The sequence below is a fragment of the Streptomyces sp. STR69 genome (assembly GCF_024519455.1).
Lineage (GTDB): Bacteria > Actinomycetota > Actinomycetes > Streptomycetales > Streptomycetaceae > Streptomyces.
Genome location: NZ_JALJRY010000007.1, coordinates 1 through 56,286, shown reverse-complemented (window position 1 = coordinate 56,286; position 56,286 = coordinate 1). Strand labels below are relative to the sequence as shown.

General features: G+C 71.1%; 55 protein-coding genes. 19 read left to right on the top strand and 36 right to left on the bottom strand.

The window, feature by feature from the left end; all coding sequences use genetic code 11:
* The first annotated feature begins 76 nt into the window (after positions 1–76).
* Positions 77–517 carry a cell division protein SepF gene (locus tag OC490_RS14465; RefSeq protein ID WP_019074897.1) on the top strand — a complete coding sequence of 147 codons (441 nt, stop codon included), beginning with the start codon at positions 77–79 and terminating at the stop codon, positions 515–517.
* Between the two features lie 57 nt (positions 518–574).
* Here OC490_RS14465 and OC490_RS14460 read toward each other — a convergent pair whose 3' ends face one another.
* Both OC490_RS14460 and OC490_RS14455 read right to left on the bottom strand, forming a co-directional pair.
* Complete coding sequence (locus OC490_RS14460) at positions 575–1,771, bottom strand: acyl-CoA dehydrogenase family protein (protein ID WP_262058319.1); 1,197 nt, start codon at positions 1,769–1,771, stop codon at positions 575–577.
* Positions 1,772–1,913: 142 nt separating this feature from the next.
* Positions 1,914–3,521 carry an MFS transporter gene (locus OC490_RS14455; RefSeq protein ID WP_262058318.1) on the bottom strand — a complete coding sequence of 536 codons (1,608 nt, stop codon included), beginning with the start codon at positions 3,519–3,521 and terminating at the stop codon, positions 1,914–1,916.
* Between the two features lie 259 nt (positions 3,522–3,780).
* On the opposite strand from OC490_RS14455, the gene OC490_RS14450 reads away from it, so the two are divergent.
* Together OC490_RS14450 and OC490_RS14445 are read left to right on the top strand one after the other, a co-directional pair.
* The gene (locus OC490_RS14450) at positions 3,781–4,959 is read left to right on the top strand and encodes a glycosyltransferase family 39 protein (RefSeq protein ID WP_262058317.1); all 1,179 of its coding nucleotides are present in this window, start codon (positions 3,781–3,783) and stop codon (positions 4,957–4,959) included.
* Positions 4,960–5,195: 236 nt separating this feature from the next.
* Positions 5,196–6,233, top strand: a complete 1,038-nt coding sequence (locus tag OC490_RS14445; RefSeq protein WP_262058316.1) for a phosphatase PAP2 family protein — start codon at positions 5,196–5,198, stop codon at positions 6,231–6,233.
* A gap of 95 nt (positions 6,234–6,328) precedes the next feature.
* Here OC490_RS14445 and OC490_RS14440 read toward each other — a convergent pair whose 3' ends face one another.
* The 4 genes from OC490_RS14440 to OC490_RS14425 all read right to left on the bottom strand — a co-directional run bounded on the left by OC490_RS14440 (position 6,329) and on the right by OC490_RS14425 (position 9,677).
* A complete protein-coding gene (locus tag OC490_RS14440; protein WP_262058315.1) occupies positions 6,329–6,544 on the bottom strand; it encodes an I78 family peptidase inhibitor in 216 nt (71 codons plus the stop codon).
* 262 nt (positions 6,545–6,806) lie between these two features.
* Positions 6,807–7,808 (bottom strand): helix-turn-helix transcriptional regulator, encoded by a 1,002-nt coding sequence (locus tag OC490_RS14435; protein ID WP_262058314.1) that lies wholly within the window; start codon positions 7,806–7,808, stop codon positions 6,807–6,809.
* A 35-nt stretch (positions 7,809–7,843) separates the two neighbouring features.
* On the bottom strand, positions 7,844–9,142 hold the full coding sequence (locus OC490_RS14430) for an ABC transporter substrate-binding protein (RefSeq protein WP_262058313.1): 1,299 nt from the start codon (positions 9,140–9,142) through the stop codon (positions 7,844–7,846).
* On the bottom strand, positions 9,111–9,677 hold the full coding sequence (locus OC490_RS14425) for a hypothetical protein (RefSeq protein ID WP_262058312.1): 567 nt from the start codon (positions 9,675–9,677) through the stop codon (positions 9,111–9,113). Before OC490_RS14425 ends, OC490_RS14430 begins: the two co-directional genes overlap by 32 nt.
* 122 nt (positions 9,678–9,799) lie before the next feature.
* Between OC490_RS14425 and OC490_RS14420 the strand changes: the two genes are divergently transcribed.
* Genes OC490_RS14420 through OC490_RS14410 form a run of 3 tightly spaced genes read left to right on the top strand, consistent with a single transcriptional unit; the run spans position 9,800 to position 13,727 of the window.
* A complete protein-coding gene (locus tag OC490_RS14420) occupies positions 9,800–10,276 on the top strand; it encodes a hypothetical protein (RefSeq protein WP_262058311.1) in 477 nt (158 codons plus the stop codon).
* Entirely contained in the window at positions 10,276–13,095 is a 2,820-nt protein-coding gene (locus OC490_RS14415) for an ABC transporter permease subunit (protein ID WP_262058310.1), read from the top strand. The genes OC490_RS14420 and OC490_RS14415 overlap by 1 nt, the downstream gene beginning before the upstream one ends.
* Positions 13,092–13,727 carry an ATP-binding cassette domain-containing protein gene (locus OC490_RS14410; protein ID WP_262058309.1) on the top strand — a complete coding sequence of 212 codons (636 nt, stop codon included), beginning with the start codon at positions 13,092–13,094 and terminating at the stop codon, positions 13,725–13,727. The genes OC490_RS14415 and OC490_RS14410 overlap by 4 nt, the downstream gene beginning before the upstream one ends.
* Positions 13,728–13,784: 57 nt before the next feature.
* On the opposite strand, the gene OC490_RS14405 is transcribed toward OC490_RS14410, so the two are convergent.
* On the bottom strand, positions 13,785–14,507 hold the full coding sequence (locus OC490_RS14405) for a LysM peptidoglycan-binding domain-containing protein (RefSeq protein ID WP_262058308.1): 723 nt from the start codon (positions 14,505–14,507) through the stop codon (positions 13,785–13,787).
* Positions 14,508–15,011: 504 nt separating this feature from the next.
* On the opposite strand from OC490_RS14405, the gene OC490_RS14400 reads away from it, so the two are divergent.
* Both OC490_RS14400 and OC490_RS14395 read left to right on the top strand, forming a co-directional pair.
* Entirely contained in the window at positions 15,012–15,800 is a 789-nt protein-coding gene (locus OC490_RS14400; RefSeq protein WP_262058307.1) for a hypothetical protein, read from the top strand.
* A gap of 37 nt (positions 15,801–15,837) precedes the next feature.
* Positions 15,838–16,245 (top strand): hypothetical protein, encoded by a 408-nt coding sequence (locus OC490_RS14395; RefSeq protein WP_262058306.1) that lies wholly within the window; start codon positions 15,838–15,840, stop codon positions 16,243–16,245.
* An 86-nt stretch (positions 16,246–16,331) separates the two neighbouring features.
* Here the strand turns inward: OC490_RS14395 and der are convergent, their stop codons facing one another.
* From der to aroH, 5 genes are all read right to left on the bottom strand, one after another.
* Positions 16,332–17,807: a ribosome biogenesis GTPase Der gene (gene der / locus OC490_RS14390; RefSeq protein WP_262058305.1), complete on the bottom strand. Its 1,476-nt coding sequence runs from the start codon at positions 17,805–17,807 to the stop codon at positions 16,332–16,334.
* 74 nt (positions 17,808–17,881) lie between these two features.
* Positions 17,882–18,565, bottom strand: a complete 684-nt coding sequence (locus tag OC490_RS14385) for a lysophospholipid acyltransferase family protein (protein ID WP_410098624.1) — start codon at positions 18,563–18,565, stop codon at positions 17,882–17,884.
* On the bottom strand, positions 18,523–19,218 hold the full coding sequence (gene cmk / locus OC490_RS14380) for a (d)CMP kinase (RefSeq protein ID WP_262058304.1): 696 nt from the start codon (positions 19,216–19,218) through the stop codon (positions 18,523–18,525). Before cmk ends, OC490_RS14385 begins: the two co-directional genes overlap by 43 nt.
* Before the next feature lie 112 nt (positions 19,219–19,330).
* Positions 19,331–20,416: a prephenate dehydrogenase gene (locus OC490_RS14375; protein WP_262058303.1), complete on the bottom strand. Its 1,086-nt coding sequence runs from the start codon at positions 20,414–20,416 to the stop codon at positions 19,331–19,333.
* Positions 20,413–20,781: a chorismate mutase gene (gene aroH / locus OC490_RS14370; protein ID WP_262058302.1), complete on the bottom strand. Its 369-nt coding sequence runs from the start codon at positions 20,779–20,781 to the stop codon at positions 20,413–20,415. Before aroH ends, OC490_RS14375 begins: the two co-directional genes overlap by 4 nt.
* A 253-nt stretch (positions 20,782–21,034) precedes the next feature.
* Between aroH and OC490_RS14365 the strand changes: the two genes are divergently transcribed.
* From OC490_RS14365 to OC490_RS14350, 4 genes are read left to right on the top strand one after another with little or no spacing between them, the layout of a single operon-like run.
* Positions 21,035–21,709 carry a hypothetical protein gene (locus OC490_RS14365; protein ID WP_262058301.1) on the top strand — a complete coding sequence of 225 codons (675 nt, stop codon included), beginning with the start codon at positions 21,035–21,037 and terminating at the stop codon, positions 21,707–21,709.
* 27 nt (positions 21,710–21,736) lie between these two features.
* Positions 21,737–22,315 carry a DUF6529 family protein gene (locus tag OC490_RS14360; protein ID WP_262058300.1) on the top strand — a complete coding sequence of 193 codons (579 nt, stop codon included), beginning with the start codon at positions 21,737–21,739 and terminating at the stop codon, positions 22,313–22,315.
* A complete protein-coding gene (locus OC490_RS14355; RefSeq protein ID WP_262058299.1) occupies positions 22,312–22,725 on the top strand; it encodes a Rieske (2Fe-2S) protein in 414 nt (137 codons plus the stop codon). The genes OC490_RS14360 and OC490_RS14355 overlap by 4 nt, the downstream gene beginning before the upstream one ends.
* 21 nt (positions 22,726–22,746) lie before the next feature.
* Positions 22,747–23,427, top strand: coding sequence for a nucleotidyltransferase domain-containing protein (locus OC490_RS14350; protein WP_262058298.1), 681 nt, complete (start codon positions 22,747–22,749; stop codon positions 23,425–23,427).
* Here the strand turns inward: OC490_RS14350 and OC490_RS14345 are convergent.
* From OC490_RS14345 to OC490_RS14285, 13 genes are all read right to left on the bottom strand, one after another.
* On the bottom strand, positions 23,416–23,826 hold the full coding sequence (locus OC490_RS14345) for a type II toxin-antitoxin system VapC family toxin (RefSeq protein ID WP_262058297.1): 411 nt from the start codon (positions 23,824–23,826) through the stop codon (positions 23,416–23,418). The two genes, OC490_RS14350 and OC490_RS14345, sit on opposite strands and share 12 nt — an antisense overlap.
* Positions 23,823–24,146, bottom strand: a complete 324-nt coding sequence (locus OC490_RS14340; RefSeq protein WP_262058296.1) for a type II toxin-antitoxin system Phd/YefM family antitoxin — start codon at positions 24,144–24,146, stop codon at positions 23,823–23,825. The genes OC490_RS14345 and OC490_RS14340 overlap by 4 nt, the downstream gene beginning before the upstream one ends.
* Before the next feature lie 62 nt (positions 24,147–24,208).
* Positions 24,209–25,231 carry an ADP-ribosylglycohydrolase family protein gene (locus OC490_RS14335; protein WP_262058295.1) on the bottom strand — a complete coding sequence of 341 codons (1,023 nt, stop codon included), beginning with the start codon at positions 25,229–25,231 and terminating at the stop codon, positions 24,209–24,211.
* Positions 25,228–25,956, bottom strand: a complete 729-nt coding sequence (locus OC490_RS14330; protein ID WP_262058294.1) for an NUDIX hydrolase — start codon at positions 25,954–25,956, stop codon at positions 25,228–25,230. Before OC490_RS14330 ends, OC490_RS14335 begins: the two co-directional genes overlap by 4 nt.
* A 131-nt stretch (positions 25,957–26,087) precedes the next feature.
* The gene (locus OC490_RS14325; RefSeq protein ID WP_262058293.1) at positions 26,088–27,293 is read right to left on the bottom strand and encodes a pseudouridine synthase; all 1,206 of its coding nucleotides are present in this window, start codon (positions 27,291–27,293) and stop codon (positions 26,088–26,090) included.
* Positions 27,293–27,949: an SMC-Scp complex subunit ScpB gene (scpB, locus tag OC490_RS14320; RefSeq protein ID WP_262058292.1), complete on the bottom strand. Its 657-nt coding sequence runs from the start codon at positions 27,947–27,949 to the stop codon at positions 27,293–27,295. Before scpB ends, OC490_RS14325 begins: the two co-directional genes overlap by 1 nt.
* Positions 27,946–28,917, bottom strand: coding sequence for a segregation and condensation protein A (locus OC490_RS14315; RefSeq protein ID WP_262058291.1), 972 nt, complete (start codon positions 28,915–28,917; stop codon positions 27,946–27,948). The genes scpB and OC490_RS14315 overlap by 4 nt, the downstream gene beginning before the upstream one ends.
* 18 nt (positions 28,918–28,935) lie before the next feature.
* A complete protein-coding gene (locus OC490_RS14310) occupies positions 28,936–29,490 on the bottom strand; it encodes a hypothetical protein (RefSeq protein WP_262058290.1) in 555 nt (184 codons plus the stop codon).
* The gene (locus OC490_RS14305) at positions 29,475–30,611 is read right to left on the bottom strand and encodes a ParA family protein (RefSeq protein ID WP_200712102.1); all 1,137 of its coding nucleotides are present in this window, start codon (positions 30,609–30,611) and stop codon (positions 29,475–29,477) included. The genes OC490_RS14310 and OC490_RS14305 overlap by 16 nt, the downstream gene beginning before the upstream one ends.
* A gap of 402 nt (positions 30,612–31,013) precedes the next feature.
* Positions 31,014–32,129, bottom strand: coding sequence for an alanine dehydrogenase (gene ald / locus OC490_RS14300; RefSeq protein WP_262058632.1), 1,116 nt, complete (start codon positions 32,127–32,129; stop codon positions 31,014–31,016).
* A gap of 142 nt (positions 32,130–32,271) precedes the next feature.
* Positions 32,272–34,338 carry a tetratricopeptide repeat protein gene (locus tag OC490_RS14295; RefSeq protein ID WP_262058289.1) on the bottom strand — a complete coding sequence of 689 codons (2,067 nt, stop codon included), beginning with the start codon at positions 34,336–34,338 and terminating at the stop codon, positions 32,272–32,274.
* 178 nt (positions 34,339–34,516) lie between these two features.
* On the bottom strand, positions 34,517–35,143 hold the full coding sequence (locus OC490_RS14290; protein WP_262058288.1) for an NUDIX domain-containing protein: 627 nt from the start codon (positions 35,141–35,143) through the stop codon (positions 34,517–34,519).
* A 110-nt stretch (positions 35,144–35,253) separates the two neighbouring features.
* On the bottom strand, positions 35,254–36,903 hold the full coding sequence (locus OC490_RS14285; protein ID WP_262058287.1) for a CTP synthase: 1,650 nt from the start codon (positions 36,901–36,903) through the stop codon (positions 35,254–35,256).
* A 458-nt stretch (positions 36,904–37,361) separates the two neighbouring features.
* Here OC490_RS14285 and OC490_RS14280 point away from each other — a divergent pair, with 458 nt between their 5' ends.
* From OC490_RS14280 to OC490_RS14265, 4 genes are all read left to right on the top strand, one after another.
* Positions 37,362–39,164 carry a glycoside hydrolase family 15 protein gene (locus tag OC490_RS14280; protein ID WP_262058631.1) on the top strand — a complete coding sequence of 601 codons (1,803 nt, stop codon included), beginning with the start codon at positions 37,362–37,364 and terminating at the stop codon, positions 39,162–39,164.
* A gap of 56 nt (positions 39,165–39,220) precedes the next feature.
* Positions 39,221–39,436, top strand: coding sequence for a DUF6243 family protein (locus OC490_RS14275; protein ID WP_262058286.1), 216 nt, complete (start codon positions 39,221–39,223; stop codon positions 39,434–39,436).
* Positions 39,437–39,613: 177 nt separating this feature from the next.
* Positions 39,614–40,996, top strand: a complete 1,383-nt coding sequence (locus tag OC490_RS14270) for an FAD-binding oxidoreductase (RefSeq protein ID WP_262058285.1) — start codon at positions 39,614–39,616, stop codon at positions 40,994–40,996.
* Positions 40,997–41,039: 43 nt separating this feature from the next.
* Complete coding sequence (locus tag OC490_RS14265) at positions 41,040–42,686, top strand: PucR family transcriptional regulator (RefSeq protein WP_262058284.1); 1,647 nt, start codon at positions 41,040–41,042, stop codon at positions 42,684–42,686.
* 12 nt (positions 42,687–42,698) lie between these two features.
* On the opposite strand, the gene OC490_RS14260 is transcribed toward OC490_RS14265, so the two are convergent.
* The gene (locus OC490_RS14260) at positions 42,699–43,184 is read right to left on the bottom strand and encodes a CGNR zinc finger domain-containing protein (RefSeq protein WP_262058283.1); all 486 of its coding nucleotides are present in this window, start codon (positions 43,182–43,184) and stop codon (positions 42,699–42,701) included.
* A gap of 64 nt (positions 43,185–43,248) precedes the next feature.
* On the opposite strand from OC490_RS14260, the gene OC490_RS14255 reads away from it, so the two are divergent.
* On the top strand, positions 43,249–43,929 hold the full coding sequence (locus OC490_RS14255; RefSeq protein ID WP_262058282.1) for a hypothetical protein: 681 nt from the start codon (positions 43,249–43,251) through the stop codon (positions 43,927–43,929).
* A gap of 23 nt (positions 43,930–43,952) precedes the next feature.
* On the opposite strand, the gene OC490_RS14250 is transcribed toward OC490_RS14255, so the two are convergent.
* From OC490_RS14250 to OC490_RS14230, 5 genes are all read right to left on the bottom strand, one after another.
* Positions 43,953–45,092 carry a glycosyltransferase family 4 protein gene (locus OC490_RS14250; protein WP_262058281.1) on the bottom strand — a complete coding sequence of 380 codons (1,140 nt, stop codon included), beginning with the start codon at positions 45,090–45,092 and terminating at the stop codon, positions 43,953–43,955.
* Between the two features lie 227 nt (positions 45,093–45,319).
* Entirely contained in the window at positions 45,320–47,038 is a 1,719-nt protein-coding gene (gene recN, locus OC490_RS14245) for a DNA repair protein RecN (protein WP_262058630.1), read from the bottom strand.
* 127 nt (positions 47,039–47,165) lie between these two features.
* A complete protein-coding gene (locus OC490_RS14240; RefSeq protein WP_026179466.1) occupies positions 47,166–48,071 on the bottom strand; it encodes an NAD kinase in 906 nt (301 codons plus the stop codon).
* Positions 48,068–48,883 (bottom strand): TlyA family RNA methyltransferase, encoded by an 816-nt coding sequence (locus OC490_RS14235; RefSeq protein ID WP_262058280.1) that lies wholly within the window; start codon positions 48,881–48,883, stop codon positions 48,068–48,070. Before OC490_RS14235 ends, OC490_RS14240 begins: the two co-directional genes overlap by 4 nt.
* A gap of 14 nt (positions 48,884–48,897) precedes the next feature.
* Positions 48,898–49,191, bottom strand: coding sequence for a hypothetical protein (locus OC490_RS14230; RefSeq protein WP_262058279.1), 294 nt, complete (start codon positions 49,189–49,191; stop codon positions 48,898–48,900).
* A 42-nt stretch (positions 49,192–49,233) separates the two neighbouring features.
* Here OC490_RS14230 and OC490_RS14225 point away from each other — a divergent pair, with 42 nt between their 5' ends.
* Complete coding sequence (locus OC490_RS14225) at positions 49,234–49,581, top strand: SCP2 sterol-binding domain-containing protein (RefSeq protein ID WP_262058278.1); 348 nt, start codon at positions 49,234–49,236, stop codon at positions 49,579–49,581.
* Positions 49,582–49,586: 5 nt separating this feature from the next.
* On the opposite strand, the gene OC490_RS14220 is transcribed toward OC490_RS14225, so the two are convergent.
* The 4 genes from OC490_RS14220 to OC490_RS14205 are packed head-to-tail and all read right to left on the bottom strand — an operon-like array spanning position 49,587 to position 53,710.
* The gene (locus tag OC490_RS14220) at positions 49,587–50,492 is read right to left on the bottom strand and encodes an ABC transporter ATP-binding protein (protein WP_262058277.1); all 906 of its coding nucleotides are present in this window, start codon (positions 50,490–50,492) and stop codon (positions 49,587–49,589) included.
* Entirely contained in the window at positions 50,489–51,583 is a 1,095-nt protein-coding gene (locus OC490_RS14215; RefSeq protein ID WP_262058276.1) for a FecCD family ABC transporter permease, read from the bottom strand. Before OC490_RS14215 ends, OC490_RS14220 begins: the two co-directional genes overlap by 4 nt.
* The gene (locus OC490_RS14210; protein ID WP_262058275.1) at positions 51,580–52,623 is read right to left on the bottom strand and encodes a FecCD family ABC transporter permease; all 1,044 of its coding nucleotides are present in this window, start codon (positions 52,621–52,623) and stop codon (positions 51,580–51,582) included. The genes OC490_RS14215 and OC490_RS14210 overlap by 4 nt, the downstream gene beginning before the upstream one ends.
* A gap of 58 nt (positions 52,624–52,681) precedes the next feature.
* A complete protein-coding gene (locus OC490_RS14205) occupies positions 52,682–53,710 on the bottom strand; it encodes an HAD hydrolase-like protein (RefSeq protein ID WP_262058274.1) in 1,029 nt (342 codons plus the stop codon).
* A gap of 72 nt (positions 53,711–53,782) precedes the next feature.
* Here OC490_RS14205 and OC490_RS14200 point away from each other — a divergent pair, with 72 nt between their 5' ends.
* Entirely contained in the window at positions 53,783–55,075 is a 1,293-nt protein-coding gene (locus tag OC490_RS14200) for a DUF1015 domain-containing protein (protein ID WP_262058273.1), read from the top strand.
* Between the two features lie 77 nt (positions 55,076–55,152).
* Here the strand turns inward: OC490_RS14200 and OC490_RS14195 are convergent, their stop codons facing one another.
* Entirely contained in the window at positions 55,153–55,992 is an 840-nt protein-coding gene (locus OC490_RS14195) for a tetratricopeptide repeat protein (RefSeq protein WP_262058629.1), read from the bottom strand.
* Positions 55,993–56,286 lie beyond the last annotated feature (294 nt).

Below are 56,286 nucleotides of genomic sequence, written 5' to 3'. Positions count from 1 at the left end.
CTTGGCGCGCGATCCGCATCATGGATGACCATAGGGATGCGGATAGCAATAAAGACCGCTGTGAGAGGAGGCGTCCATGGGATCGGTACGCAAGGCGAGTGCCTGGCTTGGGCTCGTTGACGACAACGATGACGAGCGCTACTACGACGACGACTACTCCGAAGGGACCGAGCAGCCCGGGGATGCCTGGGTGACGGACCCGCGAGTGAAGGTGGCCTCGGACGTCGCCGAGGTGAAGGGCCGACGCATCGGCACGGTCACCCCGGACAGCTTCCGGGACGCCCGCGCCATCGGCGAGCTGTTCCGGGAAGGGGTTCCGGTGATCGTGAACCTCACGGCGATGGAGGCGACCGACGCCAAGCGCGTGGTCGACTTCGCGGCCGGCCTGACCTTCGGACTGCGCGGCACGATCGAGCGGGTAGCGAACCGTGTCTTCCTGCTGACCCCCGCCAACACGGAGATCGTCAGCGGCGACCCGGTCGCGCGCCGCGAGGACGGTTTCTTCAACCAGAGCTGAGGCAGGGCCGCTCATCGGCCCTGCCTCCCGCAGGGTTGAACAGGACTTCGGGTCTTCCTACCGGAAGGCGTCGAGTCCGGTGAGCGCCTTGCCCAGCACGAGCTGGTGCATCTCGACGGTGCCCTCGTACGTGAGCACCGACTCCAGGTTCGTCGCGTGCCGCATCACCGGGTACTCCAGCGAGATCCCGTTGGCACCGAGGATCGTCCGTGCCGTACGGCAGATCTCGATGGCCTCCCGTACGTTGTTCAGCTTGCCGAAGCTGACCTGCTCGGGACGCAGGCGCCCGGCGTCCATGCGCCGCCCCAGATGATGGGCGAGCAGAATCCCCTTGTGCAGTTCGACCGCCATGTCGGCGAGCTTGGCCTGGGTGAGCTGGAAGCCGCCGATGGGCCGCCCGAACTGCTCCCGGGTCTTCGCGTATTCGACGGCGGACTCGAAGGAAGCGCGCGCCGCGCCCATCGCACCCCACACGATTCCGTAACGGGCGTGCGACAGACAGCTCAGCGGCCCCTTCAGTCCGACGACCTCCGGCAGCACGGCATCGGCCGGCAACCGTACGTCGTCGAGGACGAGTTCACTGGTGACGGACGCACGCAGTGACCACTTGTGCTTGATCTCGGGCGCGGAGAATCCGGTGCTGTCGGTGGGTACGACGAACCCGCGGATCCCGTCGTCGGTCTGCGCCCACACGACGGCGACACCAGCCACGGACCCGTTGGTGATCCACATCTTCCGCCCGTTGAGCACCCAGTCTCCGCCGTCGCGCTTGGCGTAGGTCCGCATACCGCCGGGGTCGGAACCGTGGTCGGGCTCGGTCAGTCCGAAGCAGCCGATGACGTCACCGGAGGCCATGCGCGGCAGCCACGCCTGCTTCTGTTCCTCGCTCCCGAAGCGGTGGATGGCGTACATGGCGAGCGATCCCTGCACCGACACGAGCGACCGGATGCCCGAGTCGGCGGCCTCCAACTCCAGGCAGGCGAGCCCGTATTGGACGGCGGAGGCACCGGCACAGCCGTACCCGTCGAGCGACATCCCGAGGGCACCGATACCGCCCAACTCCCGCGCGAGCTCCCGGATCCCGGGCAACTCCCCCTTCTCGTACCACTCGGCGACGTACGGCAGCACCTTGTCGGCAGCCCATGCGCGAACGGTGTCGCGGATCGCGAGGTCCTCGGGGTCGAGCAGGTCGTCGATGCCGAGGGGGTCGGCGGGGTCGAAGGGGGGCAACTTCGAGGACGAGGACGCAGCCATGCACAGCCTCCGAAATCTAAGAAAACTACCACTGCTAGTTACGATAGCGCGGACGGGCAGGCGCCGACGGCGAGGCACCCCCACAGGAGACGTCCACCCTTCAAGCGCCCGTAGCGGGCGGTGCGTGGGTGGGAGATGTTGTTCAGGCGGAGACGCGGGACTGTGTCACTTCGCGAGGGGCAGGTACCGCTACAGCCGCCGCGGGCACCTCGCAGTGCATGATGCGGGGCAACCGCAACGCCATCACCGCGCCCAGCAGCAGCAGGCCCGCGCTGACGAGCAGCGTGACGTGCAGGCCGTGCACGAAGGCGTGCCGAGCCGCGTCGCGCAGGGCGGCACCACGCACCCCGCCCAGACGCGCGGCGATGTCGTAGGCCTCGCCCAGTGAGTGGCCCGCCGAGGCCGACGCGGAGGTCGGCACCCCGGGCACGGACCGCAGCCCGGGCGCGTACGCCGCGTTCATGACGCTGCCGAGGAGCGCGATGCCGATGCCGGCGCCGAGTTGGTAGGAGGTCTCGCCGATCGCCGCCGCGCCGCCCGCCTGGTCCGGCGGCGACTCGCTCAGCATCGACTCGTACGCCCCGAAGAGCGTCATCTCCAGGCCGAACCCGAGCAGCAGGAACCCGAAGAGCAGCAGCCCGGTGTTGTCCCGGCCGCCCATCGCGGTGAGCGTCAGCACCGAGACCGCGGTGAGGCAGAAGCCCGAGCACACCATCCGGCGCGGGCCGAAACGCCGGAGCATCCGCGCCCCGAACAGCCCGGCCGCCATCGCCGCGAACGTCAGCGGCAGCAGTCGTAGACCCGTCTGGAGAGGGGACAACCCCAGTACCAGTTGCAGGTATTGGGCCGCGATCAGTTCCAGGCCCACCAACGCCAGCATCGCCAGCACGATGCAGCCGACCGATGTGCTGAACGCCGGCCTGCGGAACATGCTCAGGTCCACCAGCGGATGCGTACGACGCCGTTGCCGTCGTACGAAGAGAACCAGCAGCACCGCGCCCACGAGCAGCGGGGCCACGGTCCACGCGCTGTCCACGGGCTCTCCGCCGCCGAGCCGCTTCACGCCCAGGACGACTCCGAAGAGTCCGCCCGCGGCCATCAGCGCGCCGACGACGTCCCACGGGCCGTTGCGGTCGCCGCGGGACTCGGGGAGCAGAAGGCGGCCGATCGGCAGGCTGATCAGCATCAAGGGGATGTTGACCAGGAAGACCGAGCCCCACCAGAAGTGTTCGAGGAGGAAACCGCCGAGCAGCGGACCCACCGCCGCGCCCACCGCGGCCACCGCGCTCCACACGCCGATCGCCACCGCGCGCTCGCGCCGGTCGGGGAAGACCTGGCGGAGGATCGACAGCGTGGCGGGCATGATCATCGCGCCGCCGACGCCGAGCAGCGCCCGCGCGAGGATCAGGACCTGGGCGGAATGGGCGCAGGCGGCCAGGCCGGAGGCGATGCCGAAGAGGCCGTAGCCGAGGAGCAGGATGCGTCTGCGGCCGACGCGGTCGCCGAGCGTGCCGAAGAGGATCAGGAGCGAGGCGCAGACCAGCGGATAGACGTCGACGATCCAGAGCAGCTCTATCGCGCCGGGTTTGAGGTCCTCGGTGACGGCGGGCACCGCGACATGGAGCACGGTGGCGTCCAGCGCGACGAGCAGCAGGCTGACACAGAGGACGACGAGGACGACCCAGCGGTTGGCACCGGCCCCGGCCGCCCGACGGCGCAGCGCTGCGGCGGCCGTGGTCGTCCCGGACATGTACTACCTCCCAGATGTTCCCTCGCGTTCGGCGGGCTCACGGGGTGGGGACTCCCCGTGACTGCGGCCGGAGAGGAGCGGTGTCTCCGACCCGCGCAACGAAGGCGAGTGAGCCGTCAGAGTACGCGAGTTCACGCCAATGCCACGTGGCGGACCTCTCACACTCCCCGGACAACACGTGTGGCGTACACCACTCCCCCTCCTGTGGACCACGCCCCGCCGGGTCTGTCGGTTCCGCACCCCGTCGATAATCGGGTCCGTGACCGATCTTGAAGCACCGCTGCGCCGGGCGGCCCCGGCCCTCCTCGGGTACGCCGCCGTCCGCGCCCTGGGCCTGGTGGTGCTCGCGGTGTGGAGCGCGGCGCGCGGCAAGAGCGCCCACACCTTGCTGACAGCCCGCTGGGACGCCCTCTGGTACACCCGGGTCGCCGACCTCGGTTACGGCTACGAGGTGCGGCTCCCGAACGGCGACGTCCACTCGAACCTCGCCTTCTTCCCGCTGCTGCCCTGGCTGGAAAGGTTCATGCACGCGGTCTCCCCGCTGTCGTACGCCGACGGCGGTCTCGTGGTGAGCCTGCTCGCGTCGCTCGCGGCGGCCTGGGGGATCTTCGCGGTCGCCGAGCATGTCTACGGCCGCAGGGCGGGCGTGTGTGCCGTGCTGCTGTGGGCCGTGCTGCCGGTGGGGATCGTGCAGTCGATGGCGTACAGCGAGTCGCTGTTCACGGCGCTCGCCGCCTGGTCGCTGTACGCCGTGCTGACCGGACGCTGGCCGACGGCGGGGGTCCTGGCGCTGTTCGCCGGTCTGACCCGGCCCGTGGGGCTCGCCGTGGTGGCCGCGCTGTGGGTGGCGGGCATCGCCTCGTTCGTGGGGGCCGCCTCGTCCGCGGGTCTCACCTCTTTCGTGCGGGATCGCAGCGCGGCGCTCGCGCCCGGCGCGCGGAACTGGCGGTGCGCCCTCGGTCTGGTGCTCGCGCCCCTGGGCGCCGCCGGGTACGTCCTGTGGGTCGGCCACCGCACCGGCAAGGGTCCGCTGGGCTATCTCGACGTACAGGCGGGCTGGCGCAACGGTTTCGACGGCGGCGCCGCCTTCGCCCGTTTCGTCGGTGAGAAGTTCACCTCGTTCCCGTCCGCCCTGGCCGGGGTCGGGCTCATCGTCGGGGTCGGGCTGGTCGTCTGGCTGTACGTCGTGGGGGTCCGGCAGGGCCAGCCGCTGCCCCTCCTGGTGTACACGGGGGTCGTCACCGCGCTCGCGCTGTGCGCGTCGAGCTACTTCGGCTCGAAACCGCGCCTGCTGATGCCCGCGTTCCCCCTGCTGTTCCCCCTCGCGCTCGCCCTGGCACGGCTACGTACCTCCAGGTCAGCGTGGGTGGTGAGCGGTGTCGCGGTGGCGTCGGCCGTGTACGGGGCGTTCTGGCTGAACGGCACCGGTCCGCCATGATCCACTCCGGGCAGCGGTGAGCGCCCGGCTAATTTCACCCCAGCATTTGGTGAACTGATTAATAAGTGCCATAAAACTGGGGCCGACATGATCAAAGGAATTGAAGGACGGAGCCATCGGGGATTGCGGAATCCTCGGAAATAAACCTGCTCCTGAGAGCTTTCCCACATCACATCGTCATCACAAAGCCGCTGATTCGACGGGGATCCACACTCACTCGCTGTAACGTCGATTGAGTGCGTACCGAACGAAACCTCACCCGTCTGGACCGGGTGTTCGCGAGGCTGGACCGTGAACCCGAACGGCCGGCCAACATCGATGTGCCGAAGATGAGCCGGCACAGGGTCGTGCTGTTTGCCGCGACCCTGGCCTTCTATCTGGCGATCGTATGGCTCGTCGTGACCACGTCCTGGCTGGTCCGGTTCGACTGGCAGGTCATGTTCTTCCGGCCGTACCAGCAATGGGCCGGCATCCACTGGTTCGTCGACTACTACGTGGTGCTGGGCCAGCGCGGCCCGACCGCGGTGATGGTCGCGGCCTGGCTGGGCTGGCGCTCGTGGCGGCAGCACACACTGCGCCCGCTGCTGACCCTGGGCACCCTGCTGCTGTTGCTGAACATCACGGTCGGCGCCGCCAAGCTCGGCATGGGCCGCCTCGGCCCGCACTACGCCACCGTCATCGGCTCGAACGAGATGGGTCTCGGCGGCGATATATTTCCCAGCGGCCACACCGCCAACGCGGTCGTGACCTGGGGGATTCTGGCGTATCTGGCCTCCACGCCACGAGCCCGCCGCTGGTTGTCCGCCGCGTCCGCCGTGACCTCGCTCGGCGTCGGTCTCGCCACGGTCTACCTCGGTACCCACTGGCTGAGCGACGTGCTGCTCGGCTGGGCCGCCGGTCTGCTGGTGCTGCTCGCCCTCCCGTGGTGCGAGCCGCTGATCGCGCTGGCCGAGACCCGCATCTTCGACTCCCGCGACCGTTGGCGCGCCCGCCGCGGCGGTACGGCGCCGGCCCCCGTGCCGACGTCCCCGGTCACCGCGCCCGTGCTGCTCAAGCCGCGCACCTCCACCTCGGGCGACGAGGTCCCGGCGGCCCGCGAGACGGTCACCGCGAGCCGTTCGGCGCGGCCTCCCGCCCATCTCGCTCCGAGCCCGCACACGACCCGCTCGGAGCGCACCCCGGTCACCCCGATCGGCAGCCGCCGACCGCCGCATCCGGAGCGGGTGGCACGTGGCACCGCCTCGGCGACGGCCCGTCCGGCGGCGGGCGGCTGACCCACCGAACCGCGGGGCCGGTACGCACAACCCATCCCCGCATGACGAAGGCCCCGGTTCCTCCTGCGGAACCGGGGCCTTCGTGACGTGCGCGTTCAGCCTTTCCAGGCGCGCGCCACCGTGCCGTCCTTGACCTCGAAGTTGAGCCGGCCCTCGCGGTACTCCATGGTGATGATCGCCCCCGGCGGCAGCGACCGCACGGTCGACCACCCCCGTTCCCGCGCGAGCCGCTCGGCCTCCGGCGCGTCGAGGCCGACGTAGGTGTCGGGGCTGTCCTGGGGCTTCGCCGGTGGAGTCGGAATGGGTGCCATGCCCGCCACGCTAGCCCCTCTCCCGCTCTCCACGACCCTCTCCGGTCACACTTCTGTCACAGGATCAGGACGTGTGTTTTGTTCCGACCGTCTCACACGTATGAGCGGTTCCGTACGCCTTACGCGGGCATTCGAACGTAATTCCCGCCTGTCGGTCCGGCCCGTCGAATAGCCCGGCGGAAAGTTCCGCGAGAACCGGCCGGGCGCCCCATTCCATTCCGATTCCGTGCCGTACGGCGGGAGCTGACGCAGCATAAGAGTTTCACCGTTCCGGCACAGAATCGCTGTGCGGCCCCGGGCCGTCCCGGTCCAGCGCACGGGACAGCCGGTCCCGCGCCGTCCTGATCGCCCCGGTCAGCTCGACCGGCTCCAGGACCTCGAACTCGAAGCCCATCATCACCACATGGATCACCATCACATCGAGGTTCGGCGCCCCGGTCCGCAGCAGACAGGCGTCCGGCCCGTCCGCCTCCAGCGTCCCGGCGGACGGTGAGATCCGCTCGGCGGCCCGCTCCAGGGGCACGAGCAGCCGGACAACGGCCTGCGAGGCGTACGCGCGCGTGGAGACCCCTTTCGACACGTACGCGGCGAGGTCCTCGGCCGGTGGTTCGCGCGGGGTGAAGCGCGGCCCGTGCGGCGGTCTGGGCGTGACGCGGTCGACGCGGAAGGTGCGCCAGTCCTCGCGGTCCAGGTCCCAGGCGACCAGGTACCAGCGGCGCTCGGTGCACACCAGGCGGTGCGGTTCGACGGTACGGCGGGGGGGGGCGCCGTCGTGGCTCTCGTAGTCGAAGCGCAGCCGCTCGGCGTCCCGGCACAGGGCGGCCAGCTCGGTCAGTACGGCGGGGTCGACGGCGGACGGCAGGGTGTTGTGCAGCATCGGCACGGTGAACGCGTTGAGGGCGCCCACCCGGCGGCGCAGCCGGTTCGGGAGGACCTGTTCCAGCTTGGTGAGGGCGCGTACGGAGGTCTCGCCGATGCCCTCGATGCCCTGCCCGGCGGCGGTGCGCAGGCCGACCGCCACGGCGACCGCCTCGTCGTCGTCCAGCAGCAGCGGCGGCAACTCTGCGCCCGCGCCCAGCTGGTAGCCGCCGCCCGTGCCGGGACTGGCGTTGACGGGGTAGCCCAGCTCGCGCAGTCGGTCGACGTCCCGGCGCACGGTGCGCGGGGTGACCCCGAGCCGGTCGGCCAGGTCGGCGCCGGACCACTCGCGGTGGGCCTGGAGCAGCGAGAGCAGCCGCAGGAGTCGTGCCGAGGTCTCCAACATGGTCGAAGTCTGTATCAAGGGCAGTAGGGCAGTTATCAAGGGCTGTACGGGAGTTGCGGCACTTCGAAACAGGTGCTGTTCATGTCCCCCTGCGGGATCCACCCCTTGCCGTCCTGCCAGCGGGCGACCGACAGACAGGTCCTGCGCGTCCTCGGCGGTTCGGCGAGCCGCTCGAAGGAGACGGGAACCAGCAGGCCGTCGGCGGTGTAGTGCTCGCTCCGGTTCATGAAGTCGTCGACGCACGCGCGCGTGACGCCCGTTTTCGCGCACGCCTTCGCCGCGTCCGTGAACCACATCGCCGCCGCCCACCCCTCCAACTGCCACTGGGAATGCGTCTTCAGCCCCTTGGTCGCCTCCCGGAACTCCTTTACGGCGGGCTGCGACACGTCGTCGAAGTCACGGCTGGACCCGGTCGCCCACAGGGCGTTGCGGCAGCGCGGGGAGTTCTTGTAGTCCTCCGGGACGGTGGATGTCCAGTTCTGTACGTTCGTCACCTTGGCGACGACGCTCGCGCCGACCTGGTCCATCGCCGCGCACAACTGGGCGTTCCCGTGCGTGTCGAGGGCGTCGAAGACGAGGTCGGCGCCCTGCTGCTTCAGGTCGGCCGCGGCGGCACGGAAGTTGGGCAGCGCGAAGTCGACCTGTTCGGGGACGACTTTGTAGCCCTCGGCCTTCAGCCCCTGTTCGACGAGCCGGGCATAGGCGGCGGACGCGGCCTGGTTGTACGACACGACGGCGGCGGTCCGTGCGCCCTGGCGCTGCTTGAAGTACCGGTAGACCTCCGTGCCGCCGTACAGCTTGCCGCCCCAGCCCGGGGCGCCCGCGCGGGGTGCGAGGCTGCCGTAGATGCCGTACAGGTGCGGCCAGGTGTCGTAGGCGGCGCCGATGGGCTGGCCGCCGATGTCGGGCACGCGCGCGTGGGAGACACGGGAGGCGCCCGCGTAGTCGAGGACGGTGGTGGCGACCAGGGCGACGACCTTGTCCTCGTCGACCAGTTGGTGCACGCATGTGTTGTTGCCGACCCCGCTGCCGCCGTCGTCGCACAGCCGCACCTCGACCCGGCGACCGGCGATGCCCCCGCCCGCGTTGACGCGGCCGAAGTACGCCTCGGCGCCGTCGCGGGGGCCGGTGAAGGTGTCGCCGCCGACCGGGCTGGTCGCGCTGGTGATGATGCCGACCCGGATCGGCGTGCCGGTGCTCGGCGCGGGCGTACGGGTGTCGCCGTGCTCGAAGTCGCTCTCCGGGAGACGGCTGCCGCAGGCCGTGCCCCCGAGGAGGAGCAGCAGCACCGCGGCAGCGGCCTCAGCAGCCCGACCCGGGCGACGGCGAGGCATCGCCGCTCAACGCCACCAGCGCGCACAGGGTGTTGACGGACACCTTCCAGGTGCCGCCCTGCTCGACGGAGGTCCCGGAGGCGTCCGGCAGGGCGGTGGCACCGTTGAGGGTCAGCGTGTAGGTGACGGTCGCCTTGTCCGCCTTGGTGAACACGACCTTGGTGACCTCCGCCTGGACCTGTCCGCCGCGTTTGTCGCCGTTGAACGCCTTCAGGACCGGGCCCATCTTGTCGCCGTTCTCCAGGACGGCCTGTTTGTCCTGGGTGGAGCCGGCCGGGTCGAAGAACTTCTTCCAGTTGGCCTTGATCTGGGTCGTGGCGGCGGCCGGGTCGGCGGGCGCGGTCGCCGGTGCGCTCGTCGTCCGCTCGACGGACGGGGTGGGCGGTGGCGCGCCGCTGCCGCCCCCGCTGTCGTCGCTGCAGGCCGCCAGGGCCGGGCCGAGCACGAGCAGCAGGGCGGCGGCCGTGACTACCGTGCCCCGCCGTCGCCTTGCATCCCTCGCGTTCCTTCGCCTGAGGTCGCTCCCGAGAACCATCTGGCTCACCACCGGGTGTCGGTCCGGGCCGTGCGCGCCCGGTGTTTTCAGGTCGGGTGTCAGAAGGCATAGTGCAAGCCATTGGCCGGCATGGACAGACACATGACATGTGGGAGCCGTAAATGCGGACAGCCCGACTGCGGACCGTGCGTCCCGTCCTGTGGGCCGGCTGGGCCGCGCTCGCCGCCGGTGCGGTGCTGTGCGTGCTCGGCTGGTACGGCGTCTCCGGCGAGCGCTACGCCGAACGCCAACTCCCCTACCTGGCCTCCTGCACGATCCCCGGCGCCGCCCTGATCGTCGCGGGTGCGGTCCTGCTCACCCACGGCCGCGGCGCCCTCGCCACCGCGCGCGTGGAGGAGCTGTACGCCCTTCTCGTGGCCGCCGGAGCCGACGACGCCGAGGAGTCGGCAGAGGTCGCCGCGGCGCCCCTGGCGGTCAGCGGAGACCTGTTGATGGTGCCCGGCGGCACGTTGTGGCACCGCGCGGACTGCCCGTTGGTCGCCGGGAAGGCGGAGGCGGTACCGGTGGACTCGAAGCTCGTGGCGAACGGCGAGTTGAGCCCCTGCCCGATCTGCGAGCCCGCCGAAGCCGACGACTGATGTCCTCGCTGAGCTACGACCTCACCCTCGCCGGCCTGTCCGTCGGCAGCGCCGCCGCGCTCACCGGGATCGGCCTGATCGTGACGTACCGGGCGACCGGCGTGCTCAACTTCGCGCACGGCGCGGTCGCGATGGTGTGCGCGTATGCCCTGCGGCAGTGCGTGGTGGGGTGGGGCTGGCCGCTGTGGCTGGGCGCGGTGGTGACGCTGCTGTTCCTTGCGCCGGGTGTCGGGGTGGCGCTGGAACGATTCGTCTTCCGACCGTTGTCGGCCCTCGGCGGCGATCCGGCGCAGACCCTGGTCGCGTCGATCGGGGTGTTCGTGCTGCTGGTCGGCGGGGCGGCGCTGGTGTGGGGGCAGGGCGCCCGGGACGACGCGCCGGAGCTGGTGTCGGCCGATCCCTGGGGGCAGTTGGCGGTGGTGCTCGTGCTCGCGGCGGGCGTCGGGGCGGTCATTCGCCGGACGCGGTTCGGACGGGAGCTGCGGGCCGTGGTGGACGACCGGCAGCTCGCGGTGCTGGGCGGGGTGGACGCGGACCGGGTGGCGGCGGCGGGCTGGGCGTTCGGGTCCTTCACGGCGGGGCTGACGGGCGTGCTCCTCGCCCCGTTCGTGCGCCTGGACCCGTACGGCCTGCCCCTGCTCGTCATGGAGGTGGTGGCGGTCGCGGTGGCCGCGCGGATGCGGAGTCTGCCGGTCGCCGTGGTCGTGGCGCTGGGGATCGGGGTCGGGCAGAGCCAGTTGACGAGGGTCCATCTGTCCGGCTGGGGCGGGCAGTTGGTGCAGGCGGTGGGCGCGAACCTGTTCGTGGTCGCCCTGTTGGCCGTGGCGCTGGTCCTGCCGGGTCTCGGTGCGAGGGACGCGCTCCCTCGTACGACGACGAGGGCGCGCGTCGCGACGCCTCCCGGTGCCTGGATCGTGGCCGCGGTGCTGTTCCTGCTCCCCCTCGGCTTCGCCGGCTCGGACCTGCACACCTCGGTCCAAGTCCCCGCGCTGGGCGTGGTGTTGCTGTCCCTGGTGGTGGTCACCGGGCGCGGCGGCCAGCTCTCGCTGGGGCAGGCGGCGTACGCGGGCCTGGGTGCCCTGTTCACGGCGCTGCTGGCGGCGGGCCGCTTCCCGGGACTGCCCCGCCTCCCCGAACTGGCCGCGCTGACGGTGGCGGTGCTCCTGGTGGCTCCCCTGGGCCTGCTGACGGGCTGGCCCGCGATCGGCCGCCACGGCCTGTCCCTCGCCCTCGCGACCTTCGCGGTCGGCGTCGGGGTCAGCCGCTTCGTCTTCGCCCAGCCGTACGCCACGTCGGGCCTGTCGCTGGACCGCCCGTCCGGCTTCGACGGGGACCGCGCCTACTACGTCCTCGAACTCGCCCTGCTGGCATGCGCGTTGCTGGCCACCCACGCCCTGCGCCGGGGCCGCACGGGCCGCGCCCTCGCCGCGATGCGCGACCACGAGGCGGGCGCGTCGGCGGCGGGCGTCCGGGTCCCGTCCCTGAAACTCCTGGCCTTCGTCGCGGGCGCCGCGCTGGCCGCCCTCGGCGGCGGCATGCTCGGCATGGGCCTGCGCGCCTTCGACCCTTCGGCCTACGACCCCGTCCGGGGCCTGCTGTGGTTCGCCGCGGTGGTCGTCCTGGGCGCCGACAGCACCCTGGGCGCGCTGACGGCCGCGGCCCTGCTGGTCGGCCTGGACGCGGGCGCGCGCGGCGGAGTGGCGGCGGCACTGATCGGGGTGCTGGCGGTGTGCGTGGGGCGGTTTCCCGGGGGTCCGTACGAGGCGCTGCGGACGGCGGTCGAGCGGCTGCGGCCCCGACACCGGGCGCGGCTCACGCCGTTGGGGGTGCGGGTGCGGCGGAGGTTGCGGATGGTGGGCAGGCCGACGCGGATGGGCTCGACGGCGGCCGGGCACGCGGGTGTTGCGCGCAGCGCGGAGCTCGGTGGCGGGCGGGTGTCCGACGGTGCCCGGGACCCGCGAGGACGCACCGCCGGGCCCGGGCAGCGGGGCGAGGCGGGCTCAACAGCAGCCACCCGCAAGGATGTTGTGCGCCCAGCGGAGGCCGACGTCGGCGCCGGGTGGAGGCGCGCCCTTGAGCCCACACACCGGCCCGAAGGAACACCCCCTCTCAGACCAGTCCCACCCCTCCTCACCGCCCATGCCCTGTACGCCAGTTACGGCACCTTCACCGCCCTCAACGGAGTCGATCTCGTCGTACGGGCGGGGCAAGTGACCGCCGTCGTAGGGCCCAACGGGGCCGGAAAGAGCACCCTGTTCCACTGTCTGGCCGGGACCCTGCGGCCCGTGCGCGGGCGGGTCCGGCTCGGCGGGCGGGATATCACTCGGCTGCCCGCGCACGCCCGTACCCGGCTCGGGGTCGCCCGGACCTTTCAACAGCTCGCCGTCTTCCCCTCGTTGACCGTCGCCGAGAACGTGCGGGTGGGGGCCGAGCAAGGGCGGGTCGCCGAACCCGCGGCCGTGGAGCGGGCGTTGCGGCTCTTCGGGCTCCACGGGGAGCTGCGGTCGCTGCCCGCCGCCGGGCTGTCCACCGGGACACTGCGCCGGGTCGAACTGGCGAGGGCGTTCGCGGGCAGCCCGCGCGTGCTGCTGCTCGACGAGCCCGCCGCCGGACTCGACACCGCCGAAGTGGCCGCACTGACCCTGGTGTTGAGGGCGCTGGCCGCGGAGGGCACCGCCCTGCTCGTCGTGGAGCACGACCTCGACCTGGTCGCCGACCTCGCCGACGTGGTCCATGTGATGGCGGCGGGCCGCATCGTCGCCGCCGGACCACCGCACCGGGTCCTCGACTCGCCCGGCACCTGGGAGACCCCGGCATGACCATCACCCTGCGCCACGCACGCGTGCGCTACGGCTCACTCGAAGCGCTGCACGGCGTCACCCTCGCCGCCCCCGCCCACGGGCTCACCGTCCTGCTCGGCCGCAACGGCTCAGGCCGCACGACCGCGCTGCGCGCCCTCGCCGGTACGGTCGCGCTGTCGGGCGGCGCGGTGGTGTGGGACGGCGCCGATGTGACCCGTATGCCCGCCTACGAACGGGCTCGCCGGGGACTGTGTCTGGTGCCGGAACGGCGGGCCGTGTTCGGGTCCCTCACCGTCCACGAGAACCTCGAACTCGCCGCGCGGGACTACTCCGTGGCCCTCGACGCGTACCCGCAGCTGGGTCCCCTGCTCCCTCGCCGGGCCGGCACCCTCTCCGGGGGCGAGCAGCGCATGCTGGCCCTCTCCCGTGCCCTGCTGGCACGTGCGCGCGTGGTGCTCGTCGACGAGCCGGCGCAGGGCATGTCACCGGCGGTCGCGGACCGCACGTACGAACTGCTGGGCGGGCTGGACGCGTGCGTGGTCGTCGCCGAGCAGCGGCTGCCGCCCGTGCTGCGCGGCCGGTCCGCCCTCGTGTACGAACTGCGGCGCGGGGCGGTCGTGTTCGGCGGCGAGGCGGCCGAACTGGCGTAACGGCGGGCCCCCGCCCGGTCGACGGACCTGGCGGGGGCGCGGCGGGAGCGGTTCGGCTCAGAGGTCGAGCTGCTGCCCGGGCATGATCAGATCGGGGTCGCCGCCGATGACGGCCTTGTTGGCGGAGTAGATCTTCCGCCAAGTGGTGCCGTGTTCGGCCGCGATGCCGCTGAGGGTGTCGCCCTCGCGGACCGTGTAGTCGCCGCGGGACGTGCCGCGCGAGGCGTTGTTCGTGCCGCGGTCCGGCGTCTTCGCCGCGGGCTTCGAAGGGGCCGCCTTCTTGGTCGACTTGACCGTCGACTCGGTGGACGACTTCTTCGTCGTCTTCGTGGACTTCGTCTTCGTGGACTTCTCGGTGACCGTGCCGGAGGAGGCCGCGGGTGCGCTGCCGCTCGCTCCGGCCCGTACCGAACAGACCGGCCAGGCGCCCCAGCCCTGGGCGTGCTGGACCTTGGTGGCCACGGTGATCTGCGCGGACCGGGAGGCCTGGTCGGCGGTGGCCGCGTAGGCCGAGCCGCCGTAGGCGCGCCAGGTGCCGGCGGAGAACTGGAGTCCTCCGTAGTAGCCGTTGCCGGTGTTGATGTGCCAGTTGCCGCCGCTCTCGCACTGGGCGATGCGGTCCCACACTCCGCTGTCGGCCGCCGCGGCGTTACCGGTGGCCGCCAGCACGCCCAGCGGGGCGAGCAGGGCGGCTCCGGCGAGGACCGCCGCCGTCCGTGCCTGACCCTTGCGGTGGGTCTCAGGCGTGTTGTCGCGAGTGGTATCGGCACATTCGGACATGTAGTTCCCTCTCCAACAACTCGGGGTCCCCCAAGGCGGTCCGCGGCTCCCACGTATCGACGTGGTCCTCGCGCTCCGCCCCGTCCGCCGGCGGCTGTGCTGTTGAACTGGCTTGATCGGCCGGCGGACGTTCCCGAGCGGTGCTCGTTGCACACGGTGGAGGAATGTACGGACGTGGACGAGTCGATGTCGACCAACGACCCGTCGTGCCAGGCCAGTTGACCGTTACCCGGGGTAGCGGCATTTTCCGGCCACCCACTACATTCCCTCATTTACTGATTTTTCGACCAACTGCCCCTTAACGCTGTGACTCGGTTCACGCAACCAACTCCCTTGCATTTCCATGCAGTTGACAGGGAGTGCCCGATTCCGCACCCGGTGTGACCCTGTGCTGCGGTTGGTTGGATTCGGTTCGCTCTGGAGCGTGACTCCCGCCACAGATCGTCCGTTGTCTTCTTCATGAGCCCGGGACCCACCGGGCACCGCATTCCGAGGGAGCCACCCGTGCCGCGCATGCTCGACGTCAGCGACGACGTACGCGCCGAGATCGGCGACGAAGAAGCCGACCGGCTGCTCGCCGGAGACAACGCCCCGGGCAGCTACGACTGCACGTCGTGCCGCACCCAGGGCGACTCCGATCAGGAGCGCACCAGCACCGTCCTGTTCATCGGCGACGAGACCGCCGTCCTCGCCTTCGCCCACGCCACCTGCCTGCCCTCCCAGATCGTCCAGGTCACCGAGGAGCAGCTGCAGGGCGCCGTCCGCTCCATCAGCGGCAACGCGCACGCCCCGGCCGGCGAACCGGAGAAGGCCGTACCCGAGCAGGCCGTGCTCGGTGTGACCAGCGGACTCGTCCTGATCTCAGGGGAGTTGCACCCCGCCCTGGTGGTCGAGCCGACCGCGCCCATCGTGCGGCCCGGCTCCACCGGTGCCGGCGACGACTTCCTGCCGCTGCTGATCGAGCAGGGCTTCATGCCGCTCAGCGAGATCACCACCGTGCCGCCGGTGCTGCACGGCTGGTCGGTGCTGCTCGCCGCGGGCCAGCTGCACGCGGTGCTCCAGCCGAGCAGCACCGGCGGTTCCCCGGTGGCCTGGTGGCAGGCGCACCAGCCGCTCCAGGTCACCGACAGCTGGCGGGCCGCCGCCAACAAGCACCAGCAGGTGCTGATGTTCGCGGCGCCGGTGGGCTCGATCGGCCGCCAGCCCCGCGAGGACCTACTGCGCAGCGCGCTCGACAAGGCCGCGGCGAACGGCAAGTTGGTCGGCTCCGCGCTCCCGCTCGCGGGCACCTGAGCCGCATCCCTTCAGGTCACGCGTCGTTTGGACATACGTGCACGCATACGATGTTCCCCGCAGCCGGCCGTACCAGTCGATCCCGTCCTCGCGATCGGACCGGGACAGCTCCGGCGGCCCATCGGCCACGCCGATCTACGACCGGCTCTACTCGGAGTGGGTCAAGACCTTCCGCTCGCTGCCGGGTGACCGCAGCGGCGAGGAGGAGCTGGGCTTCACCGCCTTCGGGCACAGCCCGCACAGCACGGGCTCGTTCGGCGGCTCATTCGGTGGCGGCTCGTTCGGCGGGGGTTCGTACAGCGCGTACAGCGCGGGGGCCTACAGCGCCCGGCAGCAGTCGCAGTGGCAGCGCGTAGGGCAACTCGGTCACGTGGGCCAGCAGCAGGGCCACACCGGGATGCACCACATCCCGGCCCTGCCGCCCGGCCCACGCCGAGGCATCTGACGTACAGCGCGAAGAGGGCGGCCCCTGTCGAGACAGGAGCCGCCCTCTTCGTCGTAGAACAGCCGTGAACAACCGTACGGCTACGGCTACTTCTTCTTGCCGCGCTTCTCGCGCACCCGGACCGAGATGTGGATCGGGGTGCCCTCGAAGGCGAACTCCTCGCGCAGGCGGCGCTCGATGAAGCGGCGGTAGCCCGCCTCGATGAAGCCGGAGGCGAAGAGCACGAAGCGCGGGGGCTTGGTGCCGGCCTGGGTGCCGAAGAGGATGCGGGGCTGCTTGCCGCCGCGGACCGGGTGCGGGTGGGCGGCGACCAGCTCGCCGAGGAAGGCGTTCAGGCGGCCCGTGGGGACGCGGGTCTCCCAGCCGGCGAGGGCGGTCTCGATGCCCGGGACCAGCTTCTCCATGTGGCGGCCGGTGCGCGCCGAGATGTTCACCCGGGGCGCCCACGCGACCTGGGCGAGCTCGGTCTCGATCTCGCGCTCCAGGTAGTAGCGGCGCTCCTCGTCGAGGGTGTCCCACTTGTTGAACGCGAGGACGATCGCGCGGCCCGCCTCGACGGCCATGGTGACGATGCGCTGGTCCTGCACCGAGATGTTCTCGGAGGCGTCGATCAGGATGACCGCGACCTCCGCCTTCTCGACGGCGGCGGCGGTGCGCAGCGAGGCGTAGTAGTCGGCGCCCTGCTGGAGGTGGACGCGCTTGCGGATACCGGCGGTGTCGACGAACTTCCAGGTGACGCCGCCGAGTTCGATGAGCTCGTCGACCGGGTCGCGGGTGGTGCCCGCGATCTCGTTGACGACGACGCGCTCCTCGCCCGCCACCTTGTTCAGCAGCGAGGACTTGCCGACGTTCGGGCGGCCGATCAGGGCGATCCGGCGCGGACCGCCGGTCGCGGTGCCGAAGGTCTGCTCGGGCGCCTCCGGCAGCGCCTCCAGGACGGCGTCCAGCATGTCGCCGGTGCCGCGGCCGTGCAGCGCGGAGACGGGGTGCGGCTCGCCGAGGCCCAGGGACCACAGGTAGGCCGCGTCGGACTCGCCGCTCAGGCCGTCGACCTTGTTGGCGGCCAGCACGACGGGCTTGCCCGCCTTGCGCAGCAGCCGTACGACCGCCTCGTCGGTGTCGGTGGCGCCGACCTTGGCGTCGACGACGAAGACGACCGCGTCGGCGGCCTCGATCGCGTACTCGGCCTGGGCGGCCACGGAGGCGTCGATGCCGAGGACGTCCTGCTCCCAGCCGCCGGTGTCGACGACCTTGAAGCGGCGGCCCGCCCACTCGGCCTCGTAGGTCACGCGGTCGCGGGTGACACCGGGCTTGTCCTCCACGACGGCCTCGCGGCGGCCGATGATGCGGTTGACGAGAGTCGACTTGCCGACGTTCGGCCGGCCGACGACGGCGAGTACGGGCAGCGGCCCGTGACCGGCCTCCTCGATGGCGCCCTCGACGTCCTCGATGTCGAAGCCCTCTACGGCGGCGAGCTCCATGAACTCCGCGTACTCGGCGTCGCCGAGCGCCCCGTGCTCGTGCTCCTCGCCGGAGCCGTCGGGCTGGATCTGGTCGTTCATGAAGTCGGTACCTCGTTCATCGTGGTGATCGGTGGAACCCCCGGATTTCGGGTGATCCACTACTCAAGTGTCTCTCAGCGCCCGGTGAGGCGCCTGGCCTCGTCCAGGTGGGCGGCCAGCTGCTTCTGGATCCGCTCGGTCGCCTCGTCCAGTGCCCTGCGCGTACGGCGGCCGGAGCCGTCGCCCGCCTCGAACGGGTCGCCGAAGACGACGTCGACGCGGGAGCGCAGCGGAGGCAGCGCCTTTATCAGTCGTCCGCTCTTCTCGGCGGTGCCCAGCACGGCCACCGGCACGATCGGGGCGCCGCTGCGGACCGCGAAGTAGGCGAGTCCCGCGCGCAGCGAGGCGAAGTCGCCCTCGCCCCGGGTTCCCTCGGGGAAGATCCCCAGCACACCGCCGGCCGACAGCACGTCCAGCGCCCCGGTGATCGCCGTACGGTCGGCGACAGAGCGGTCCACCTTCAGCTGGCCGATGCGCAGCAGGAAGGGGTCCAGCGGGCCGACGAACGCCTCCTTCTTGATCAGGAAGTGCGTCGGCCGGGGTGCCACGCCCATGACCATGGGGCCGTCCACACCGTGGGAGTGGTTGACGGCGAGGATCACCGGACCGGCGGCGGGCACCTTCCAGGAGCCCAGCACACGCGGCTTCCACAGCCCGTACATCAGGCCGACGCCGATGCGCCGCCCGACCTCGGCGCCCCGTTCGGATGCTGCGGTCACTTTGCGGCCCGCTTCTCCCCGACGAGGGTGACGACGCACTCGATGACCTGCTGGAGCGTGAGGTCGGAGGTGTCCACCTCGACCGCGTCGTCCGCCTTCGCGAGCGGCGAGGTCTTGCGCGAGGAGTCGGCCGCGTCCCGCTTCAGCAGCGCCTCACGGGTGGCCTGTACGTCGGCGCCCTTCAGCTCACCGCTGCGGCGGGCGGCCCGCGCCTCCGGGGAAGCGGTGAGGAAGATCTTCAGGTCGGCGTCGGGCAACACGGTCGTACCGATGTCCCGCCCCTCGACGACGATGCCGTGCTCCGCGTCGGCGGCCAGCGAACGCTGCAGCTCGGTGATCCGGGCCCGCACCTCTGGCACCGCACTGACCGCGCTGACCTTGGAGGTGACCTCCTGGGTGCGGATCGGGCCGGCCACGTCCACGCCGTCGACGCTGATCGTCGGGTTCGCCGGGTCGGTGCCCGAGACGATCTCCGCCTTGCCCGCCGCGTCGGCGATCGCGGCGGGGTCGGTGAGGTCGATCCCGTTGTTCACCATCCACCAGGTGATCGCCCGGTACTGGGCGCCGGTGTCCAGATAGCTCAGCCCGAGCTGCGCGGCCACGGCCTTCGACGTGCTCGACTTGCCCGTGCCGGAGGGGCCGTCGATGGCGACAATCACTGCCGGGGCGGTCCGGGCGGCGCCGTTTTCCACGGGAGGACACCTTCCTGGTGCTGGGTGGTGAGCGGGGTGGGGACGCGAGTGCGCCCCGCACAAGGTTACTGGCTCCCCGCACGGCGTATTACTGCCGGATGGCCGAGCGGCACTACTGCCGGATCGCCCAGCCCCGCTCCCGCAGCGCGGCGGTCAGCACGGGCGCCGCCTTCGGCTCCACCATCAGCTGCACGTGCCCCGCCTGTTGCCCGGTCGCGTGCTCGATCCGTACGTCCTCGATGTTGACCCCGGCCATCCCCGCGTCCGCGAAGATCCGGGCCAGCTGCCCCGGCTGGTCGTCGATCAGCACGGCCACGACCTCGTACACCCGCGGCGCGGACCCGTGCTTGCCGGGGACGCGGACCTGCCCCGCGTTGCCGCGCCGCAGCACGTCCTCGATGCCGCCCACACCCTCGCGGCGTTTGTCCTCGTCGGCGGACTGCAGGGAGCGCAGCGCCCGCACCGTCTCCTCCAGGTCCCCGGCGACATCGGTGAGCAGGTCGGCGACCGGCCCCGGGTTCGCGGACAGGATGTCGATCCACATCCGGGGGTCGGACGCGGCGATCCGGGTCACATCGCGAATCCCCTGCCCGCACAGCCGTACGGCGGCCTCCTCGGCGTTCTCCAGCCGCGCGGCGACCATGCTGGACACGAGATGCGGCATGTGGGAAACCAGCGCGACAGCCCGGTCGTGCGCATCCGCATCCATGACGACCGGCACCGCACGACAGTGCGAAACCAGCTCCAGCGCGAGGTTCAGCACCTCGGTGTCGGTGTCGCGGGTGGGCGTCAGCACCCAGGGGCGGCCCTCGAAGAGGTCGGCGGTCGCGGCCAGCGGGCCCGACTTCTCGCGGCCGGACATGGGGTGCGAGCCGATGTACGACGACAGGTCGAGGCCGAGCGCCTCCAGTTCGCGGCGCGGACCGCCCTTGACGCTGGCCACGTCGAGGTAGCCACGGGCCACGCCCCGACGCATCGCGTCGGCGAGCACCCCGGCCACCAGCGCGGGCGGGGCGGCGACGATCGCGAGGTCGACGGGTCCCTCCGGCGCCTCCTCCGTACCGGCGCCGAGCGCCGCGGCCGTACGGGCCTGCTCGGGGTCGTGGTCGGCGAGGTGGACGACCACGCCCCGGGAGACGAGGGCGAGCGCGGCGGAGGTGCCGATGAGCCCGGTGCCGATGACGAGCGCGGTTCTCACTGGGCGATGTCCTTGCGGAGGGCGGCGGCGGCACCGAGGTAGACGTGCGCGATGTCGGCGCGGGGCTTGTCCGACTCGATGTGCGCGAGGACGCGGACCACGCGGGGCATGGCGCCCGCGATGTCGAGTTCCTGCGCGCAGATCAGCGGTACGTCGGCGAAGCCGCTGCCGAGCTTGCGGGCGGCGGCGGCCGGGAAGTCGCTGTGCAGGTCGGGCGTGGCCGTGAACCAGACGCTGATCAGGTCGTCGGCGGTGAGGCCGTTGCGCTCCAGGACGGCGGTCAGCAGTTCGCCGACCCGCTCGCCCATGTGGCCGGCCTCGTCCCTGTCCAGTTGGACGGCGCCCCGGACCGCTCGTACCGCCACTGCTCTGCTCCTCGCTGATGTACAACCCGGCTCTCTGCACATCCAGCCTAGTCAGCCCGTCCGGTACGGGTGCCCGGCGCCCGCCCCCTGAGACGGGCCGGGACAGGCCTCGCGAACCCTGCCAATGTCACCTGAATCACTCTGTTCCGCTACTGGTCCGCTACAGGTGGTGAGATCATCCCGGTATGCCTCTTTACGCACGGCCCCGAGTCCGCTCTCATGGGCAGGTAGCTCGCCTCGGGGGAGGACAGTAATGAAGCGTCCTGGACCACTACTCACTCTTCTGGTGGGTCTGTTGTTGGGCCTGTTCATGCTGACACTCAATGTGACGTCGGGGACGAAGACCGCGTCCTCCTCGTACAGCGAGGCATCGCCGTCGGCTTCACCGTCCACGAAGAAATCGGCGCCCGCGTCGCCGACTCCGACCGTCACGCCCAGCCCGACACCGTCGAAGTCGGCCGTCCCGAACGCCAGTTACGCCGGCCGCACCGACGACGACACCGCCTCGGTCGCCGTGACGATCCGCGACGGCAAGGCGGTCGCCTACTTCTGCGACGGCCGCTACAAGGAGGCCTGGCTGCGCGGCCCGGTCGCGGACGACGGCACGATGAAGCTCACCGCCCCGAACGGCGCCGTACTCGACGGAAAGCTCCAGCAGGGCACGAAGCTCCGCGGCACCGTCAAGGACGAGGGCCGGAAGTACGCGTTCACCGCCGACAAGGCCGTCAAGCCGTCCGGACTGTGGCGTGCCACGGCCAAGGTGCGCGGGGCCAAGATCGACGGCGGCTGGATCGTGCTGCCCAACGGCCGCCAGACCGGCATCGTCACCCGCGACGGCAAGGCCGCCGCCGCACCCCGTATCGACCCGGAGACCGGCGCGGTCACGGTCGACGGACAGCAGCTCACGGCACAGCCCGTCACCCCCTGACCCACCATCCGCCTCAGGGAGCCGATCATGACCGCCGACCCGAACGCCGCCACCCAGGCCTTTCCACCGCCCCCGCACCGCCGCGACAGCCCCGCCCGCTATCTGGTCCCGGCCCTGGTGGCCGCCGCCGTGGCCGTCGGACTCGGCGTCTACGGCAAGGTCCACGACCCGGCCGGCACCGCCTTCAACCTCGCCGGCTTCAGCAGCACGGGCGCGGTGAAGTCGTGGCTGGCGACGACCGCGTTCTTCTTCGCCCTCGTCCAGGTCGTCTCGGCCTTCATGGTCTACGGCAAGCTGCCGGGACCGAGTTGGTCGGCGACCCTGCACCGCTGGTCGGGACGGATCGCGTTCCTGGTCGCGGTGCCGGTCGCGGTGCACTGCCTCTACGCGTTCGGGTACCAGACGTACTCGACACGCGTGATGTGGCATTCCCTTCTGGGGTGCCTGTTCTTCGGTGCCTTCAGTGCCAAGATGCTGCTGCTCCGCTCGGAGCGCCTCCCCGGCTGGCTGCTGCCGCTCGTCGGCGGGCTGGTCTTCACCGGCCTCACCCTGCTCTGGCTGACGTCCGCCCTCTGGTTCTTCCGCACCTTCGGAGTGAGCACATGACCGACAGTTCGACGCGCCGCACGGTTCTCGTGACGGGTGCGGCCGCCGCGCTCGCCGCCGGATGCAGCAAGTACGGCGACAGCAACAACTCCTCGGGCTCGTCGTCCGTGAAGGCCTCCGGCGGCCAGGAGTTGGCGAAGACGTCCGACATCCCCGTCGGCGGCGGCAAGATCTTCAACGACCAGAAGATCGTGGTGACCCAGCCGAAGAAGGACGAGTTCAAGGCCTTCTCGGCGGTCTGCACCCACCTGGGCTGCACGGTGAACGCCGTCGCGAACGGCACGATCGACTGCCCGTGCCACGGCAGCAAGTACCGCATCGCGGACGGTTCCGTGGCGGGCGGCCCGGCGCCGAAGCCGCTCCCGGCGGAGCAGATCAAGGTGGAGGGAAATTCGATCCGCCTGGCGTGACCTGCCGAGTACGCTCCCGGAATGCACCCCGAGTCCCTGGTCCGCGACCACACGATCTACTCCTGCGTGATGGGCTCGCGCGCCTTCGGCCTGGCGACCGAGGGCAGCGACACGGACCGCCGGGGCGTGTTCCTCGCCCCCACTCCCCTGTTCTGGCGCTTCGAGAAGCCGCCGACGCATGTGGAGGGCCCGGCGGAGGAGCAGTTCAGCTGGGAGCTGGAGCGCTTCTGCGAACTGGCCCTGCGCGCCAATCCCAACATCCTGGAGTGCCTGCACTCCCCGCAGGTCGAGCACGTCGACGACACGGGTCGTGAACTCCTCGCCCTGCGCGGCGCGTTCCTCTCCCGTCAGGTCCACGAGACGTTCACGCGCTATGCGTTGGGCCAGCGCAAGAAGCTGGAGGCGGACATCCGTCTGCACGGCGCGCCCCGCTGGAAGCACGCCATGCATCTGCTCCGCCTGCTGATGAGCGCCCGCGACGTACTCCGCACGGGCACCCTGACGATCGACGTGGGCGACCGGCGCGACCCCCTGCTGTCCGTCAAACGCGGCGAAGTCCCGTGGCCGGAGGTCGAGTTGTGGATGACCCGGCTGGCGACGGAGACGGACGGGGCAGCGACCCGAACCCCGCTCCCGGCGGAGCCGGACCGCGCCCGCGTGGAGGACTTCCTGATCCGGGTGCGGCGCGCCTCAGCGGGGTGACGCCACCGGCAACCCGGCGTCGGCAGCGGCCTCGCCCTGCCGCTTGTCGTACGTCACGAACCAGCTGACGCCGTGGCCGAGCTTGAGGGCCGCCACGGTGTGGATCGCGTCGAGGCTGCGCAGTGCGGTTCCAGGCGCCAGCTCCCCCGCCTCCTCGATGAGTTCAGGTGTGAGACGGATACGCGCGATTGCGTTCAGCAGGGCGTCCGCAGCCGATCGCTCGACCTCGTCCGCGCCGAGCCGGTGCAGCAGTCGCCGCACTTCGGTCTGCGTCAGATCGCAGGTGACCACGCGATGCATCCCGCCGCACTGTCCGATCCAGTGCTCCAGCGCGGCGGTCTCCGCTTCGGTCCTCAGCAGCTTGGCGATCGCCGACGCGTCGAGGTAGAGCAGTGTCACCGCGTCTCCTCCTCGCGCTGAGCGAGCAGTTCCGCCGTGGGGCCGCGTCCCTCCACGTCCCGTCTGACCGCGCGCAGCCGCTCCAGCGCGTCCTCGGCCTCGGCGCCGTGGCTCTCGTCCATGACCGCAGCGTCGAGCAGCCCGATGGCGATCGCGGCACGGATGTCCCGTTCGGCCGGCGCCAGCGGAGACAGTATGGCGACCGGCACACCGTCCCGAGTGACCTCGATCGACTCACCGGCCGCCACCGCGTCCAGTAGAGCCGCCGTGTGCCGAGCCAGTTCTCGGGCCGGCACTCGTCTGCGCTTCGTTTCGCCCATGCCTGCCACGATACGCCTGGCGCATGACAGCACCCATCGATGTCATGCGCCATCGAGAATCGTCAGGCGTCCCAGAGCGCCCCGAGCGCCAGCAGCTCCCCCCGGTACTCGATCCGTTCCGCCCACTCCGCGGGCCAGGCGTCCGCGCCGAGGTGCGCGCCCACGAAGGCCCCCGCGAGGCAGGCGATGGAGTCCGAGTCGCCGGATGTGCAGGCCGCGCGGCGCAGGGCGGTCACCGGTTCCTCGACGAAGAGGAGGAAGCACAACAGGCCGGTCGCCAGGGCCTCTTCGGCGATCCAGCCCGCGCCGGTGGCCAGACACGGGTCGGTCTCCGGGGAGTTGGCGCGTACCGCGTCCCGGAGGCGGTCCAGGATCTCCAGACAGTCGTCCCAGCCGCGCGCGATGAAGTGCTCGGGCGTGGGGTCCTGGCTCCGGGTCCACAGGTCGCCGAGCCAGCGGTGGTGGTAGCGAGTGCGGTTCTCGACGGCGTACGACCGCAGCAGCCCGACCAGTCCGGTCGGCTCGGCGCCCTGGGCGAGCAGCCGTACGGCGTGCGCGGTGAGGTCGGACGCGGCGAGTGCGGTCGGGTGGCCGTGGGTGAGCGCGGACTGCAACTGGGCGGCACCGGACCGCTGTTCGTCGCTCAGGCCGGGGACGAGCCCGACCGGCGCGACGCGCATGTTGGCCCCACAGCCCTTCGAACCGATCTGGCTGGCGTCCTGCCAGAGCCGGTCCTCGGCCTTCAGCAGGTTGCAGGCGACCAGGCAAGTCCGGCCGGGGGCACGGTTGTTGTCCGGCGACTGGTACCAGTCCACGAACTCCTCACGCACGGGCCGTTCCATCCGCTTCGGACCGAGCAGCCCTCGGTCCATGGCAGTTCGCAGCCCGCGCCCCAACGCCAGCGTCATCTGCGTGTCGTCGGTGACGATCGCCGGCCTCGGCAGCTCCATCTCGCGCCAGGGGCCGCACTTGGCGAGGATCGCGGGCACGTCGTTGAACTCGGTCGGGAAGCCGAGCGCGTCCCCGAGGGCGAGGCCCGTCAGGGCTCCGGTGGCGGCGCGCTTGCGGGCGCTGGTCGTGGTCATGCGGGACTTCCTTCCCGGGTCGGGCGGAGCAGCGGCGGGTACAGGGTCGTGGCGGTACCGGCGCGGTACAGCGCGGCCGGTTTGCCGCGACCGCCGGTCAACTTGGCGCCGCCGAGCACCGGTTCGACGAAACCCGGTGTGGCGAGCACCTTGCGGCGGAAGTTGGGGCGGTCCAACTCGGCGCCCCACACGGTCTCGTAGACCTGTTGCAGCTCCCCGAGCGTGAACTCGGCCGGGCAGAAGGCGGTGGCGAGGGAGCTGTACTCCAGCTTGGCGCCCACCCGTTCGTGCGCGTCGGCCAGGATCCGGTCGTGGTCGAAGGCGAGCGGCCCGAGCGAGTCGTACGGCAGCCAGCGGGCCTGCGCCGCGTCGCTGCCCGCACGCGGTTCGGGCGGGTCGGGGAGCAGTGCGGCGAAGGCGACGGTGACGACCCGCATGCGGGGGTCGCGGTCGGGCTCGCTGTAGGTGCGCAGTTGCTCCAGGTGGAGCCCGGATACGTCCGACAGGCCGGTCTCCTCGGCGAGTTCACGCCGGGCGGCCGTCTCGGCGGACTCGTCGGGCGCCACGAAGCCACCGGGCAGCGCCCAGTGTCCGGCGTACGGCTCCTGGCCGCGCTCGACGAGCAGGACGTGCAGGGCGCCCGCCCGGATCGTGAGGACGGCGAGGTCGGCGGTGACGGCGAAGGGTTCGAAGGCGTACTTGTCGTAGGCCGGTGTTGCGGTCATGGTGATCCACCCCGTTAATAGTCATCTTGACTATAAAGAGCGGTCACGGTCCCGCACAACCCCCGCGACCGACGGAAACGAAAACGGCCGACCCCGGAGAACCCGGAGCCGGCCGCACCCAAACCGTGTGCCTAGAGATCGACTTCCTGCATCAGCATGCCGACCTCGGTGTTCGACAGCCGTCGCAGCCAGCCCGACTTCTGGTCGCCCAGGGTGATCGGGCCGAAGGAGACCCGCACCAGCTTGTCGACCGGGAAGCCGGCCTCCGCGAGCATGCGGCGGACGATGTGCTTGCGGCCCTCGTGGAGGGTCACCTCGACCAGGTAGTTCTTGCCGGTCTGCTCGACGACCCGGAAGTGGTCCGCACGCGCGTACCCGTCCTCCAGCTGGATGCCGTCCTTCAACTGCTTGCCCAAGTCGCGCGGGATCGGGCCCACGATGTGCGCGAGGTAGGTCTTCTTCACGCCGTACTTGGGGTGGGTCAGCCGGTGCGCCAGCTCGCCGTGGTTGGTGAGCAGGATCACACCCTCGGTCTCGGTGTCGAGCCGGCCGACGTGGAAAAGGCGCGTCTCGCGGTTGGTGACGTAGTCGCCGAGGCACTGCCGGCCCTCGGGGTCCTCCATCGTCGCGACGACACCGGCGGGCTTGTTCAGCGAGAAGAACTGGTACGACTGCGTCGCCACCGTCAGCCCGTCGACCTTGATCTCGTCGTGCTCGGGGTCGACGCGCAGCCCCTGCTCGACCACGATCTCGCCGTTGACCTCGACGCGGGACTGCTCGATCAGCTCCTCGCAGGAGCGCCGGGAGCCGTAGCCCGCGCGGGCGAGGACCTTCTGCAGCCGCTCGCCCTCCTGCTCGGCGCCCGGGAAGGTCTTGGGCGGCTTGATGTCCTTCTTGCCCGCGTACCGCTCCCGGTTGCGCTCCTCGGCCCGCGCGTCGTACTCACGCGAGGTCGCCGGCGCCCAGCGCCCGCGCCCGGTGCCCTGGCCCTGCTTGGGGCCGCCCTTGGCACCGCCGCGCGCGGCGGCACCGCGCCCTGACTTGGGGCCTTCGTGGGATCCCGTGGGGCCTACGTCGTAGCGCCGCTCCTCGGGACGCGGCTTTCCGGCACGCTTCGGCCGGTCGTCACGCCCTCCCGCGCCGCCCGCGCCCCTCGGCTGGGAGCCGCCCCCACCGCTCCCGCGGGAGTTGCCCGCGCCGGAACCCCGGGAGCCGCCGCCCGCGCCGGAACCGCGGGGGTTGCCGCCCCCGCCGGTCCCGCGGGGGTTGCCGCGCCCGCCGCTCCGGCCACCACTGCCGCCGTTGCTGCTGCCACTACCACTGCCACTGCTTCGCATCAAAGTTCCGTCGTCGTCGTTTCGTCTGCATCTGCATCCGGTGCATCCGGATCGAACGACGGGACCCCTTCCAGCGTCTCCGCCTCGATCGCCTCGGCCTCAGGGAGGAAGGGCGCGAGCTCCGGGAGCTCGTCCAGGCCTCGCAGGCCCATCCGCTCCAGAAAGTAGTTCGTCGTCACGTACAGGATCGCACCTGTTTCGGGTTCCGTGCCCGCCTCCTCGACCAGACCCCGCTGCAACAGGGTGCGCATCACGCCGTCGCAGTTGACTCCGCGGACCATCGAGACCCTGCTGCGGCTGACCGGCTGGCGGTACGCGACGACCGCCAGGGTCTCCAGCGCCGCCTGGGTGAGCCGGGCCTGCTGACCGTCCAGGACGAAGCCCTCGACGGCCGGCGCGTACTCCGGCCGGGAGTAGAAACGCCAGCCTCCGGCGATCAGCCGCAGCTCGAAACCGCGCCCCTGGACGGTGTACTCGTCGGCCAGCTCGCGCAGCGCGTCCGCGATCCGCCGCTTGGGCCGCTGGAGTATTTTCGCGAGGTGTTCCTCGGTCGCGGGCTCGTCCACGACCATGAGGACGGCCTCCAGGGCAGGCTTGAGATCGAGTTCCGCGACGGCGGACGGGCTCGCCGGTACACCCGTGGACTCCTCGCTCACGCCGACTCCTCCTTGGTCTCCTTGGGCACCTCGGGCGGCCGGTCGAACTCGTCCGTGACCACGGGCTCGGCCTCCCCGTCCCCACCGGTCCAGCGCACGATCAGATCGCCGAGCGCGGTCTCCTGGTCGAGGGCGACGGCCTTCTCCCGGTACAGCTCCAGCAGCGCCAGGAACCTCGCCACGACGGTCAGGGTGTCGTCGACGTCCTCGACCAGCGTGCGGAAGCTGGCCTCGCCGAGCTCCCGCAGCCGCGCCACCACGATCCCGGCCTGCTCCTGCACACTGACCAGCGGCGCGTGGATGTGGTCGATGTAGACCTGCGGTCTGGGCTTGGGCTGCATCGCCTTCACGGCGAGCCTGGCGAAGCCCTCCGGGCCGATCCTGATGACCACCTCGGGCAGCAGCTCGGCGTGGTGCGGTTCGAGTCCGACGGTACGGGGGTAGCGCCGGGCCTCCTCGTCGAGGCGCCGGTTGAAGATCTCGGCGATCTGTTTGTACGCCCGGTACTGCAGCAGCCGCGCGAACAGCAGGTCCCGGGCCTCCAGCAGCGCGAGGTCGGCCTCGTCCTCGACCTCGGCGGCGGGCAGCAGCCGGGCCGCCTTCAGATCCAGCAGGGTCGCCGCGACGACGAGGAACTCGGTCGTCTGGTCCAGGTCCCAGTCGGGCCCCATCGCCCTGATGTGCGCCATGAACTCATCGGTGACCTTGGACAGCGACACCTCGGTGACATCGAGCTTGTGCTTCGAGATCAGCTGGAGGAGAAGATCGAAGGGCCCCTCGAAGTTGGCGAGCCGCACCTTGAAGACCCCGTCGTCGGACTCCTCGGCGACTTCGTCCGCGGCCTCTTCGACAACGACTTCTTCTACGACGACCTCGGGCTCCGGCTCCGGAGCCGTACCCGGCCCCTTCCCGAGCGCACGCCGACGTCCGGCGGGAGCGCCGGCGGCGGGAGCGTCGTTCGAGGTCATGGCCCCCGCAGGCTACCGCTACCGCCCGCGAAGCCGGCGGACGAGAATGCTCGCGTCCCCTCGGGACTCCAGATCGGCCAGAACCACGGCGACCGCCTCGCGCACGATCCGCCCACGGTCGATCGCGAGGCCGTGCTCGCCCCGGAGCACCAGCCGGGCGTGCTCCAGGTCCATCAGTTCCTCGGCGGAGACGTACACGGTGATTTTCTCGTCGTGCCGCTCCCGCCCGCTGGGACGCCGCTGGGCGGGCTGTCGGCCGCGCTTGCGGGACTGTCCGGCGGCAGAACCTTCCTGCGCCTCCTGACGTCGTACGGAGCCCTCCGCGGCCCGGCTGCGGGACTCGCCCGCATCCGCGTCGGCCGCGACATGCTCCGCGCCCTCGCCGTCACCGCCCTGTGCGGGTACGGAATGCGGGGCGTCCTCCCCGGCGGCGGCACCGTCGCTCTCCCCAGCCGGAGCCGGTACCCGCGCCTCGCCGTTGGACTGGCGCCTGGGGGTGGACGCCTGGAGCGCCATCCCCCCTGTCGTACGGAACAGTTCGTCGGCCCCCGGCAGACTCACTCGGCGTGACACCGGGCGAGCACCTCCCTGGCGAGCTGGCGATAGGCGGCGGCACCGACGGAGTTGGAGGCGTACGTGGTGATCGGCTCACCGGCGACCGTGGTCTCCGGGAAGCGCACCGTGCGCCCGATGACCGTGTGGTAGACGTGATCGTCGAACGCCTCGACCACGCGGGCGAGCACCTCACGGCTGTGCACGGTCCGGGAGTCGTACATCGTGGCGAGGATCCCGTCGAGCTCCAACTCCGGGTTGAGGCGCTCCTGGACCTTCTCGATGGTCTCCGTCAGCAGTGCGACACCGCGCAGCGCGAAGAACTCGCACTCCAGCGGCACGATCACCTTGTGAGCCGCCGTCAGGGCGTTCACGGTGAGCAGGCCGAGGGAGGGCTGACAGTCGATCACGATGTAGTCGTAGTCGGCCATCAGCGGCTTCAACGCCCGCTGCAGGGTGGACTCGCGCGCGACCTCGCTCACCAACTGCACTTCCGCAGCCGACAAGTCGATGTTGCTCGGCAGCAAGTCCATGTTCGGGACAGCTGTCTTGAGGAGTACCTCGTCGGCCGACATGCCCCGCTCCATGAGCAGGTTGTAGACGGTGAGGTCCAACTCCATGGGATTGACGCCCAGTCCGACCGACAGCGCGCCCTGCGGGTCGAAGTCGACGAGCAGTACACGCCGGCCGTACTCCGCGAGCGCGGCACCCAGGTTGATGGTCGACGTGGTCTTGCCGACGCCGCCCTTCTGGTTGCACATCGCGATGATCGTCGCGGGGCCGTGACTGGTCAGCGGACCCGGGATCGGGAAGTAGGGCAGCGGGCGTCCGGTCGGGCCCACGCGCTCACGACGCTGGCGGGCCGCGTCGGGCGCGAGTGTGGCCGCGTACTCGGGATCGGGCTCGTACTCGGCGTCGGGGTCGTAGAAGTGCCCGTCGGGCAGTTCGTCGTAGTCGGCGAAATGGTTGTGGGGCGCGCCCCTTCCGTCGCCGGCCATGGCGTTCACGTGATGGCCATCCATGCTCTGGTGTGCTGGCTGGGTCACCCCTGGCTTGTGGTGACCCCGGTGGGCTGCGAAGGTGCGCACAGCGACGGAGCCGACAGCCTCGAACCCCGCGGGCTCCTGGCCCCTTGCCGGCATTCCTGGTTGACCACCCCCGGGAGAAAATGTCGACTCATTCACAAGTCGTCTTACCTCCTTGGTGACCAGGGAACTTCTCGATAGGTCAGCGTGGCACCATGCCGACGGTTGGCGACTCTATGGCGTGTCGGGTGTTCGCAGCAACACAATCCGCCGGACCCGGCCCGATGTGTCGGCAATGAAACATCCCTCTGTCAAGGGCGTACGGCAGTCGCACGGCAGGTTTCACCGGTGCACGAATCGGTTCAAGGGTTATGTTCCGCGCGAGTTGACCGATCGCCGCAAAGTGACCATACACACACTTCCGGCCGGACCTGTCGAGCAAGGCCCGGCCGGGTGCGCGGTGTTGACGACCTGTGTTGACGTATCGCCTTTTGCTGAACGGTGACTTAGTCGACAGAGTCAGCCGAGCAGGCTCTCCAGCTCGACGTGCTCCAGTCCGTGCGCCTCGGCGACCTCGCGGTAAATCACCTTGCCGTCATGGGTGTTGAGGCCCTTGGCGAGAGCAGGATCACGTCGCAGCGCCTCGACCCAGCCGCGGTCGGCGAGCTCCACGATGTACGGGAGCGTGGCGTTGGTGAGCGCGTAGGTGGATGTGTTCGGCACCGCGCCGGGCATGTTGGCGACGCAGTAGAAGACCGAGTCGTGGACCGGGAAGGTCGGCTCGGCGTGGGTGGTCGGGCGCGAGTCCTCGAAGCAGCCGCCCTGGTCGATCGCGATGTCGACAAGCACACTTCCGGGCTTCATCCGGGACACGAGTTCGTTGGTGACCAGTTTCGGGGCCTTGGCGCCCGGGATGAGCACCGCGCCGATGACGAGGTCGGCGTCCAGGACGGCCTTCTCCAGCTCGAAGGAGTTGGACATGATCGCCCGGACCTTGGTGCCGAAGACCTTGTCGGCCTCGCGGAGCTTGTTGATGTCCCGGTCGAGCAGCGTGACGTGGAAGCCCATGCCGACGGCGATCTGCGTGGCGTTCCAGCCGGAGACACCGCCGCCGATGACGACGGCCCGCGCGGGCTGCGTGCCGGGGACACCGCCGGGGAGCACACCGCGGCCACCGACCGAGCGCATCAGGTGGTAGGCGCCGACCTGCGGGGCGAGGCGGCCCGCGACCTCGGACATCGGGGCGAGCAGCGGCAGGGCGCGGCCGGGCAGCTCGACGGTCTCGTAGGCGATCGCGGTGGTGCCGGACTCGATGAGCGCGTCGGTGCACTCCTTGGAGGCGGCCAGGTGCAGGTAGGTGAAGAGCGTCTGGTCCTTGCGGAGGCGGTGGTACTCCTCGGCGATGGGCTCCTTGACCTTGAGCAGCAGGTCGGCGGTGGCCCAGACCTCGTCGGCGGTGGCGAGGATCTTGGCGCCCGCCGCCACGTACTCGCCGTCCGGGATCGAGGAGCCGACGCCGGCGTTCTGCTCGATGAGGACCTGGTGGCCGTGGCGCACCAGCTCGTGCACGCCGGCGGGTGTGATGGCCACCCGGAACTCGTTGTTCTTGACTTCGCGGGGGATGCCGACCTTCACGTGGATCACGGTCCTTGGCTCAGAGGGTGTGGGGCAATACATCTCATACCCGGACATGCATGAGCGCACCGGGAGACCGCAGGAGAAGGTGCGGCAGAGCCAGTTTAATGAAGGCGTTCTCGGTGTCTAGCCTTTCAATGCATCAATCTTCAGTGGATGTACTACGGATTTCGCAGGCGTTAGCGTCATGTTCCAGGGATTCGGGGGCGGGATCACCCTCCTGGAGCTCCTCGCCGAGCATGCGTTCGGCCGTGCCGCGGTGCAGCGCGGCGGACGCCGGGTCGCCCAGCCGGTCGAGGGTGTCGGCCAGCCGCAGCTGCAACGCCGCCTGCAGCCGTACGTCCTCCGCGCGGCGCGCCCACTCGACCGCCTCGTGACAGGTCAGCAGCGACTCCTCGGGACGGCCCGCGTACTCCTGAACCCGGGCCAGCTCGCTCAACGCCCGTGCCTGGGCGGGCACATCGCCGTTCTTGCGGTACCCGGCGACGGCCGCCCGCCAGTTCCTCAGGGCCTCGCCGTAGCGGCCCGCGTAGGTGTGCGCGGCGGCGATCCGGCCGTACAGCCGGGCGGCCTCCGCACGCTCGTCCCGGGCCAGCCGCTGGGCCAGCGCGCGGCCGAACCAGTCGGCGGCCCGGTCGTAGTCCCCGAGCTCCTGGTGCGCGCCGCCTACGGATTCCATCGCGCGCCCGGTCGCATACGGGTCATTCGCCTCGCGTCCGGCGTCCAGCGCGGCCCGGTAGCGGGCCAGCGCCTCGGTCGTACGGCCGGTCTGCGCGTCCAGGTCGGCGAGGTTCAGCAGCGCGGCAGCCTTCTCCCGGGGCAGGTCGCGCCGCTCGGCCACGTCGAGGACCAGGCGGTGGATGCCGTAGAGCTCGGGGGCGGCGGCCTGGGTGCCGAAGTGGGCGACCATCGCGCGCACGAGCTGGGACATCAACCGGCGCGCCAGCGTGTCGAGTTCGCCGTCGGCGACCGCGAGGCGGGCGGAGGCCAGCAGGGCGGGCTGGCGGACGCGCAGCCAGTCGGCGGCGGCCCGGGGGTTCGGGAAGCGCAGCGAACTGGGCATGCCGAGGAGCTTTTCGCGGGCCTGGGGGCTGTCGGTCTCGGTGATGGCACGGCAGGACTGGAGCAGCCGTACGGTCCGCTCCAGCATGCGGGCGCGGGCGAGCTGGAGTTCGGCCGGGCGGTCCTGGGACTCGGCGAGGGCGTGCAGGAGGGGCTGGAGGCAGCCGGGGACCTCGTACTGCGGCAGCGGGGAGTCCAGGGCCCGCAGCAGGCCCGCGGTGACGAAGTCGTCCAGGGTGGCGCGGGCGCCGTTGACGGAGCAGCCGGCGAGCGCGGAGGCGGTCTGGGGGTCGACCAGGCCGGCCGGGGCAAGGGAGAGCAGTCGCAGTATCCGGGCGGCGGGGCTGGGCAGCGAGCCGTAGACGAGCCGGAAGACGCGGCTGAGCGCGGTGCCCTCGTCGCTCTCGGCGTGCAGGTGCTTGGCGAGGTCGGCGACGGCGGCCTGGGGGCGGGCGGCGAGCCAGCCGCCTGCCAGGGTCAGCGCGGCGGGCTGGGCCCGGCAGACCTCGACCAGGCCCTCGGCGGCGAGCGGGTCCACGGTGATGCGGACCGCGCCGGTGTAGCGGGTGAGGAGTTCCAGCGCGGACTTGGTGTCGAGGCCGCCCAGGGTGCAGGGGCGGACGTCCGCGATGCCGGTGAGCGGGCCGCCGGAGACGGCGACGACCAGGCAGTCCGGGGTGTCCGGCAGCAGCGCGTCGACCTGTTCGGCGTCGGCCGCGTCGTCGAGCAGGAGCAGCGCCCGCCGGTCGGCGAGGGCCGCGCGCAGGATGTCCGAGAGGTCGTCCTCGGAGGCGCCGGCCGGGGTGGGCAGCTCCAGGGCGGTGAGCAGTTCGCGGGCGGTACGCTCGGTGGGGACGGGGGTGCCGTCGGGCTCGCTGAGCCGGGCCCGGAGCACTCCGTGGTCGTAACGGTCAGCGACCTGCCGGACGAGTTCCCCGGCGAGGGCAGTGCGTCCTGAGCCGGGCTTGCCCGCGATGAGCAGGACGCGCGCGCGGGGGGCCTTCCGGCCGGCGATGGTGTCCAGGCCCGCGCGCTCGATGTCGGCCCGAAGCTCCTTCAACTCTCTTGCGCGGCCCAGGAATTGACCCTCGGCAGAAGTGTCCTCGGACAGCTTCACGCCATCTGTGTCCACCGCCTGATCCGTCACGGGCCACACTCCCGTCCCACTGCACGCGCAAAGCCCGCCGGGACTCCGGATCGGGCATTTCCAGAGCCTAGTTCACGCTCTGCGACGAACCGTGCGGAGCGCGGCGGGCACATCCCCCGATCGGATCAGCCGATCGTCACACCAAAGGGCCGAAGGGGGGCGGAGGGTCGGATTGGGTTCAGGACTCGAAGGGACGCGCGGGCCACGGTGCCCCGGCGGGGCGCAGCGCGTCGATGCCGTCGCCGTGCCGGGCGGCGACCAGGGAGAGGACGCCGACGACGAGGCAGTTGTTGTGCAGCTCGCCGGCGAGGACCCCGCGGACCAGGTCGTCGAGAGGCACGCGCGCGTGCTCCATGTCGGCCTCCTCGTCCTCGACCTCGAAGCGCTGTCCGTCGGCCTCGGACAGATCGCGGGCGAGGAAGATCCGGATGGCCTCGTCGCAGCCGCCGGGCGTGGTGTAGACGTCGGTCAGCACCCGCCAGTCCTCGGCCTTGACGTGCGCCTCCTCGTACAGCTCGCGCTGAGCGGCGTGCAGCGGGTTCTCGCCGGGGATGTCGAGCAGCCCGGCCGGGATCTCCCACAGCTTCTGCCGCACGGGGTGGCGGTACTGCTTGATGAGCAGCACCCGGTCCTGCTCGTCGAGGGCGAGGACGGCCACGGAGCCGGGGTGGACCTGGTAGTCGCGGTGCACGACCACGCCGCCGGGCATCACCACGTCGTCGGTGCGCACGGAGGTCTTGTTGCCGACGAAGGGGGTCGCGGTCGCCCGGATCTCCCACTCCTCCGGGGTGTCCTTGATGGTCATGCCCTGTCCTCCCGCGCACGTGCCTGCACTGCATGAAGAAAACCGCGTAAAAGAAACCGGGGTGCACACCTCTTGAAGGCGCGCACCCCGGTCACCGTACAACCCTCGTACTACTTGCCCGTCTTGCGTGCCACGGCCGCCTTGACCAGGCCCGCGAAGAGCGGGTGCGGCCGGGTCGGGCGGGAGCGCAGCTCGGGGTGGGCCTGGGTGGCGACGAGGTAGGGGTGCACCTCGCGCGGGTACTCGACGTACTCGACGAGCTTGCCGTCCGGGGACGTGCCGGAGAACTGCAGTCCGGCCTTCTTCTCCAGTTCGGCGCGGTAGGCGTTGTTGACCTCGTAGCGGTGGCGGTGCCGCTCCTCGACGTACTCCTTGCCGTCGTAGACCTCGCGCACGATGGAGCCCTCGGCGAGCTTGGCCGGGTACATGCCCAGGCGCATGGTGCCGCCCATGTCGCCCTCGCCGGCGACGATGTCGAGCTGCTCGGCCATGGTGGAGATGACCGGGTGGCCGGTGGCCGGGTCGAACTCGGTGGAGTTGGCGTCGTCGATGCCGGCCAGGTTGCGCGCCGCCTCGATCACGATGCACTGCAGGCCCAGGCAGAGGCCGAGCAGCGGGATCTTGTGCTCGCGGGCGTACTGGATGGCGCCGACCTTGCCGGAGACACCGCGGTCGCCGAAGCCGCCGGGGATGCAGATCGCGTCGACGTCACCGAGCTGCTTGGCGGCGCCGGCCGGGGTCTTGCAGTCGTCCGAGGTGACCCACTTGATCTTCACGCGGGCCTTGTTGGCGAAGCCGCCGGCGCGCAGTGCCTCGGTGACCGAGAGGTAGGCGTCGGGCAGGTCGATGTACTTGCCGACCAGCGCGAGGTTGATCTCGTGCAGCGGGTTGTGGACGCGGTCGAGCAGGTCGTCCCAGGTCCGCCAGTCCACATCGCGGAACGGCAGGTCCAGCTTGCGGACGACATAGGCGTCCAGGCCCTCGCTGTGCACGGTCTTGGGGATGTCGTAGATCGAGCGGGCGTCGGGGCAGGCGACCACGGCCGCCTCGTCGACGTCGCACATCAGCGAGATCTTGCGCTTGATCGCGGTCGGCACCTCGCGGTCGGAACGCAGGACGATCGCGTCGGGCTGGATACCGATGTTCCGCAGCGCCGCAACCGAGTGCTGGGTGGGCTTCGTCTTCAGCTCTCCCGAGGGGCCGATGTACGGCAGGAGCGAGATGTGGACCACGAACACGTTGTCCCGGCCGACCTCGTGGCGGACCTGGCGGACCGTCTCCAGGAAGGGCAGCGACTCGATGTCGCCGACCGTGCCGCCGACCTCGGTGATGACGACGTCGACCTCGTCGGTCGCCATCCGCCGGATGCGGTGCTTGATCTCATTGGTGATGTGCGGGATGACCTGCACGGTGTCGCCCAGGTACTCGCCGCGCCGCTCCTTGGCGATGACCGTCGAGTAGACCTGGCCGGTGGTGACGTTGGCGCTGCCGTCCAAGTCGCGGTCTAGGAAGCGCTCGTAGTGTCCGATGTCGAGGTCGGTCTCGGCGCCGTCATTGGTGACGAAGACCTCACCGTGCTGGAAGGGGTTCATCGTGCCGGGGTCGACGTTCAGATACGGGTCGAGCTTCTGCATCACGACGCGCAGGCCCCGCGCCTTGAGGAGCATGCCGAGGCTGGAGGCGGTCAGGCCCTTGCCGAGCGAGGAGGCGACACCCCCGGTGACGAAGATGTGCTTGGTCGTCGTGGATTTGGGCGTCATGGCCAAGAGGGGGCTCCCGTGGTCTCGGTTCGAGTTGCGGTCGGGGGTTTTGCGCCCACCGGTCCACGGGCTACCAGGGTATCAGCGCCCGGACGAGATGGCTTCCGGCCACGCTCCGCACTCACGCCGACACACAGGTCACTCGCGTCGACACAGACGCGCCCTGGTTACGTGCTTCTCACCCGTTGCTCACCCGTTCGGCCCAGGTCCGTTGGCGAGAGCGGCACACAGATCATCTACGTGCGTCGTATCCTGCTCGGACACTCGCTGCCGAGCCGGTCCGGAACACGGCACCACCCCCGCCCGTATATCCCGGAACAACGAGAGCTCGTCAGTCCGTTGGGCAACGACCCCCATTTGCTTCATGGCTCAACGACGCACTACAAACGATCCCTTGACCGCACACAGCGACCGCCCCTTTTTCGTGGGGCGACGTGGCCGTTCGACTGGAGTTGCACGTGGCCGGGCGCATCGAAGATTACGCACTCATCGGAGACATGCAGACCGCTGCCCTGGTCTGCCGGGACGGCACGGTGGACTGGCTGTGCCTGCCCCGATTCGATTCCCATGCCATCTTCGCCGGCCTGCTGGGCACCGAGGAACACGGCTTCTGGCGGCTGGGCCCGGCCCACGCCGCCGACGCGCCGCCGCCCCGCGCGGCCCGGCGCGGCTACCGAGGTGACTCGCTGATCCTGGAGTCCGAGTGGGACACCCCGCGAGGCACGGTCCGCGTGACCGATTTCATGCCCCCTCGCGACGGCGCCCCCCAGCTGATCCGCATCGTGGAGGGCATCTCCGGCCGCGTCCCGATGCGCTCGACCCTCCGGATGCGTTTCTCCTACGGCCGGGTAACCCCGTGGGTGCACAAGCACGAGGGCCGCACGGTCGCCGTCGCGGGCCCCGACTCCGTGTGGTTCGACACATCCGCCGAGACCTACGGCAAGCAGCTCACGACCTACGCCGACTTCACGGTCGCGCCGGGTGACCGCATCGCGTTCACCATCTCCTGGGAGCCCTCGCACAAGCAGCCGCCGCCGCTCCCCGAGCCGGAGCAGTCGCTGGAGGCGACGGAGGACTTCTGGCGCGACTGGGTCGACCAGTGCACGTACCACGGCCCCTACCGCGAGGCCGTCGTCCGCTCCCTGATCACGCTCAAGGCCCTCACGTACGCCCCGACCGGCGGCATCGTCGCCGCGCCCACCACCTCCCTCCCGGAGGAGATCGGCGGCGTCCGCAACTGGGACTACCGCTACACCTGGCTCCGCGACGCGGCCATCACCCTCTCCTCGCTCCTGCGCACCGGCTACCGCGAGGAGGCCCGCGCCTGGCGCGAGTGGCTGCTGCGCGCGGTGGCAGGCGATCCGGAGAACCTGCAGATCATGTACGGCATCGCCGGCGAGCGCGAGCTCGGCGAGGCGGAGCTCGACTGGCTGCCCGGCTACGAGAACTCGGGCCCGGTCCGGGTCGGCAACGGCGCCGCGCACCAGCTCCAGCTGGACGTCTACGGCGAGGTCACCGAGGCCCTGCACCTGGCCCACATGACCGGCCTGGCCCGCAACGACTACGCCTCCCTCCTCCAGCTCAAGCTGATCCGCTACCTGGAGAAGCACTGGGACGAGCCGGACGAGGGCATCTGGGAGGTGCGCGGCCCGCGCCGTCACTTCGTGCACTCGAAGGTGATGGCCTGGGTCGCGGTCGACCGCACGATCAAGCTGATCGAGTCGGGCGACGCGGACGGCCCGCTGGAGCAGTGGCGCGAACTGCGCGACGACATCCACCGGGACGTGTGCGAGCGCGGCTACGACAAGGAGCGCAACACCTTCACGCAGTCGTACGGCTCGAAGGAGCTGGACGCCTCGCTGCTGCTCATCCCGCAGATGGGCTTCCTGCCCCCGGACGACAAGCGCGTGATCGGCACGATCGAGGCGATCCAGCGCGAACTGTCCACGCCGGACGGCTTCATCCTGCGCTACCCGACCTCGGGCGAGGACGAGGGCGTCGACGGCCTCCCCGGTGACGAGGGCGCGTTCCTGGCCTGCTCGTTCTGGATGGCGGACGACCTCGCGATGATCGGCCGCGTGGACGAGGCCCGTAAGCTGTTCGAGAAGCTGCTCTCGCTCCGCAACGACCTGGGTCTGCTGGCCGAGGAGTGGGACCCGCGCCTGCAACGCCAGGTCGGCAACTTCCCGCAGGCCTTCAGCCACGTCCCGCTGATCGACACGGCCCTGCGCCTCACGGCTTCGGGGGCCTACGGCGGCTGACACCGGCGCCGGGGTGATGAATCCGCGGACCACTTGACATCACTACCGGGAGAATCATGACCGTCAGCAAGAACATCAACAACCCCGTGGGCCAGGGCGGCGGCAAGCGCAAGAAGCAGTCCCGCGCCGAACGGCAGAACCACGGTCCGCACCGCAACCTCGACCGCCAGGGCGCGGCCGACCAGAAGGCGGAACTCGTGCGCAAGATGCGCGAGAAGGCAGCCGCGGCCGAGGCCACCGAGCAGGCGGGCGACGACACCGCGAAGAGCTGACACACCACCGCAGCAGGGCCCGGACCGCGACCCATGGTCCGGGCCCTGCTGCCGTAGGGGGCGTACGGCGGACGACCCTTACGGTCCGGTGACGTACGACGGCCCGACGCGACCGCCGCACCACACGCGCCTAGGCTGGAAGCGGACAAAAGCCCCTTTTCTGAAAGGGGGGCGGCCATGGCTTCCCTCTCGACGGCGGGCGCGGCCCTTGTCGCGTTGCGCGAGGATCTGGTCGGCGACGTGTTCGCCCCGGGGGATCAGGGTTACGACGACGCCCGTGTCGTCTTCAACGCGATGATCGACCGGCGTCCGGCCGTGATCGCCCAGTGCGTGAACGAGGCCGATGTCGTACGGGCCGTGCGGTTCGGACGCGAGCTGGATCTGCCGATCGCGGTACGCGGCGGCGGGCACAGTGTCGCCGGCATGGCGCTGGGCGACGGGGCGCTCGTCGTGGACCTGCGCCATATGCGCGAGGTGACCGTGCATCCGGCGGCCCGGGCGGTACGGATCGCCGGCGGGGCCACCATGAGCGAACTGGACGGCGCGACCCAGGAACATGGTCTCGCCACGACCGGCGGACGGGTCTCCACGACCGGGGTCGGCGGCTTCGTCTTGGGCGGCGGCTCCGGCTGGCTGGACCGCGCCTTCGGCCTCTCCGTCGACAACCTGCTCGGCGTCGACCTGGTGACCGCCGACGCACGGGTGGTGCACGCGAGCGCCGAGGAGAACCCGGAACTGTTCTGGGCCCTGCACGGCGGCGGCGGAAACTTCGGCATCGCCACCGCGCTCACCCTGAGACTGCACGAACTGCCCGAGTTCTCCGTCGCCTTGATGATGTACGACCCCGAGCACGGCCCGGACGTGGTCCGCACCTACCGCGAGATCATCGAGACCGGCCCGCAGGAGGCGAGCGGCGGAGTCATCTACCTCACCGGCCCGCCCGAGGAGTTCGTGCCCGAGCACCTGGTCGGCACGCGGCTGTGCGGTGCGCTGATCACCTACGCCGGGGCCGAGGAGGACCTGCGCAAGCTGGCCCAGCCGCTGCTGGCGCTGCCGCACGAGGTCGAGATCGTCACCGCGCTGCCCTACACCCAGTTCCAGATGATGCTCGACGACCCGCCGGGCCTGCGGAACTACTGGTCGGCCGCGTATCTGACCGGCGCGCCCGACGAGTTCACGGACGTCTTCTGCGCGCTCGGCGAGAGCATGCCGGTCCCCACCGGCACCCAGCACGTCCTGTTCCCGCTGGGCGGCGCCATCGCCTCCGGACCCACTGAGTTCCCGGTGCCGTACCGCGACGCGCCCTGGGCCGTGCACCCCTTCGGCATCTGGGAGGACCCGGCCGACGACGAACGCTGCATCGCCTGGGTCAAGGACGTCCGCACTCGGGCCCAGCCCTGGAGCACCGGAGCGGTCTACCTCAACTTCGTCGGCGACGAGGGCACGGACCGCGTGACGGCGGGCCTGGGCGCCGAGAACACCCGACGGCTCGCGGCGGTGAAGCGGGAGTACGACCCCGACAACGTTTTCCGCTTCAACCACAACATCGCGCCGGCCTAGGCCGAGATGTGCAGAGGTCATCCGCGCAGGTAGCGTCCGCCTCATGGACAGCCGTACGGACAGCACATTCGACAGTCAGGGCGCCGGGATCACCGTTCAGCGGGCGCTGGAGCTGCCCGGGCTGCGCAGCGGTCTGCCGGAGATCCTGGCGGGCGCCGACCGGCTGCAGCGGACCGTGCGGTGGGTGCACGCGGGCGAGGTCCCGAACATCGCCTCCCTCCTCAAGGGCGGCGAACTGCTCCTGACCACGGGCTACGGCCTCGGTACGCGCCCGGCGGAACAGCGCGCCTTCGTCCGTACGCTGGCCGAGCGGGGCATCGCGGCCCTGGTCGTCGAGCTCGGCCCGCGTTTCACCCGGCTGCCCGCCACCCTCGTCGAGACGGCCCGGGCGACCGGTCTCCCGCTGGTCCAGCTGCACCGCGAGGTGCCGTTCGTCGCGGTCACCGAGGAGATCCACACCGAGATCGTCAACGGCCACTACGCGCTGCTCCAGCAGGCCGAGGAGGTCCACCGCCGTTGCACCGAGGCCCTTCTGGGCGGCGGTGGAATCCCCCAAGTCCTGGGCATCCTGGCCGACTTCAGCGGCAACCCGGTGTTCCTGGAGACCCCGGACGGTCAACTCCTGTACGCCGCGGGGTCCGGGCCCGAGGGCGCCGATCCGCTCCAGGTGTGGGAGGGGCTGCGCGGCCAGCACAAGGACGCCTCGCCGTCCGCCGGTTCGGTGCTGGTGGACGTGCCCGGCGGCGGTCCCGGTACCGGCTCGATACGGGCGCGGATCGTGCTGCTTCCGGTACGGGCGCCGCTCGCTCCCGTGCACCGCATCGCCGCCGAACGGGCCGCGGGCATCCTCGCCGTGGTGCTGATGCAGGCCCGCCAGGAGGAGGAGCTGGCGGCCCGCGGACGCGGCGACTTCCTCACCGACCTCGCCGAGGGCCGGATCGCCGCCGATGACGCCCCGGCGCAGGCCCGCGTGCTGGGCTTCAAGCCCGGCACCAGCCCACTGCTGCCGGTGGTGATGCGGCTGGGCGACGCGCTGACCGCACCCGGCGGCGGCTGGGCGGTGCTGGCCCGCGCGGTCGCCGAGGAGCTGGCCTCGGTGGGGGTCCCGGTTCTGCTGGGCGTACGACCGGTGGAGGGCCGGGTGCCCCTTCTCCTCGGCCTGCGCTCGGAGTCGGAGCGGTCGGCGGTCGCGGACCGGGTCGCGGCGGCGCTGCGCGCGGGAGTTGAGCGGGCCGGCATGCAACGCCCGGGCGCGCAGCCGCCGATCGTGGTCGTCGGCGTGGCCGGCGGCTGGGCTGCCGCTTCGGCAGGTCTGCGGCACGCGGCCGAGACGGCGACGGCGGCCCAGGGCCTGTCCGACCGCCCCTGGTACGACGCCCGGCGCCTGGACATCGAGCTGCTGCTGTGGCGACTGCGCGACCACCCGGACCTGGCGGCCTTCGTCGACCGGGCGATCGGACCGCTCCGCGACCACGACAACCGCTCGAAACCACCCCTACTGCCCACGCTGGAAACGTACTTGGCGCACGCGGGCCGCAAGGCGGAGACGGCCCGCGAGCTGCATCTCAACCGGCAGACCCTCTACAACAGGCTCGCCCGCATCGGGGAGTTGCTGGGCACGGACCTCGAAGACCCGCAGACGGTGCTGGCGTTGAGCCTCGCGCTGCGGGCGCGCAGGCTCGTGCCCTGAGTCCGTGGGCCGCTACGAGTTCTTCGCCGCCCGGGCCCGATGGGCCGCGACCGTCGTCCGACTCGCGCACGCGTTGGAGCAGAACCGGCGTGTCCGGTTCCGTGACTGGTCCACGAAGTAGTTTCCGCATCCGGCCGCGGCGCAGCGCCCCAGCGTCACCGCCGGATCCCCGGCCGCGACCAGGGCGAGCTGGGCCGCGATCAGCTGACCGGCCCAGCGCTCGGCCGGAGTGCCGTTGCGGCTGAAGTGGATGTGCCAGCCGCCGTCGTGGTCGGACAGGTGCATCTCGGGCGGATAGTCGCGCAGCAGGCGCTGCACGGCCCCGGGAGCGGCACCGTCGACCGACTGCGCCAGGGCGGTGCGCACGAGGTCCGGCAGCTCGCCGTAGTCGCCGCCCGGCGGCGAAGTGACCCCGTGTTCCGTGAAGAACGCGGCGACCAGTTCGCCGTGCTCGTCGAGGGTCCCGGTATTGGCCAGCTCGACGGCCAGCCGCGTCACATTCCCAATGTAGTCACCGTAAAGCACTTGACCGCCTACATCGCCGCTTCCTAATGTAGGCGTCATGCTACCCGATGACACCTACACGGCCCGCCGCCTGTTTCTGCTCGGGGAATGGGACGCCGCGCTCGCCGTCCTGGGCCCGGACGCCGAACCCGAACTGCGCGCGGAGATCGCCGTAGACCGCTGGTTCTTCCGCATCGAGGGTCACGAGGAGGCCGAGAAAGCGGTCGAGGCGCTCGATCCCGCGTCGCCGACCCGGCACCTGCTCACGGGCCGACTGGCCTACAGCCGCCTGCTGTTCCGGCACGACCCCCGCGCGGACGACCGCGCCACGGCCGAGGCCGGCTACCGCGCGGCGGCCGAGAGCGGCGACGAGAAGCAGCGCGCCTGGGCCGAGTACCACTGGGCCGTCCTGCTGGACAACATCGACGAGGACCCGGCCGGCGCCGTCCCGCGCTACGAGACGGCACTCAAGGTCGCGACGGAGTCCGGCGACGGCTACTTCGAGTCCTACATCATCCGCCATCTCGCACCGCACAAGGAGCCCGCCGAGCGGATCGCGATGCTGCGCCGCTCACTCCACCTGCGCGCCGCGCTCGGCGCCCGGCCCCAGACCGTCGCCTCGCAGGCCCTCCTCGCCGAAAACCTCCCCGAGAACGACCCGGAGCGCGCCGAGTTGCTGCGCACCTTCCGTCCGGGTGCGGAAGAACTCCGCATCGGCTGGCTGCTGTCGAAGGACTGATCCGCCGGGCCCGTACGCCCGTCTCAGGTCAGCGGCAGGGGCTGGGTCAACTCGTCGTAGACGCTGAGGACTTGGGCGACGGTCTCGTCCTCGGTGGGCCAGGTGGACGCCTGTCGGACGCCCTTCTCCCGGAGCAGTTCCCGGCGTTCGGGGTCGCGCAGCAGACGGGTGACCGCGTCGGAGAGGGCCTTGGCGTCGCCGTAGGGCACGAGTTCGGCGGCGTCGCCGACGAGTTCGGGGATGCCGCCGACGGCGGTCGCGATCAGCGGGACGCGGGCGTGGAGGGCCTCCTGCGCGATCACCGAGCGGGACTCCCAGCTGCTGGGCAGGAGCGCGAGGTCGGCGGCGGCGAGCAGTTCACCCACGTCGTCGCGGCGCCCGACGAGCCGGACCGGCAGTTCCTCGTCCTCGATCCGCCGCTGCAACTCGGCCCGCAGCGGCCCCTCCCCCGCGATCACGAGCAGCGGTGCCGGATCGAGACGGCACCAGCCGCGCGAGGCGTCCAGGAGGGTGTCGTAGCCGCGCTGCCGGTCGAGCGAACCGACGGCGACGAGCAACGGGCGGTCGGCGGTGCCGAGTTCGGCGCGGAGCTTGGGGCGCAGCCGGTCGGGGTCCCCGTGCTCGACGGCGGCCCGGCGCGGCCCCGGCAGCGCGACGGCGGCGAGCCGTGCGTCACGAGCTCCCGTCCGGCGCGCCCTGTCGACGAGATCGGACGTGGCTCCCAGCACCACGACGGCGGCCTTCACGACCCGCCGCTCCAGCAGCCGCAGCAGATGGGCGCGCGCCCCTTCGGCATGGGCGCGGTCGTGCCAGGTGACCACGAGAGGCGTACGACGGCCGCTGAGCGCGAGGACGGCGCGGAAGGAGGCGTGCAGTCCGTGCGCGTGCACCAGGTCGGCGTCCGCGCAGGCCGCCCGCAGCGCGGCCACGGAGGACGGATCGCTGCTGCGCGGCACGTGCACGTGTTCGGCGCCGGCGCCCGTGAAGTCGTAGGTGTGATCGGCCTCGACGGGGGCGCACACCGTGACCCGCACGCCCCGAGCGACAAGCCCGGAGGCCAGAGAGCGCACATGCGCGCTGCTGGCGGCGTTGCCCCCGCCGAGCACCTGCACGGTGCGCAGCGGCGACTGGCCGTGCGGTGAGTGGCTGCTCACGGGGGTCACGTGGCCGGGGCTCCTGGTTCGGCGACGGGCGGTCACGAAGAAAGTACAGAAGGATCGTGCGGTGGGGGTGTACCGCACGCTTCCTACGCGTTCCAACTCAAGGATGCCAGTACGTACGGGTGTTCCGGCAACGCGGAAAAGCCCGGAGGCCGTACGGGAGGGCAACACGGGTGGGGATGTCACCCGTACGAGTGAGGAGTGCGCGCCTCCTGAACGACGAGCCCGCGCTAGCCGTCCGCCCGTGCCGTCGCCAGCAGCTCCTCCGCGTGGGCCCGGGCCGTCTCCGAGTCCTCCTGGCCTGCCAGCATCCGGGACAACTCCCGTACCCGTTCCTCGCCTTCGAGGACCTTCACGCCGGAGCGCGTGACGGACCCGTCGTTGGTCTTCTCCACCAGCAGCTGCCGGTCGGCAAAGGCCGCCACCTGGGGCAGATGCGTCACGACCACGACCTGCGCGGTCTTCGCGAGCTTCGCGAGCCGCCGCCCGATCTCGACCGCCGCCTTGCCGCCGACACCGGCGTCGACCTCGTCGAAGAGATACGTCGGCACGGGATCGGTCCCCGCGAACACGACCTCGACGGCCAGCATCACGCGCGACAGCTCACCGCCGGACGCGCCCTTGGCGATGGGCCGCGGCGGAGCACCGGGATGCGGGGCGAGCAGCAGCTCGACCTCGTCGACGCCCGACGGCCCGTAGGAGACCGAACGCCCCCCGACCTCCACGCCCTCCGGGTCCTCGGTCTGCCGGATCTCGAACGACACGCGCGCGTGCGGCATCGCGAGGGAGGCGAGTTCGGCGGTGACGGCCGCGGCGAACCGCTCGGCGGCCTCCGTCCGGGCGTCGGTCAACGCCTGGGCCAGCCCGCCCAGTTCACCCCGCAGCGCGTCCCGCTCGGCGGTCAGCTCGTCGATCCGCTCGTCGTCGCCGTCGAGTTCGGTGAGCCGCGCGGCCCCCTGCTCGGCGTACGCGAGCACGGCCGCGATGTCCTGGCCGTACTTCCGCGTGAGCGCGTTGAGGGCGGCCCGCCGCTCCTCCACGGCGGCCAGCCGCAGCGGATCGGCGTCCAGGTCGTCGGCGTAGCCCGCCAGCTCCCCCGCCACATCGCCCAGCAGGATGCCGATCTCACTGATCCGGTCGGTGAGCGAGGCCAGCGCCGAGTCGTGCGACCGCACGGCCTCCAGGGCCCGCTGCGCACCCGCTACGAGGGTCGCGGCGTCGATGCCCTCGGGATCCTCGGGGTTGCCGGCGAGCGCGGCGTGGGCGACCGTCGCGGCGGACGCCAGCGCCTCGGCATGCCCGAGCCGCTCGGCCTCGGCGGCGAGTTCCACGTCCTCCCCGGCACGCGGCTCCACGCCCGCGATCTCGTCGAGCCCGTACCGCAGCATGTCGGCTTCCTGGGCCCGCTCCCGCGCGCGCGTGGTGATCTCGTCCAGCTCGACGGCGACGGCCCGCAGCCGCCGGTACGCCTCCGCGTACTTGGCCAGCGGCCCGGTGACGGCGTCCCCGGCGTACCGGTCGAGCGCCTGCCGCTGCCGGGACTGCTTCAGCAGCCCCTGCTGATCGGTCTGCCCGTGCACGGCGACCAGCTCGTCGGCCAACTCCGCGAGCACCCCCACCGGCACGGACCGCCCGCCCAGGTGCGCCCGGGAGCGCCCTTCGGCGGAAACGGTACGGCTGATGAGCAGCGTCCCGTCCTCCAGCTCGGCCCCGGCCTCCTCGGCGCGCAGCACGGCGGAGCCGCCCGGAGGGACGGAGATCCGCCCCTCCACGACCGCGTTCTTCGCCCCGATCCGCACCAGCGCCGGGTCCGCCCGCCCACCGAGCAACAACCCGAGACTGGTGACGACCATGGTCTTGCCCGCGCCCGTCTCACCCGTGACAGCGGTGAACCCCGGCGACAACTCGACGACAGCGTCGTCGATGACTCCGAGCGACCGTATCCGCATCTCTTCCAGCACGGTGAAGACCTTACGAGGTAGGGCGGGAGAAGCGCGAGGCACCCTGTCACCCACGCGAGGGAAGCGCCCCACAGGGGCGCGAGGAACTGCGCGCTCAACCCCCACCGGCCCGCAGCTAGTGAGGAGCCCCCCGCCACCCCGAAACAGGCAGAGCGAACTTCGCAACAAGCCGATCCGTGAACGACGCGTGGTGCAACCGAGCCAGCCGCACAGGCACAGCCCCCCTACGCACCTCAACCCGAGCCCCAGCAGGCAACTCGACAGTCCGCCGCCCGTCACACCACAACACCCCCGGGGGGATGTGCGGCAACACCTCAACGGCAAGGACAGAGTCCGGCGAGGTCACCAACGGTTTCGCGAACAGCGCATGCGCACTGATCGGCACCATCAGCAACGCCTCCACCTCGGGCCACACCACAGGCCCACCGGCGGAGAAGGCATACGCGGTCGACCCGGTGGGCGTCGCACAAACGATCCCATCGCATCCGAACCCCGTCACCGGGCGCCCGTCGATCTCCAGCACGACTTCCAACAACTTCTCGGCGCCGGCCTTCTGCACCGCCGCCTCGTTCAGCGCCCAGTCCGTGTGCACGATGTTGCCGTTCTTGTGCACGACGACATCGACGGTCATCCGCTCCTCGACCTCGTAGGCCCGGGTGACCACCCGGTCCACGACCTTGTCCAGATCGTCCCGCTCGGCCTCCGCGAGGAACCCCACGCTGCCGAGGTTGACGCCGAGCATCGGCACCCCGGACGCCCGCGCGAACTCCGCGCCGCGCAGCAGCGTGCCGTCGCCGCCGAGGACGATGAGCAGTTCGCAGCCCTCAAGGCACTGCGGGGTGGCCTCGGTGACTGTCTCCACCTCGTCGGGCAGCGGCAGGTCGCGTGCCTCGTACTCCAGGACGCGCACTCCGATACCGGACTGGAGCAGCCCCTTGACGACCAGTTCGGCACTCCGGATCGCCGCGGGGCGACCCGTGTGCGCGAGGAGGAAAACAGTACGAGCTCGGTTCTGTGTCAACGCGGCCCCTCCGCCACTGCACGGTCAACATCGGCCGGGTCGAGTTCGGGTGCGCCGGCCCGCAGCCACAGAAAGTACTCGACGTTCCCGGACGGCCCGGGCAGCGGGCTGGCGGTCACACCCTCCACCCCGAGCCCCAACTCGGCCGCCCGCCGGGCGACTCCGCGCACGGCCTCGGCCCGTAGTTCCGGGCTGCGTACTACACCGCCGCTCCCCAGCCGTTCCTTCCCCACCTCGAACTGCGGCTTGACCATCATCACCAGGTCCGCGTCCGGCTTCGTGCACCGCGCCAGGGCGGGCAGCACCAGTCCGAGCGGGATGAAGGACAGATCCCCCACGACAAGATCCACAGGCTCCCCATCGATCGCTTCAAGCGTCAACTCGCGTACGTTCGTACGGTCCTTGACGGTGACGCGTTCATCGCTCTGCAGAGACCACGCGAGTTGTCCGTACCCGACGTCGACCGCCACGACCTGCGCGGCACCCGCCCGCAGCAGCACATCGGTGAAGCCTCCGGTGGACGCGCCGGCGTCCAGCGCCCGCCGTCCCTCGACCACGAGCCCCTGGGGCCCGAAGACCTCCAGGGCGCCCGCGAGCTTGTGGCCACCGCGCGACACGTAGTCGGGGTCGTCGTCATCCGCCACGACGACGATGGCCGCCGCCGTCTCCACCTGGGTGGCGGGCTTGGTCGCGACGGTCTTGCCGACGGTGACCCGGCCTGCGGCGATCAGCTGGCTCGCGTGCTCCCGCGAGCGCGCGAGCTTCCGCCGCACCAGTTCGGCGTCGAGACGGCGGCGTGCCACTCCTGCCACGTTCGGTTCAGCTCCTATTGCCTATTGCCATACGTCGATGGGGGCGCCGGAGGTCCCGGGCGGGCGTCGAGCGCGGTGAGCGCGTCGCGCAGCCCCCGGTGTACATCCTCGTACACCTCGACATGTCCGTCCGTGGCGAGGTGGTCGGTGTCGGCGAGCCGCCCGAGCTGGGCGTCGACGTCGGCGTTGCCGCTCGGGGTGCGGTCCACGTTCAGCGGGGCTGGGGCGGCGGGGTCGTACGTGGGCTCCGCCTCCGGTACGGCCTCGGCCGCGGTCCCGGCCTCGGCCTCGGGAACTGAGTCGCTCATGCCCAGACGCTACCCCGAAGGCCTGGGGTACCGTCGATCACGATGGCAACGATCGAGGAGTGCCGCGCCGCACTCGAAAAGCTCTCGGACAACATGCAGAAGGCCGATGGGAATGTCCGCGCCGCCGCGGCCATGGACCGTTCGGTCAGCTGCCGGATCACCGATCTCGACGTCACCTTCGTCGGCCGGCTGACCGGCGGCCGGATCGTGGTGGACGAGACCGTGGAAGGCCTTCCGCCGGAGAAGGCCCAGATCAGGCTGACCATGGCCGGTGACGACCTGGTCGCCATGGTCAACGGTGGCCTGAACTTCGCGAAGGCCTGGGGCTCGGGCCGGGTGAAGCTGGAGGCCAACGTGTTCGACCTGTTCCGCCTCAGGAAGCTTCTGTAGTCCTTTCAGGAAGCTTCTGCAGCAGCCACTTCGTCGAGGTCGGTGCGCGCCTGCGTACGTGCCTTGCGCGCGGCCGGCACCACCAGCGGCGTCCCCGTCTCCGGGTCGTCGATGACCTGGCAGCGCAGCCCGAAGACCTCCTCCACCAGTTCCGCCGTGACGATGTCGCTCGGCGCCCCCTCCGCGATGACCGCGCCCTCTCGCAGCGCGATGAGGTGGGTGGCGTACCGGGCCGCATGGTTGAGGTCGTGCAGCACCGCGACCAGCGTGCGGCCCTGCTCCTCGTGCAGCTCGGCGCAGAGGTCGAGGACGTCGATCTGGTGCTGGATGTCCAGATAGGTGGTCGGCTCGTCGAGCAGCAGCAGGGGCGTCTGCTGGGCCAGCGCCATCGCGATCCACACGCGCTGCCGCTGCCCGCCGGAGAGTTCGTCGACGTAGCGATCGGCGAGCTCGGCGACACCGGTCTGCGCCATCGACTCCTGTACGACCCGCTCGTCCTCCTGGGACCACTGGCGCAGGATGCCCTGGTGCGGGTACCGGCCGCGGCCCACGAGGTCGCCGACAGTGATCCCGTCGGGCGCGATGGACGACTGCGGGAGGAGGCCCAGGGTGCGTGCGACCTTCTTCGCCGGCATCGACTGGATGACCTGTCCGTCGAGCAGCACCCGGCCCTCGCTCGGCTTCAGCATCCGCGACAGCGCCCGCAGCAGCGTGGACTTGCCGCACGCGTTCGGGCCGACGATCACCGTGAAGGAGTTGTCGGGTATCTCCACCGACAGCTCGCGTGCGATGACGCGCTGGTCGTAGGCGAGGGTGACGTTCTCGGCGGACAGGCGGTTCACGGTGCTCCTTCGATTGTTCAGCCCGCTGCTGAGGCCACTCTGGTGGCTCTGGCCGCTCTGGTGGCTCATATCCGGCCCGCCTTGCGCTCGGTGACCAGGAGCCACAGCAGGTAGACCCCGCCGAGGACTCCGGTGACCACGCCCACGGGCAACTGGTCGGCGCCGAACGCCCGTTGGGAGGCCCAGTCGGCGGTGACCAGCAGGGTGGCGCCCGTGCACAGCGAGGACACCAGGTTCGGGCCCGGCGAGCGGGTCAGCCGCCGGGCGAGCTGCGGCGCCGTGAGGGCGACGAAGCCGACGGGTCCTGCGGCGGCGGTCGCCGCCGCGGTGAGCAGCACGGCGGCCACCATCAGCAGCAGCCGCACGCGCTCGACGCGCACTCCGAGGGCGTACGACACGTCGTCGCCCATCTCCATCATCCGCAGCCCGCGCGCGTTGGCGAGGACCAGCGGCAGCAGTACGGCGCACAGGCCGAGCAGCGGCCAGACCTGGGTCCAGTCGCGGCCGTTGAGGGAGCCGGTCATCCACACGACCGCGCGGGCCGCGTCGACGAGGTCGGCCTTGGTGAGCAGATAGCCGTTGACCGCGGTGACGACGGCGGAGACGCCGATGCCGACCAGGACGAGGCGGTACCCGTGCACGCCCTGCTTCCAGGCGAGCAGATAGATCGCGAGCCCGGTCACCAGACCGCCGACGAGCGCCCCGAGGGTGACGGCAGTGGCGCTGCCGGAGAACAGCACGATCATGACGAGCGCCCCGGCCGTCGCCCCCTGGGAGAGGCCGAGGACGTCCGGACTGCCCAGCGGATTACGGGAGATGGACTGGAACAGCGCACCGCCGAGCCCGAGCGAGGCACCGACCAGCAGCCCGACAAGGACCCGGGGCAGCCGCAGTTCGTTGACGATGAACTCCTGGCCCGCGTTCCCGCCCCCGAACAGCGTCTTGAGGACGTCACCGGCCGGGATCGGGAAGTCGCCGGTGCCGATCAGCACGACACTCGCGGCGAGCGCGCAGAGCAGGAGTAGGACGACGACCGTGAAGGCACGGAGGTCGAGGCGGAGGGAAAGACCTCCGGTCCGTACGGCCCGCGTACGGAGGGTCCGAGTCGGTGCGGACTGCGCAGCTGGGCCGTCCCCCGCCGTCGTACGAGAGAGATTCACAGCTGAGCCGCCCTTCGGCGCCGCACGAGAAAGATGAAGACCGGACCGCCGAGAATCGCGGTCACGATGCCGACCTGCAGCTCCGCGGGCCGCGCGATCAACCGGCCGAGGACGTCGGCGCCGAGCAGCAGCACGGGCGACAGAATCGTGGCGTAGGGCAGGATCCAGCGCAGGTCGGGGCCGGTGAAGGAGCGCACCACGTGCGGCACCATCAGGCCGACGAACACGATCGGCCCGCACGCTGCGGTCGCCGCGCCGCACAGCACGGTCGCGGAGAGCATGGCGAGCGCCCGGGTCCGGTTGAGGTTGGCGCCGAGTGCGCGGGCGGTGTCGTCGCCCATCGCCACCGCGTTCAGCGGCCGGGCGAGCAGCAGCGAGACGACCGTGCCGACCGCGAGGAACGGCGCGACCTGAGTGATGGTCGAGCCGGTGGCCGAGGACAGTGAACCGACCGTCCAGAAGCGCATCTTGGAGAGCGCCGCGTCGTCCATGATCATGACGGCCTGGAGGTAGCCGTAGAGCGCGGCGCTGATCGCGGTGCCGGCGAGGGCGAGGCGTACGGGGGTGGCGCCCCGGCTGCCGCCGAGGAACCAGACCAGCGCGCCGACCACCGCCGCACCCGCGAAGGCGAACCAGACGTAGCCGCTCAGCGAGGTGACACCGAAATACGTGATGGCGGTGACGACCGCGGCCGAGGCGCCCGCGTTGATGCCGAGCAGCCCCGGGTCCGCGAGCGGGTTGCGGGTGAGCGCCTGGAGTACGGCACCGGAGAGGCCGAGGGCGGCACCGGCGAGCAGCCCGAGGACCGTACGGGAGATGCGGTCGTCGACCACGATGTCGGCGTATGTCCCCGAGTCATGGAACAGGCCGCGCCACACGTCCCCCAACGGCAACGGTTTCGCGCCGATCGCGATGCTCGCCAGGGCGACGAGCAGCAGGAGCGCCACGGAGACGAAGAGCCCAAGGACTCGTATCGCCCTGCGGGTTGGGGGCGCGGGGGCGGTCTCCGCGCGCTGTTCTGGGGGGCTGTCGACCAACACGAGGTTAGGTTAGCCTACCCTCGCATTCCGCCCGGAAGGTGAGTCCCTCTCCCCTGTTTCACAGCCCCAGTCGCGCCAGCGCCTTCTCCCCGTCGAGCGTGCAGGAGCTGTCCCCCGCCGCCGTCCAGGCCGCCGCGCAGAGCGCCCGGAGCCCGTCCAAGGGCTCGCCCTCACCGTCGAGTTCCAGCCGCTCCCGGCCCGCCTTCGCCGTCCAACCCCCGCACCGGAAGCCGTCTCCCGCCTCGCTGACCTCGGGCTGTCCGGTGAGCATGCCCCGCAGATCGGCGTCGACGTACGTCGGCCGGTGCTGCGGCGGCGCGGCAAGGAGCTGCGCGCCGTCGGTCACTCCGGTCAGGACGAGCAGCGAATCGACATCCCCGTTGAACGCCCCCTCGATGTCCGTGTCCAGCCGGTCCCCCACGACCAACGGCCGCTCGGCGCCCGTCCGCAGGATCGTCTCCTTGTGCATGGGCGGCAACGGCTTCCCCGCCACCTGGGGCTCGGCCCCGGTCGCTATCCGTACGACCTCCACCGCCGCGCCGTTGCCCGGCGCGATGCCGCGCGCACTCGGGATCGTCAGGTCGGTGTTGGACGCGAACCACGGCACCCCGCGCGCGATCGCGTAACAGGCCTCCGCGAACCGCCCCCACGCCAGGTCGGGCCCGCCGTACCCCTGCACGACCGCCACCGGATCGTCCTCGGCCGAGTCGACGGGCTCAAGCCCGCGCTCGCGCAGCGCGACCCGCAGCCCCTCCCCACCGATGACCAGCACCCGGGAGCCGGCCGGCACCTGTTCGCTGATCAGCCGGGCGACGGCCTGCGCGGAGGTGATGACGTCATCGGCCCCCGTCGGTATCCCCAGCTCGGTGAGGTGCTCGGCAACGGCATCAGGCGTCCGCAGCGCGTTGTTGGTGACGTAGGCCAGACGCATGCCGCCCGCGCGGGCGGTGGCGAGCGAGTCGACCGCGTGGGCGATCGCGTTGCCCCCCGCGTACACCACCCCGTCGAGGTCGAGCAGCGCCGTGTCGTACGCCTCGCTCAGGGCCCGGCCACTGCCCTCGGGACTCGTCCTGACGCTCTGGCTCATTCCACATCGCTCCTCGTTCGATCGCTTTCACCCGATCATCCCGCACGCCACTGACACACGTACGATGCCGGGATGAACACCGCAGGTCACCCGGAAGCAACGGAGCGCCGAGGCCTGGAACTCACCCCGTTCCGAGGCCTCCGCTACGATTCCGACCTGGTCGGCAGCCTGGCCGCCGTGACGTCCCCACCGTACGACGTCGTCGTACGCCCCGACGGTCTGCACCATCTCCAGGACTCCGACCCGCACAACATCGTCCGGCTGATCCTCCCGCAGGCCATCACCCCCAGTGCCCGCAACGAACAGGCCGCCGACACCCTGCACCGCTGGCTCTCCGAGGGAGTCCTCACCACCGATCCCGAGCCCGGTCTGTACGTCTACGAACAGCGCGACGGCAGCGGCCTGTTGCAACGCGGTGTCATCGGCGCCCTGCGCCTGACGGACCCGTCGGAGGGCGTGGTCCTGCCGCACGAGGACGTGATGCCGCACGTGATCGCGGACCGCGCGGCCCTCATGCGGGCCACCTCGGCGAACTTCGAACCCCTGCTCCTGACCTACCGCGGCAACGGCTCGGCCGCCGACACGACCACCGTCGTCGAGCACATCGCCGAGCGCCCACCGCTGCTCTCGACGACCACGGAGGACGGCTTCAGCCACCGCCTGTGGTCGGTCACCGATCCCGCCGACCTGGCCCGCATCCAGTCGGGCCTGGCCGGCCACCAGGCCCTGATCGCCGACGGCCACCACCGCTGGGCGACCTACCGACGTCTACGCGCGGAGCACCCCTCCCCCAGCCCCTGGGACTACGGCCTCGTCCTCCTCGTCGACACGGCCCGCTACCCGCTCCGCGTCCGCGCGATCCACCGCCTCCTGCACGGCGTCCCGGTCGCCGACGCCCTGGCCGCCCTCGACGGCCTGTTCCGCGTCCAGCACCTCGAAGTCCCCCTCCCGGAAGCCCTGGAGGCCCTCGCCGACGCGGCCTGCGCGGGCAATGCCTTCCTCCTCGCCGGCGACGGCTCCTTCCACCTGGTCGACCGCCCGGACCCGGACCTCCTGGCCCGTACGATCCCCGCCGACCGCCCCGCCGCCTGGCGCACCCTGGACGCCACGGTCCTGCACTCCACCCTCCTGGACCACGTCTGGCTCATCCCCGAGGATGACCCGGCCCGCATCGCGTACATCCACGACACCGCCGCCACCGTCCGCAAGGCCGAACGCGACGGCGGTACGGCCGTGTTGATGCACCCCGTCCGCGAGGAGGTCGTACGCGACCTGGCCCTCCAGGGCGTCACGATGCCCCGCAAGTCGACGTCCTTCGGCCCGAAGCCGGCGTCGGGGCTGGTGCTGCGGGCGCTGGAGCCCTGAGACTCCGGAAACACGAAAAGGGCCGGACCCCGGTGTCGGGGTCCGGCCCTTTTCGTCACTACTGACGTGCGTTGCCGTCAGTCCTTGTCGTCGTCCTTGTCGTCATCCTTGGCCTCGACCGAGACGGCGGGCGCGACTTCGTCGTCCTCGTCATCCTCGATGTCGTCGTCCTCGTCGTCGACATCCACCTCGTCGGCTACGGAGGCCTCCGCCTCGGGCTCTACCTCGTCGTCGATCTCGGAGTCGGCATCCGTGTCGACATCGACATCGGCGTCGCTCTCGTCCTCGTCCTCGTCCTCGACGAACGCGTCGACGAACTCGACACCGTCCATCTCGGCGAGCCGATCCGACGCGTCCGTGCTGCCGTCCTTGTCGGACTCCACGGCCTTGGCGAACCACTCCCGCGCCTCGTCCTCACGCCCGGCGGCGAGCAAGGCGTCGGCGTAGGCGTACCGCAGTCGCGCGGTCCACGGCTGCACGGTGTTCGATGCCAGCTCGGGGCTCTGGAGTGTGACGATGGCCGCGTCGAGCTGGTCCATGTCACGCCGGGCACCGGCCGCGACGAGCCGCATCTCGACCTGACCGGCCTTGTCGAGCTTGTGCACCTCGGGAGCGCCGGCCATCTCCAGCGCCTTCTCGGGCCGCCCGAGCCCACGCTCGCAGTCGGCCATCACGGGCCACAGGTCCACGCTGCCGGTCATCCGCCGCGCGGCCCGGAACTCGGCCAGCGCCTCGCTGTACTTCTGGTTCGCGTATGCAGCGAACCCGGCCGCCTCACGTACGGCGGCGACACGCGACGCCAGCCGCAGGGCAATCTTGGAGTAGGCGTAGGCGCCCTCGGGGTCCTCGTCGATGAGCCGGGCGACCATCACCAGGTTCTTCGACACATCCTCCGCGAGCCCCTTCGGCAGACTCATCAGTTCCTGACGTACGTCCTTGTCGATCTCCTCGCCCGTGACGTCCTCGGGGATCGGCAGCCGCTTGATCGGCTCACGGTCGCGATCACGCTCCCGCTCGTCCCGGAACCGGCCGCCACCGCGCCTGTCGTCACCCCGGCGGTCATCACGCCGGTCGTCGCGGCGGGGGTAGCTGCCACGGTCACTGCGGTCGTCATCACGCCGGAACGCGGGACGCTCACCTCGGCTGTCGTCACGCCGGAAACCACCGGGACGCCCACCGCGCTCACCACCACGGTCATCACGACGGGGACC

Bases quoted from the DNA above. Each gene is read 5' to 3' on its own strand.
- OC490_RS14465 (WP_019074897.1), top strand. From the start codon at position 77: ATGGGATCGGTACGCAAGGCGAGTGCCTGGCTTGGGCTCGTTGACGAC.
- OC490_RS14460 (WP_262058319.1), bottom strand. From the start codon at position 1,771: ATGGCTGCGTCCTCGTCCTCGAAGTTGCCCCCCTTCGACCCCGCCGAC.
- OC490_RS14455 (WP_262058318.1), bottom strand. From the start codon at position 3,521: ATGTCCGGGACGACCACGGCCGCCGCAGCGCTGCGCCGTCGGGCGGCC.
- OC490_RS14440 (WP_262058315.1), bottom strand. From the start codon at position 6,544: ATGGCACCCATTCCGACTCCACCGGCGAAGCCCCAGGACAGCCCCGAC.
- OC490_RS14435 (WP_262058314.1), bottom strand. From the start codon at position 7,808: ATGTTGGAGACCTCGGCACGACTCCTGCGGCTGCTCTCGCTGCTCCAG.
- OC490_RS14430 (WP_262058313.1), bottom strand. From the start codon at position 9,142: ATGCCTCGCCGTCGCCCGGGTCGGGCTGCTGAGGCCGCTGCCGCGGTG.
- OC490_RS14425 (WP_262058312.1), bottom strand. From the start codon at position 9,677: ATGGTTCTCGGGAGCGACCTCAGGCGAAGGAACGCGAGGGATGCAAGG.
- OC490_RS14420 (WP_262058311.1), top strand. From the start codon at position 9,800: ATGCGGACAGCCCGACTGCGGACCGTGCGTCCCGTCCTGTGGGCCGGC.
- OC490_RS14415 (WP_262058310.1), top strand. From the start codon at position 10,276: ATGTCCTCGCTGAGCTACGACCTCACCCTCGCCGGCCTGTCCGTCGGC.
- OC490_RS14410 (WP_262058309.1), top strand. From the start codon at position 13,092: ATGACCATCACCCTGCGCCACGCACGCGTGCGCTACGGCTCACTCGAA.
- OC490_RS14405 (WP_262058308.1), bottom strand. From the start codon at position 14,507: ATGTCCGAATGTGCCGATACCACTCGCGACAACACGCCTGAGACCCAC.
- der (WP_262058305.1), bottom strand. From the start codon at position 17,807: ATGAACGACCAGATCCAGCCCGACGGCTCCGGCGAGGAGCACGAGCAC.
- OC490_RS14365 (WP_262058301.1), top strand. From the start codon at position 21,035: ATGAAGCGTCCTGGACCACTACTCACTCTTCTGGTGGGTCTGTTGTTG.
- OC490_RS14360 (WP_262058300.1), top strand. From the start codon at position 21,737: ATGACCGCCGACCCGAACGCCGCCACCCAGGCCTTTCCACCGCCCCCG.
- OC490_RS14355 (WP_262058299.1), top strand. From the start codon at position 22,312: ATGACCGACAGTTCGACGCGCCGCACGGTTCTCGTGACGGGTGCGGCC.
- OC490_RS14350 (WP_262058298.1), top strand. From the start codon at position 22,747: ATGCACCCCGAGTCCCTGGTCCGCGACCACACGATCTACTCCTGCGTG.
- OC490_RS14340 (WP_262058296.1), bottom strand. From the start codon at position 24,146: ATGGGCGAAACGAAGCGCAGACGAGTGCCGGCCCGAGAACTGGCTCGG.
- OC490_RS14335 (WP_262058295.1), bottom strand. From the start codon at position 25,231: ATGACCACGACCAGCGCCCGCAAGCGCGCCGCCACCGGAGCCCTGACG.
- OC490_RS14330 (WP_262058294.1), bottom strand. From the start codon at position 25,956: ATGACCGCAACACCGGCCTACGACAAGTACGCCTTCGAACCCTTCGCC.
- OC490_RS14325 (WP_262058293.1), bottom strand. From the start codon at position 27,293: ATGCGAAGCAGTGGCAGTGGTAGTGGCAGCAGCAACGGCGGCAGTGGT.
- OC490_RS14315 (WP_262058291.1), bottom strand. From the start codon at position 28,917: ATGACCTCGAACGACGCTCCCGCCGCCGGCGCTCCCGCCGGACGTCGG.
- OC490_RS14305 (WP_200712102.1), bottom strand. From the start codon at position 30,611: ATGCCGGCAAGGGGCCAGGAGCCCGCGGGGTTCGAGGCTGTCGGCTCC.
- OC490_RS14290 (WP_262058288.1), bottom strand. From the start codon at position 35,143: ATGACCATCAAGGACACCCCGGAGGAGTGGGAGATCCGGGCGACCGCG.
- OC490_RS14285 (WP_262058287.1), bottom strand. From the start codon at position 36,903: ATGACGCCCAAATCCACGACGACCAAGCACATCTTCGTCACCGGGGGT.
- OC490_RS14275 (WP_262058286.1), top strand. From the start codon at position 39,221: ATGACCGTCAGCAAGAACATCAACAACCCCGTGGGCCAGGGCGGCGGC.
- OC490_RS14270 (WP_262058285.1), top strand. From the start codon at position 39,614: ATGGCTTCCCTCTCGACGGCGGGCGCGGCCCTTGTCGCGTTGCGCGAG.
- OC490_RS14265 (WP_262058284.1), top strand. From the start codon at position 41,040: ATGGACAGCCGTACGGACAGCACATTCGACAGTCAGGGCGCCGGGATC.
- OC490_RS14255 (WP_262058282.1), top strand. From the start codon at position 43,249: ATGCTACCCGATGACACCTACACGGCCCGCCGCCTGTTTCTGCTCGGG.
- recN (WP_262058630.1), bottom strand. From the start codon at position 47,038: ATGCGGATACGGTCGCTCGGAGTCATCGACGACGCTGTCGTCGAGTTG.
- OC490_RS14230 (WP_262058279.1), bottom strand. From the start codon at position 49,191: ATGAGCGACTCAGTTCCCGAGGCCGAGGCCGGGACCGCGGCCGAGGCC.
- OC490_RS14225 (WP_262058278.1), top strand. From the start codon at position 49,234: ATGGCAACGATCGAGGAGTGCCGCGCCGCACTCGAAAAGCTCTCGGAC.
- OC490_RS14220 (WP_262058277.1), bottom strand. From the start codon at position 50,492: ATGAGCCACCAGAGCGGCCAGAGCCACCAGAGTGGCCTCAGCAGCGGG.
- OC490_RS14205 (WP_262058274.1), bottom strand. From the start codon at position 53,710: ATGAGCCAGAGCGTCAGGACGAGTCCCGAGGGCAGTGGCCGGGCCCTG.
- OC490_RS14200 (WP_262058273.1), top strand. From the start codon at position 53,783: ATGAACACCGCAGGTCACCCGGAAGCAACGGAGCGCCGAGGCCTGGAA.
- OC490_RS14195 (WP_262058629.1), bottom strand. From the start codon at position 55,992: ATGAGTCTGCCGAAGGGGCTCGCGGAGGATGTGTCGAAGAACCTGGTG.